The sequence below is a fragment of the Rhodococcus sp. BH5 genome (assembly GCF_027583855.1).
GTDB lineage: Bacteria > Actinomycetota > Actinomycetes > Mycobacteriales > Mycobacteriaceae > Rhodococcus_F > Rhodococcus_F qingshengii.
In genome coordinates this window covers 1,258,600-1,316,270 of record NZ_JAJHVW010000001.1, presented here as the reverse complement: position 1 = coordinate 1,316,270, position 57,671 = coordinate 1,258,600, and the positions used below count along the sequence as shown (strand labels likewise).

Here is a 57,671-nt window from a genome sequence, read left to right as displayed (position 1 = left end):
CCTGGGTGTATCCGTACCCGCCGAATACCTGAACGGCGTCGGTGGTGACCTTCATTGCCGCGTCGGTGGCCACGAGCTTGGCGACGCTCGCGTTGCGTGAATACGGAACTCCGGCGTCGCGGCGGCGGGCTGCATCGAGGTAGGTGGCTCGCGCGGAGTCGACTGCGGCAGCCATGTCCGCGAGCACGAAACCGAGTCCCTGGTGATCGATGATCCGCTTGCCGAATGCCTTGCGCTCCTTCGCGTAAGCGACCGCGTCGTCGAGCGCGCCTTGAGCGATTCCGACGGCAACGGCGGCGATTCCGAGTCGGCCGGAGTCGAGAGCGCTGAAGGCGATCGGCAGCCCCTGGCCGCGCTGACCGATCAATCGCTCCTCAGGAATGAAGGCGTCGTCGTAATTCGCGGAGGCAGTGGGGACCGCGCGTAGCCCCATCTTCTCTTCGGGTTTTCCGAAGCTGAGGCCTTCGGTGTCCTTGTCCACCAGGAGGCAGGAGACGCCGCGTGAACCGTCGTCACTGGTGCGTGCGAAGAGATTGTAGAAGTCCGCCTTGCCGCCGTTGGTGATCCAGGCTTTCGAGCCGTTGACGCGGTAGCCGCCGTCGGTGGGCGTCGCCTTGCACGACAACGCGGCGGCGTCGGATCCGGCCTGCGCTTCGGAAAGGCTGTACGCGCCGATGGTGTTGCCGCCCAGCATGTCCGGTAGCCAGCGCTTCTTCTGTTCGTCGGTGCCGAAGGTGAACAGCGGGAAGCACGACAGGCTGTGCACGCTCACCGCCACTGCAACCGCTGCCCAGCGTGAGGCGATCTCTTCGAGCACTTGGAGGTACACCTCGTACGGCTGATCGCCGCCGCCGAACTCCTCGGGATACGGAAGGCTCAGCAGACCCGCCTGTCCGAGTGCGGGGAACACTCCGTCTGGATACTTCTCGGCCTTCTCGTATTCGTTGACCTTGGGCGCGAGTACCTTGTCCGCGACATCACGCGTCAGTTCGATGAGATCGCGAGCTTCTTGGCTGGGCATCAGGCGTTCGACGGGCACGGTCGGCTCCTAGCTAGGTAATAGTACTGAGAACGATACTGCAGTACTGTTCTAGGTATGGCAAGGCTGGTTCACAAGACGACTGCGCGCAGGGCAGAGTTGTTCGATCAATTGGTCGAACTGTTCTTGAGCGAGGGTTTCGCCCACCTCACGCTCGACGAGATCTCAGCTCGTCTGCACTGCTCCAAGAGCACCTTGTACACCGTGGCGGCCGGCAAAGAGGATCTGGTGCGGGCGGTGACAGTGCACTTCTTCCGGGCGGCGACCGATGCAGTGGAGAGTGCAGTCGCCGCCGAAACGGCCCCGACTCGTCGAGTCGCGGTGTATCTCGAAGCAGTGGGTGATCGGCTGTCCGCGGCGTCCAGTCAGTTCATGGAAGACCTGGCCGAATCGGTGTCGGCGAGCCAGGTCTACGAGAAGAACACGTCGATCGCTGCTGATCGTGTGCGATCGCTCATCGTCGAGGGAGTCGATTCGGGCGCATTCCGGCAGGTACACGCATCATTTGTCGCCGATGCCGCTGCGGCGACGATGGTTCGGATCCAGCAACGCGCGGTCTACCGGGCAACTGGTCTGGACGATGCCAGCGCTTATCGGGAACTGGCAGCACTCATCACGGACGGGATCACTGCGTGATCAGTCGCTAGCATCGACGTTCATGGCACCTTTGAACGTCGAAGTCATCGTAGGTTCGGTCCGCGAAGGGCGAATGGGACGAGCAGTGGCGGACTGGTTTGTCGAGCGCGCAACCGCGAACCCGTCGTGGAACGTATCGGTGATCGACCTCAGAGAGCTGTCGTTGCCCCAGGATTTCTCGGATTCACCTGCCACGGAGGTTTTCCGCCGGCGAATCGGGCGCGCCGACGCTGTTGTCGCCGTGACCTCCGAATACAACCACGGGTATCCGGCTGCCCTCAAGACCGCATTCGATTCGGTGAAACACGAGTGGCGTGCCAAGCCGATCGGATTCGTGTCCTACGGCGGGATTTCAGGTGGTGTTCGGGCCGTCGAGCAACTGAGGCAAGTGGTGGCGGAGTTGCACATGGTCTCGGTGCGTCAAAGCGTGACCATTCACCGGGTGCGTAAGCAATTCGGACACGAGCCGTACGGCGTCGATTCGATTGCGATCGATGCAAGCGAGAAGATGATTCGTGAATTGGATTGGTGGGGAGGCGGATTGCGGATGCAACGTGCAAGTGATCCCTATCCCGGCTGATCTTGGACATACGCGATCACGCCATCTGGTGAGCGTCGCCGGCTCGAGGACGGCCGATGAACGATGTCTCGGAAGCGATGGTCACCAGAGTCAGGTCGACGCGTGTACGGCCGGTTTCGACCGTGATCTTGTCACCGAGTGCGAATGGCTGGACTATCGAGATTTCAGGGTCGACCCGAGGCCATTGGCGTGGATGTCCGTACACATAGATTGCGGTCACGCCGGCACGCGGAGACAACCCCTCGACGCCGTCGAACACGACAGTGTTGAAGGCGCCCTCAGGCCCACCGCCCTGCCCGGACACGCGGAGTCGGTCAGGCACTCCCATCGAGTCGGTGAGCGCGGTCCACGCTTGCGGTCGATCGGTGTGGACGAGTACCAGTGCGCCGGTCGCGATGGCTCGAAAGATCAACTGCTGAGCCAGATAGAGTTCGCCGGCGACAAGAACGGTGTTGACGCCCGGCCCCGAAATTCTGGCCGCGACACCGTGCCCGTTTCGGTCCGAGCCGATGAGTTGGCCGCACCCGGCAAGGGGTAGAGCGAGTGAGTCGAGTGTGCCCCCGTCCATGCGAACGCCCGGCGTGATGCCGTCCAGCGCGGCCAATGCGGTTGGCAAATTGGTCAGCAATCCGTCGCGCTGGCGCCCACGTAGCGAGACCAAACCGGCCAGCGGTGCGTTCTCAGGTGGATTGCGCGTGGTGAAGCGACATGTCGCACTGACCTTCGCCTCTCCGCGTTGTCTGGTGGGTCGTAACCGAATTGTCACGGACGTCCCGACCGTTGCCACTGCCCACACTCGGGTCAGGGTCGCAGTGGTGATGAAACGGGGTTCGATCCCAAATCCGACGTTGGACACGCCAGGCAAGGGGGTACTTCGCCACGTTTCGGTGACCTCGTGGCCGGCCACTCCTCTTGTCACCTGGGCAGTGGACGACGCGATCTCCGGTGCGGTCAGGATCCGCGCCTTGCATCCCGCTGAATCGAGCACCCGGATGACACGATTGGCGGCAACAGCTATCGCGCGGCCGGCGCCCTGTTCGCCCCCGCCCCGGCGTTCGACTGCTGCACCACCCTCCAGCGCGTCGAAACGTAGTGCAAGCCAAACACTTCTGGTGGCGGTGGCTGGTAGTGGTCCGATGAGACGTTCGTAGACTTCGGTGGCAGGCGTTCCCGACGCGGCGCGGTATCCGTGACTGACGATGTCGATGCCGGTGAGTGAGATGTCGTGCTGATAGAGACAATTGGCGAGGGCTGCCGTGGGCAGAAGGTGGGAAGCGTCGAACGAATGACGGCCGATCCTGGTCAGGTAGTCGCGTGGGGGAGCGATCTCGACGACAGCGACGAGCGAAGATCCGTCCACTCGGAGCCCGATGGACTGCTCGGAGGGAGTGTGAAAACTGACGATCGTGCTGCGGTCGACGTCCTTGCGGTGCAGATAGCGAAAGTACCTGACAATCCAGGACATTACCGACCAACCGCCCACATGAAGCAGCATTGATCCGGCAACCACACAACCGATTGCCAGCGCCCAGAACCAATCGAGCCCACTGGCCATCGCGATTCCGCCCGCACCGATTCCGAAAATCTGTGCCGGCACGAACTCGCGCGTCGAAATCCTGTGTGACGACGGCCAATGCTTCAACCGCGATCGGTCCACGGTTCCTCCCCGATACCTGACCTGCGAACTACCCGAAAATTTCCGCCCCAGCGGAACTGTACTGTGTCTTCGCAAGGGGATGTAAGGCACGGGGGGAATGATGGCTGCGACACCTACCACGCGCTGGCAGGTCAACGGGTACCGATTCTTGGTCAGGCGGATGGAACATGCGCTGGTCAGACGAGACGTGCGGATGCTTCACGATCCGATGCGATCACATTCGCGCGCCTTCACCGTCGGAATAGTCCTCGCTGCACTGGGATTGGCGGGTTGCGCTGTACTCGCTCTGTTTCGGCCACAGGACAGAATCGGCGATGCAGAGATCGTCGTTGCAAAGGAATCGGGCGCGATGTTCGTCGCCATGGAGGGTACGTTTCGCCCTGTGCTGAACTTGGCCTCCGCACGACTGATTCTGGGTTCGCCAGGAAAACCGGCAATAGTCAAGGCATCCGAGGTCGAGGCGAAACCCCGGGGCGCGCTCGTCGGCATTCCCGGCGCACCGTCCGCGCTGCCGGAATCGGCCGACCCTACCAACGCCGCGTGGACGGTGTGCGATTCCGTCGGATCCGACGGGAGAAAATCGTTGACGACTTCGGTCCTGGTCGGCTCGTCCAATGTCGGCGAAAACACGACATATCTGACGAATGACCGTGCATTCCTGGTGAAGTCGGGTTCCGATCACTTTCTCGTGTACGACGGGAAGCGAGCGGAAATCGATGTGGACGATCCGGCGATCATGCGGGCTTTAGGCCTGGAAGGAGCACAGGCGCGACCGATCAGTATCGGATTCCTCAATTCGATTCCCGAAGTTCCGCGCATCGAGGCTCCGCGAATCCGCCAACTGGGATCGGCGCCCCGGTTTCCTCTGCAGAACAAGACTGTCGGCTCCGTCGTCCAGGTTTCGGTGGGTGTGGACCCGCAGTACTACGTGGTACTCGAGAACGGGATCCAGAAGATCGGTGCGGCGCTCGCCCAACTGATCTACTTCTCGGATTCGCAGGGCGCCACCGGGATCGCGAGCGTCACCCCTGATGCCATCAGTCGTATTCCCTCGGTGAGTGAGCTGGCCGTCGACTTGTTGCCGCGGGTGGTTCCGGAGATCGTCGATGATCACGGCGCACCTGTCGGCTGTCTGGAATGGGCTCCCCCACCTGCAGTCGAGGGCGGCGAAAGTAGTTCTGCAACGCTGAAACTTGTCGCTGGATTGCAGGTTCCGATCCCGGAGGGTGGCAAGTTGGTGTCCTTGGCGCAGGCGGACGGATCGGGTGACAATCTCGACAACGTCCATGTCGAACAGGGATTCGGCGGATTTGTTCAAGCGACCGGAATCGAGACGAACAGCACCAGGCACGACGGAGTGTTCTACGTAGCCGATACCGGTGTGAAGTACGGCGTACCGGACGAAACCTCCGCTCGCGCGCTCGGATTGACGCGAACGCCTGATCGCGCGCCTTGGCAGATTCTCGACCTGCTTGCATCAGGTCCCGCGCTCGAGAAGAGCAATGCACTGATAGCTCACGACGGAATCGCCCCCGATACAGCGCCGGCCGCTCCGGTGAACTGAACACTGCTGACGGTTCAGGGATCGATGTTCTGGCGTTCGGGAAGATGCCGACGAATTACTCGACGAAGAGGCATCGATGCCAACAGCGTCAGTAGGGCGAGGGTGCCGACCGTTCCGGCTCCGACGAGTGCCGTGTCGCGAGATCGGTTGTCGGGGGTCGGCGGCGTGGGTAGGGGATCGATCGACACCGACTGATGGTTGACCTTGACGCGTTCTCCTGGGGCCAATTCGCCCGTCACTGCCGCAAGTGGATCGATGACGCCGTGACCGACGTAGGGATTCCAACCCTGCGCCGGAGCGTGGGCGGTGGCTTCGATACGTTGCATGACCTGAAGCGCAGTCAGTTCCGGGTGAACCGACCGGACCAGTGCGGCGGTCGCCGCGACAAAGGGCGCAGCGAAACTGGTCCCGTTGAACGACTGTACGGCGCCGTCGGAGCCGTACACCCCGTTGGTCAGACCGGGCGACGTCGGGTGAAGTGAGGTGATTCCGGTGCCGGGCGCCGCCACGTCGACCCACGGACCGCCGAGGCTGAAGGAACTGGCGGCGCCATTGGGGTCTACCGACCCGACCGTGAGGACATAGTCGTCGTACCAAGCCGGACTGGCAATCGTCGCAACCGAGTTCCATGGATCGGCTAGGGGATCGACGGGATCCGGCGGCGGATTCTGGTTCTTGCAACCTCCGGATCCGACGTTACCTGCAGCTGCGACGACTACGACGTTCTTCGCGATCGTGGCGTATTCGATTGCAGCGCCGAGTCGTTGGTCGTTGATCCCGTCCCCGGCAGGCTTGCAGGCGACTTCGGAGATGTTGATGACGCTTGCACCCATGTCCGCAGCGTGACGGACGGCCGATGCCATGGTGTCGACGTTTCCGTACCCGGATGAGTTCTCGGCTACAGCAGGGTCTTCGCGTTGGCCGGCCACCGAGAAGGCGGCACTGGACTGCCTGATCGAAATTATCTGTGCGTCCGGCGCAGCTCCGGAGAATCCGGAACCCTCGACTTGCTGGGCGGCGATGAGACCGGCCACGACAGTTCCGTGTGCGTCACAATCGTCGGTGCCGTCGGAGGTACCGACGTAATCACCGCCGCCGTCGAGCGACGGCAGCCGGGGATGTCTGCTGACACCGGTGTCGATGACAGCAATTCGCTGTCCTGCCCCTCTGGTGATCGGCCACACAGAATCGAATCCCAGATCTCGTTGAGAACGTGGAATGTCCGCATTGTCACCACCTGCCACGGCTGGGACGCACAGGGTTCGTTGTTCGGTGGGTTGTGGAGGTGCAGGCGGACTGTCCTCCGGCAGCACGGCAGGATCGATGGGGGAGGGAACCGCGCTCGATGCGCCACCTGCCCCGGCGAGAACGCTGAAGGCAACGATCACGAGACTGGCGCAGATGTTTGTTGCACGTCGAATCACCATCGATCACCGATCGCTCAGAGGCTACGCATGAGCGCGAAGAGGCCACTGACCCAGCAGATCAGCGGAACGATTGCTGCAATCGCAGCGAGGTCCAACAGCTCGGCAGCGCGTCGCATCACGGGGCTGAATGTGTTCTGGGGGGGCAAGGATTCCCAGAACCAGTGCCAGGAGGAGAACCGTCATCGTGATGGCGAAGACGACCAATGCATGGTCGCGATGGGTCCATGCCATGTCGCCCAGGAGAACGAGAATCACCGAGATGCCTGCCGCGATGAGTGGCACAGCCTGCTGTGCGCCCGCGTAGGTGCGCCCGCGAAACATCAGCACGACGGCCGTCGCGAATGCGAGAGCAAGATTCGGCCAGACGATCCCCTGACCAGGCCAGGACCACGCGAGTGCGACGGCAGCGACGAGCGCGACCACTGACGTGGCCACGATCAGCCCAGTCAGATAGCTACGCGCCCGCCCTGCCCTTTCCGCCAACTCGGTCAGCCCGGGTAGTTCGGGTTCGGGCAGTCCGTCGCGGTCGTCGTCGAGGGGATTACTCGGCGTCGGAACAGGGGGAAGCGGTAGTCGCGCGAACAACATCGACAGTCGAGCGGTGAACGTGAGAACGATCAATGCGGCGGCAATCACCGCGCCGCTGACGGTCGCGGTGCGCGCCTCGGGAAGCGTGGTAGTGACGGCAAAGGTGCCCACCGCCGCGAGAAGGACGACGAGAAGTGCTGTGAAGACAGCTAATCCGGTGCCGCACAAGCGGAAGCAGATCAGAGTTACCGCAGCGGCAGATGCCGAACCGAGAAGCAGATGAGCCGAAAGAACAGTGCCGGGCACGCAGAGTGCGCCGGAGACGAACGCCAGTGGCACCGAAGCGCATCCGAGCGTGACGGAACTTCCAGAGTCTCCGTACACCCGCGCTGCCACGACGGCGGCGACGGTGAGCACCAAAGACGTCACTCCGCCGCAGACGGCGCCGATCAGTCCCGTGTCGCCGAGGACCAGGGCGAGGGCCGCGACGAGCGCAGCGACGAGGGCGGCGGTCGAGCCGACAATGCGCGCGGTGACCGGAGTCCAGCGTCGGTAGACGTCCGCATCCGTGGCCGCGACGGTGTACATGATGTCGTCGAAGAGTGGGGGCGGGGCAGCGGTGTCCGAGGCCTCGAGTACGAGCAATTCTCCATCGCGGATTCCGTGCTCGTGCAGCGACAGCGTCGGTGCCAGCGGTGCCCTGCCGACTTTCGACAGAGTCCAGTCGACGGGCTCGAATTGTTCGGTGGTGTGGTCGAACTCGTTGAAATTGCTGTGGTTGACAATTGTGTCCACAATGCCCGGAATGACCACGGTGAGTGGAACACGAAGCGGCACCGCAAGATCCACCTGCGAATGGGCTGAAAGTACCGTCAACCTGCACAGTTCGGCAGAATGACTCGCGCCTCGTCCGTTTCCGGTGTTCGCAGCGCTGGTTGTAGTGGTGCTGGTCAAGATCTGTCCCCTCCCATGACGCGATTCCCCCTTCGCGTCACCCCAGTTCACCCGAACAATACGACATGAACTGCGCGCCTGTATCGGAGACAGCGCCGACAACAGGTGGCACCGACCCGAGTGTCGGTGTTGTGATCTACTCTCTTGCAATTGCGCGAGTACGCCTTGGGGGGCCGGCGGTAGTCGGACGAGGCGTCTGGCGGCAACAGCTGCAGCACCGATGGGGGTGGGTGAATTGAGCACTGTCAGATTTGCGCGTCGAGCACGCCGTGAATCGCCGCGCACACCGGGCGGCGAGGTGACGCTTCAGCCCCCACCGGAGATACCTCGCGTCACGCCGGGAAACCTACTGACCAAACTACTTCCGGTGATCATGGTGGTTGCCATGATCGGCATGGTGGCGCTGATGTTCTCTTCCGGCATGGCGCGCAATCCGATGTCCCTGCTGTTTCCGGTCATGATGATGGTGTCGATGCTCGGAATGCTCGCCGGGGGCGGTCGTAGCGGTGGAGCAAGAGCGTCCGAAGCGAACGAGGACCGCAAGGACTACCTCCGGTACCTGGATCAGATGCGTAGTGATGTTGCTGCGACGACTGGTGCGCAGCGTGCTGCTCTCGAGTGGAGCAATCCCGAGCCGTCGCTGCTCTGGACACTGGCCGGGACTGTGCGGATGTGGGAGCGTCAGATCACCGACTCGGACTACTGCCACGTTCGGGTAGGTCTGGGTACACAGCGATTGGCCACCAGACTCGTGTCTCCGGAGACCGGGCCGGTCGAGGATCTCGAACCCGTCGCTGCTGTCTCACTTCGGCGATTCGTCCGTGCACATTCGGTTGTGCAGGACCTGCCGACCGCCGTCTCGCTTCGCGGATTTGCTGCGATGTCCATCGAGGGGCAGAGAGATTCCGCTCGTGCGCTTGTCCGCTCGATGTTGATGCAGCTGTGCACATTCCACGGTCCGGACACGCTCCAAGTTGCGGTGGTGTGCGGTCCCGATACCGAATCCGAGTGGGAGTGGGTCAAGTGGCTCCCACACGTGCAACACCCGCAGTCTCAGGACGGCACCGGCACTGCACGCATGGTGTTCGGTTCGTATCTCGAATTCGAAAGTTCCCTCGGGGAACCGCTTTCGATGCGTGCTCGATTCGCTCGCAACACTCCAGCCAGTGCGGGCGTTCCGCATCTCGTGCTGGTCGTGGACGGTGGCTTACTCGAAGGTGACACCGGCCTGTTGTCCGAATCCGGGCTCGACTCGGTGACCGTCCTCGACCTCTGCGGGTTCTGCCCGCGGCTGGTGGCGACGCGTGGGTTGCGACTGGTCGTCGGTAGCGATCAGATCGGCGCGGTGAGCAGCGCAGGAGTTGAGAACTTTGCGAGGCCCGACGCTGCGACGACGAGCCTGGCGCAGGCGTTCGGCCGTCGCATCGCACCGTTCCGTGCGGCATCGCAGAATGCCGTCGACGCAGCTGACGACGACCGATCCCTTCGGACGTGGAGCCAGATGTTGGGGATAGGAAACGTTGCGAGGTTCAATCCTGAGCATGGCTGGCTTCCACGTCAGGGGCGCGACCGACTCCGTGTGCCGATCGGTGTCGGACAAGACGGAAACCCCGTCGAACTGGATCTGAAGGAGTCGGCCGAGAACGGTATGGGTCCGCACGGGCTGTGTATCGGAGCCACCGGTTCTGGCAAGTCGGAGTTCCTGCGAACCTTGGTGCTCGGCCTGATCGCGACCCACTCTCCCGACGCACTGAACCTCGTCCTGATCGACTTCAAAGGCGGTGCAACCTTTCTCGGCCTCGAGGAGGCGCCGCACGTTGCTGCGATCATCACCAACCTTGCCGAGGAATTGGCGATGGTCGATCGTATGAAGGACGCGCTCGCCGGCGAAATGAATCGTCGACAAGAACTGTTGCGTGCGGCAGGAAACTTCGCAAACGTGTCCGATTACGAGAAGGCGAGGCTGGCCGGCGCTGCACTAGATCCCTTGCCGGCACTCTTCGTGGTTGTCGACGAGTTTTCCGAACTGCTCAGTCAGCAGCCGGAATTTGCCGAATTGTTCGTGGCCATCGGGCGATTGGGCAGGTCACTTCACATTCACCTGCTGCTGGCCAGTCAGCGACTCGACGAAGGAAAGCTCCGGGGTCTCGACAGCCATCTTTCGTATCGCGTCGGGTTGAAAACGTTCTCGGCGAACGAGTCTCGTTCCGTCCTCGGCGTTCCCGATGCTTATCACCTTCCGGGCACACCCGGTGCGGGATACCTGAAGTCCGATTCTGCTGAGATCGTTCGCTTCCAAGGTGCGTACGTGTCAGGCCCGTACGAGGGCGAGCGGATCGTGCCCACTCGATTCTCGGTCGATTCCCCCGTCGAACTGGCGCCGCTGCCGTTTACCGCGAAGCCCGTGATCGGACCAGAGGCCGTTGTCGTTCCCGTCGAGCCCGACGTCGTCGACATGGGTGAAATCGGTGACGATGCACGTACTCTCATGGGAGTCCTCGTAGACCGCATGCGCGGTCACGGTCCACGTGCGCATGAAGTGTGGCTCCCGCCGCTCGAGTCATCTCCGACGCTTGACCAGTTGTTGCCGCGGTGGGCGACCGGTGATCAACCTCGCGGAAATCTGAGCGCTCCCTTCGGCATAGTCGACAGGCCGTTCGATCAGCGCCGCGATCTACTCGTCGCCGATCTCAACGGATCGACTGGCAACCTCGCGATTGTCGGCGGCCCGCAGTCGGGAAAGTCGACGGCGTTGCGCACGTTGATCTTGTCTCTGAGCATGACGCACACGCCGGAACAGATTCAGTTCTACTGCCTCGACTTCGGCGGTGGAACGCTCCTCGGATTGAAAGATCTGCCGCACGTCGGATCGGTGGCAAACCGCTTGGATTCCGACCGCGTCCGGCGCACAGTTGCCGAGGTACTCGGTGTGGTCGCTAAACGGGAGCGACTGTTTCGTGACCTCGGCATCGAATCGATGGCCGATTTCCGTAGATTGCGAACAGCTGATCCCACCGGGGAAGGTGAGGCTGCGGGACTCCGAGAGGACCCGTACGGTGACGTCTTCCTCGTCGTCGACGGTTGGCCAAGCGTTCGTTCGGATTTCGAATCACTCGAGCCCCAGATCAACATGCTCGCCGGTCAAGGTTTGTCCTTCGGTGTACACGTGATCGTCACGACGTCGAGGTGGGCCGAGATCCGGCCGGCACTCAAGGATCAACTGGGTACTCGCATCGAACTTCGTTTGGGTGATCCGGGAGATTCGGATGCGGGTCGCCGGAAAGCCGGCCTGGTGCCGGAAGGTCGACCGGGTCGTGGCATCACTCGCGACGGACTCCACCTTCTCACCGGACTACCTCGAATCGACGGCCTACCGGGTAGTGAGAACTCGAGTACGGCTGTGGTGGCGACGGTTGAACGTATTGCAGCCATGTCGAATTCGCGTCCGGCACCCACCGTGCGGATGCTCCCGGATTTCTACTCGCGGGCAGAACTTCTCGAAGCTGTCGGGACCCGGTGGCCCTCAACGAGCGCGGCCGACGGTCGGTGCCTCACGGTGCCGATCGGGCTCGGTGAGACCGACCTCGCCCCGGTGTACATGGACTTCCGGGAACACCCGCACCTGTTGATATTCGGCGACACCGCGTGTGGGAAGACATCTCTCTTGCGTGGAATAGCCGAAGGGATCATCGCGTCGAACACACCGGCCCAGGCCAAGCTGATCATCGGTGACTATCGGCATTCCCTGCTGGGCGTGGTCGAAGGGAATCACCTCGGCGGGTACTCGGCGTCGTCGACGACCTTCGGTGAATTGATGGTCGACTTGGCTCGGATCGTCGCTGCCAGAATGCCGAACGCCGAAACAACGCAGCAGCAATTGCGGGAACGGTCGTGGTGGAGTGGGCCGGAGATTTACGTACTGATCGACGACTACGACCTTGTGGCCACACCGAGTGGAAATCCGGTGGCGCCGTTGCTCGAGTACATTCCGCACTCCAAGGACATCGGTTTGCACCTGGTTATTGCCCGCCGTTCCGGTGGTGCGGCCAGAGCACTGTACGAGCCGGTCATTGCGAGAATTCGCGACATGGCGCCGGCCGGATTGATCATGAGCGGAAGCCGTGACGAGGGAAATCTCGTCGGCACTGTCCGCGCGTCGGCGATGCCGGAAGGCCGTGGGGTCTACGTTTCCCGCTCGCAAACCCAACTTGTCCAAGTTCCGTGGATGCCACCGCTGTGACCGCTCCGTCCGCAGTGTCGGTCTCGTTACATTGGGGTGCATCGAATATCTGGGTCGTATCGGGTCAACGCGAATTCTGTTGCAGTGCAGACCTCCGACGCGAACCGGCGTCGGGCCCCGGTGCGGCCGGCGAGAATGCGATCGATTACATCGACGACGATTATGTCGACGTGGATGGTCGGGTTGTCCCGACAGTCTTGGAGGTGGCCAGGCTGATCTCCAGTGCGATGGACGGGTGCGGAATCGTCGACGCAGACATTCTTCATCTCAGTCATCCCTCGGATTGGGGTGCCCCACGCAGGCGGCGATTGCTCGATGCCGCACGTCGAGTGGCGCACGACGTCGTACTCGTTCCGACGTCGATCGCGGCGGCGAGGTCGGCTCATACGGCTTGGCGATCGCGGTGTGTCGTCCTCGAACTGCGAGGCGGAACGGTGGTCGCTTCTGTTGTCGCTGAGGTCGACGGTGAACTCCGAATCGACGGAACACAAAGTTCGGAGATCGCAGACGTTGCGGGGTTGTTTTCCGCAATCGGGGATCTATCGGTTCGGGACGCTGTGGTGTTGGTCGGGCCGAGCTCTCATGCTGTTGCGGCTTCGCTCGAACGGGGGTCGACGAATGTTCACGGCCACGCGAGCATCCGAATTCTGGACGAGAGCCGGGTGGCTGCGTCTCTGGTGGATCCTCAGACGCTCGTTCGCCAGACAACCGCGCGGGACAGTTCGGGACGAATTGTCGACAATTCGGCTTTCGGCGCCGGGTGGGTAGGCGATACGGATGGCGCGAAGTCGATTTCTGGCGCGGACTCGAATGCCTCTTCGCCGCGTCGCGTCGGCGGGCGGCGAAGAGGCCGTCGATGGTTCGCGGCGGCGCTTGCGGTGGTCGCCGTCGCCGGTGCGGTCGCAGCAACGGTCGTGGTGTCCACTCGCGATCGAGGCGATTCTCGGTTGGCGGGGTCGGTCGCAGCCACGGCGGAAGTCGAAGTCGAGATCGTGGAGGCGTCGAAAGAGCAGGAAACGCCTGCACCGAAGACTTCGATCTCGTCGATCGAGTCCGGGGCCACTCCGGAACTTACTCGTGTGGACGTGGGAAGCGTTGCGGCAGAATTGCCTTCCGATTGGAAGCTTCTGTCGCGAGGGACCTCGAGCGGGCGTACCGATTTGGTACCCGGTTCGGGTGCGGATCGCAAGATCGTGGTCATCGAGAAACGTCTTGCGGAAGGTGTGGGATTCGATTCCGTCGAAGCTGTTTTGCGTCAGCAGTTTTCGACGTTCGAGGACCCCTTGCGGTTCGCAGAGTTTGCTGTGCTCGACGATGCCGCAGGAAAACGGGCAGTGGTGTACGTCGAGTTTCCGGACGATTTCTCCGAGGTGCGTTGGCACGTATACGTCGACAACGGACGGCAAGTGAGTATCGGCTGCCAGTATCTGGTCGGTGAGTGGGGCAGTCTCGAAGCGGACTGCCTGCGGATGTGGCAGTCGGTCGAATTCACACCGTGACCGGATCGGTCGGTTCTGAAAATATTCTTCGGTCGGGCCGGAACCGTTGGTACGAAGGTCGCGTCAAAGTATGTGTAGCGCACATCAGGGAGTTCCGCTCGACCCCGGTGCACATCCGACGGACAAAGCCCGTTGTGTGTGATCGCCGATACCGAACGGTACTCACCGAATCCAGGGGGACGACATGGGCTTTACCGCAACTACCGCTGAATTGATCGATTCGGCGGGGACCATCGACGGACATCTCGGTGACATCAGGGGGCTGGTCAACGCTGTTCGGTCGGAGGCCGACGCTTCGCACAATTCGTGGAACGGTGCGGCGCAGGTCGAATACGCAGGAATCATGGAGCGATACAACAGCGCGGCCCTGAAGTTGGACACAGCTCTGACCGACATCTGCGAGCAGATCAAACAGGCCGCGGGAACCTTCGACTCGACCGAAGACGACAACGTCAGCTCGCTTCGCGGCGCGACGGTGAACATGTCCTGACCGCCAGCACTTCATCGTCCGGTCAAGCAATCCTCAGCCAGTAGTTCTCACAAGTTAGTTCTCACAAGTTCTCTCCAGTCACACCGAACCGGGAGCAGTTATGTCCGACAGGATCAAGTACGACTTCAGCGGCCTCGCAATGCTGTCCGATCAGATGAAACAGCAGGCCAAAGCGATCAACGACAAACAGGGCGACATCAAGGTTGTCGTGGACAAGCTGCAAGCAGGCTGGGAAGGGGCAGGTTCCGAAGCGTGGAACGACGCACAGCGTCGCTGGGCCCAGGCTTCCGAAGAACTGAACATGGTTCTCGCGCAGATCGCCGGAGCGACGGCGAGCGGCTCGGAGAAGATGCAGGAAGCTGATCGGATCGCCGCAAACGGGTTCGGTCGCTGACAACATCCCATGCCGTGATGACACCCCGCCTGCCCCGGTACCGTCAGGTTGCCGGGGCAGGCGCATGTCGATCGCTCGCGTCGCTGTGCTGGACGATGATGCTGTTGGCAGGAATGGCTGCGCTTTGACCTGGCAGCGGGTAGACCGGTATCGTCTATCGGTGGCGTGCCGTAGGGCTCCGGCAGAAATGCGTGGAGACCGGCGGTTCTCGGGTCTCAACTGGCCGCCGAGGATCGTTTACGCGATACGCACATGGTCAGCAGTGGAATGAATTAAGACGAGGAAGATCTGTGTCTACGTACACCCCGAAGGCCGGAGATGTGACCCACACGTGGCACGTCATCGACGCCACTGACGTGGTGCTCGGCCGTCTTGCCGTTCAGGCAGCGAACTTGCTGCGTGGCAAGCACAAGCCCACCTACGCGCCGCACATCGACGGTGGTGACTTCGTTGTCATCATCAACGCAGAGAAGGTTGCCATCAGCGGCAACAAGCTGCAGGGCAAGAATGTTTACCACCACTCCGGATTCCCGGGTGGCCTGAAGTCCCGCACTGTCGGTGAGGTCCTCGACAGGACTCCCGATCGTCTCGTCGAGAAGGCCATTGTCGGCATGCTCCCCAAGACGAAGCTCGGCCGCGCAATGAGTAGCAAGCTCAAGGTTTACGCGGGCCCGAATCACCCCCACACCGCGCAGCAGCCGGTGCCGTTCGAGATCAAGCAGGTCGCACAGTGACATCGCCGGAAGAGCAGAACGTGTCCGAAGAGAACATCGAAGCAGTGGAAGAGCTTGTCTCTGACGCAGTCGAGGTCGTCGAAGAGGTTGCTGCAGCTACGCTCGCACCGATCGTCCTCGATCGCCCGGTCCAGACCGTCGGTCGCCGCAAGGAGGCTGTCGTTCGCGTCCGGATGGCTCCCGGTACCGGTCAGTTCAAGCTCAACGGTCGTACGTTGGAGGACTACTTCCCCAACAAGGTTCACCAGCAGCTGATCAAGGCTCCGCTGGTGCTCGTCGAGCGTCCCGAGTCTTTCGACATCATTGCACTGCTGCACGGTGGCGGCCCGTCCGGTCAGGCAGGCGCACTGCGTCTGGCTATCGCGCGCGCACTCATCGAGGTAACCCCTGATGATCGTCCGGCCCTCAAGCGTGCAGGCTTCCTGACGCGTGACGCCCGCGCGGTCGAGCGTAAGAAGTACGGCCTGAAGAAGGCCCGTAAGGCATCGCAGTACTCCAAGCGCTGATGCTTTGCCGAGGTTGACCCGACGGGTCTGCTTCGGCACCTGTTCACCACAAGAGCGGGCGTCCATCGTTACCGGACGCTCGCTCTTGTGTTTCTCGGAGAAATTCCCTTCTCGAGTTCCCTTCTCGAGGTTCACAGGATTCAGGAGTCGTTCTATGGGTCGGTTGTTCGGTACTGACGGTGTTCGTGGACTTGCCAATTCGGATCTGACTGCAGATCTTGCATTGAGATTGGCAGTTGCCGCGGCGAGCGTACTGACAGCCGATACCGCGGACGAACGTCCGACCGCCGTGATCGGCCGCGATCCTCGCGCCAGCGGTGAGATGCTTCAAGCCGCGGTGACCGCAGGATTGAGTTCCGCGGGTGTCGACGTGCTCGACGTGGGTGTTCTTCCGACTCCGGCAGTTGCATACTTGACGGCAAAGCTCGACGCCAGTCTCGGTGTCATGATCTCTGCATCGCATAATCCCATGCCGGACAACGGAATCAAGATTTTCGCAGCCGGTGGACACAAGCTCGATGATGCTGTCGAGGTGGCGATCGAGGATGCACTCGACGGCACTGCACCGCCCGTCCTACCGACAGGTGCCGGGATCGGCCGCGTCCGTACGGTCGACGACGCCGCTCAGCTGTACCTTGCGCATCTGGCGAGCGCGGCGAGCGAGCCACTCGCTGGACTCACCGTTGTGGTCGACTGCGCCAACGGCGCTGCTTCCGCGCTCGCACCGGTTGCCTACGCGGCAGCTGGCGCTCGCGTCATCGCGATCAGCGCCGATCCCGACGGCCTCAACATCAACGACGGCTGCGGATCGACGCACCTGGAGAATCTTCAGAAAGCCGTAGTCGATCACGGGGCGGACCTAGGCCTCGCGCACGACGGCGACGCCGACCGTTGCCTGGCCGTCGACGAGACCGGAGCGGTGGTCGACGGTGACGCGATCATGGCAGTTCTGGCGATCGCGATGAACGACGCCGGCGAGTTGGTCGAGAACACTCTCGTCGCGACTGTCATGAGCAATCTCGGTTTGCACATCGCGATGCGCGAGGCCGGTATCAACATCGTGACTGCTGCCGTAGGCGACCGCTACGTCTTGGAGGAACTGCGCGCGGGCGGATACAGCCTCGGCGGCGAGCAGTCAGGCCATGTCGTGTTGCCGGCGTTCGGCACCACGGGCGATGGGATTCTCACCGGCCTCCGGCTGCTCGGACGCATGGCTCGCACGGGTAAGTCGGCATCCGCACTGGCCGCAACGATGACAACCCTCCCGCAGGTTCTGATCAACGTGAAGGTCGGGGACAAGGCGACAGTCGCAGCATCGCCGTCGGTACTCGCAGCAGTCGCGGACGCAGAGCGCGTCCTCGGTGACGGTGGTCGCGTGCTCCTGCGCCCGTCCGGGACAGAGCAACTGGTCCGCGTCATGGTCGAGGCCACCGAACTTCCGCTCGCGCAGAAGCTGGCCGACGAGTTGGCCGAGATCGTCGGTTCGGTTTAGCCCCTCATTACGCGTTCGCGTTTTGAGGGAACGTAATTGCGCCCTGCTGCGTCCAAGGAGTCAAAGGCCGCTCGACGTGCGAGTGGTTCCGCTGAAACTTGGGGGCGCTCGTGGATGTCGACCGCGCTGGAACAGATGAATTGGCACGCCAAGCGGTGTCGGTGGCCCAGGCTCTGCGCGATTCTGCGGACCCGATCAGGCGTCTGCGATTCAGCGGTGCCGTTTCGGGCCGTGATTACGCCGAGCATGGAGCCGCGTTGGCATCGGCATTGGCGGTCCTGAATTCACGCTTGACGGGGCGTGCCGATCTTCTCGATACGTTGGCGCCTCGGCTTTCCTCTTCGGCTGAGGTGATCGCTGAGGTGGACGATCAGGGTGCGCGGCGATTGCGAGACTCCAGCGGGTCGGTCTCATGAGACCGACGAGCGGTACCGCACAGGCAGTACCAAACAGCTACTATTGCGTCGAAGATATTCTTGCACTGCGTGATTCACGCGTGCGTCCCGACGAAATCCTGGATGCTGGTGCGAGGGGACTACAGTTCTTCGATCGATTTCACGACCTGGCCTCTCGGTTGGGCTTCGAAGAACGGATGCTTTCGTCCTACGAGGATGCGTATCGCGCAGAGGCCGGTATCGATTTCGAGGCACTAATGCGAGATGCGTCGGACATGGCCGCAGCGGTGGACGGTTCGGTCGCCGAGATCGCGATGCTGACGACCCTGGCGGAGAATCTTCCTTCAGTGTGGAATGTTTCCGGCGTGGGTGCGGTCGTAGATCAGGCCTTCGCGGCGCGGCGTGAAGCTCGGTCCGATGCGGATTCGGCGCCACTGTTGATCACGCTGGCCGACGAGTTCGCGCGGACGGTTCGAACGGCTTTGGCAGACAAGGCTTTCAAGGTGGCAAGCCTCGACCGGGCGACGATCGGCGGTCTGGGTGCGGGGGAGATCGACCAGCTGACTCACGTCGCTTCCACCGGTCGTGGTGCGGCGCCATGGCTGGACACGGTTTTTCGTTCGGCGTATCTCGATACTCGCGATGAATTCGACAGGGCGTGTGCGGAGTGCGCGAGCGCGGTTGGTCATGCTTTTGACGCCGCGACCCAGTGGGTGACAGACGCGTTCACGTCAACCTTTCCGATCGCCGAGCCGAGTGCATCAGGTGTCGCCGCCGCTCCTGTCTCTTTCTCGATCGGCGGCAACACTTGGGGCTTCTCGATTGCGTCCGACGGTCGTGGGGTGAGTCTGGATGTTGCAGGTGCTGACGGGAACTCTGTGTCGGCCACCCTGGAGTTGAGCGAAAATGGTTGGCCGAGAATAGTGCTCGATGCCGATCCGGAGATGTCGCTGCACGAGGCGCGCCCGCAAGAAGCGTCCCAGCCTGCGACACTCCAGCCCGAAACTCCCGACCCTGAGATTCGCGAGCACGAGGTGCCGGTTGAATCCAACGCCGAGTTCTCGCCCGCGCCGGACCCGGAGCCGCCTTACACAGTCCCCGACGAGTCGATCGTGGCTCCCGACGGAGAGACGGGCGCTGAGTTGGCCGGAGCTGGTCCGCTGTGAAGTCCGTTCACGCGCCGTTCGAAGCGATCCGTCGAACCCTCGATTCTCAACTCGACGACTTCCGTGAGCGCAGAGTGGCCGCAGCGAGCGCGGAATCGCACCAGGAGCCGCCGTCCGAAACGACATCCGCCGAGAATGACACGGATGGGCCGGTCAGGTCCGGCCCGTATCTGCGATCCGCGTCAGAGCCGACGCCGACGCCGCCGTGCTCGCCGCCGGAGTCGGTGGCGAGTACGGACTCCTACTTACGCAACAGCTGGCTGGCCCGCGCGTCGGAGTGAGGTTCGACCGGCAGCAACGGCGCCGTGTGCGGAATCTCGACGTCGGGATCAGCAAAATCCTTGTACTTCTTGTCGCCGGTCAGATGGAACAACAGGAAGCCCGTGAGCAGGCACCGTGTGGCGGCCTGCGTCTTGCGCTCCGATCCACCGAGGCCCAGGGCGCCGAGGAGTCGGCGGCCTTCGATCAGTCCGGCGTCTTGGGCGTCATTCACGGTACGTGCGATGACAGGACCGCCCCACTCCACGCTCAGCGGCCGGGCATTGCTGGTCAAGGAATCGACGTCGTCTTCGCCGGCGAGGATCAATCCGGGCGCTGTGATCTTCGACGCGTAGTTCTCCGCCTTGGGTGCTGTCGGGGCCGGGAACAGTGCGGCTACCGCACCGACATCCCCGCGCTGCGCTGCGGCCAGTACCGCAGCGCCCGCGCCCATGCCGTGACCGGCAAAGGCGACCCGATCGGGTTGGACGCTGATCTGTCCGGGGCCGAGTCGCACGCCGACGCAGATGTCGAGCGTCGCTCGAAGATCTGCAGCCAATCCGAGATGTGACGGGACCGGACCGCGTTCGCTGTCGGGCGCCGCTGCGACAATTCCCCAGGAAGCGAGGTGCTGGAGTGTCTGCTCGTACTTGTGGGACCCGACCATCCACCCGTGCGCGAAGGCAACGGCGGGGAGATTGAAACCGGTTTCCGGCGTGTACACGACACCCGGCTGTCCGGCCAGGGCGAGGTTGCCGCGGAGAACTCGGTGCGGGCCGCGCTTGGACAGCTCACGGGTCAGTGTCTTCAGTTTCGGTGCCACGGTTGAAGACGTTATCCGATGAGCCGCCTCGTGTATGCGGAGCGGACGCTGCAACCAGGTGCGGGAACCGCAAAATGCGCCCACCGCCGATGTCCAAGTACCCTGAGTCACCATGTGCGGAATCGTGGGATACGTCGGCCACCGCCCAGCTCTGGGCGTTGTGGTGGAGGCTTTGCGACGAATGGAGTATCGCGGGTACGACTCGTCGGGAATCGCGATTCTCGACGGAACCGGTGGGGTCGAGATCGAGCGTAAGGCCGGTAAGTTGGCCAACCTCGAGGCGGAGCTCGGCGAGTACGGTGCGGATCACTTCGTCGGTACGTCCGGTATGGGCCATACCCGTTGGGCGACGCATGGGCGTCCGACGGACCGCAATGCGCACCCGCATCGTGATGCCTCGGGCAAGCTGGCTGTCGTTCACAACGGAATCATCGAGAATTTTGCCCCGCTGCGTGCGGAGCTCGAGGCTGCAGGCGTCGAACTGCAGAGCGACACGGATTCCGAGGTCGCGGTTCACCTCGTCGCCCGGGCGTACGCCCAGGGGCCGACGGCAGGTGATTTCATCGAGAGTGCGCTGTCGGTGGTTCGTCGGTTGGAAGGTGCGTTCACGCTCGTCTTCACGCACGCTGATCATGCGGACACGATTGTCGCCGCGCGCCGCTCGACACCGCTCGTAGTCGGTGTCGGTGAGGGCGAGATGTTCCTCGGCTCCGACGTCGCTGCATTCATCGAGCACACACGCGATGCGGTTGAACTCGGACAGGATCAGGCAGTGGTGATCACTGCCGACAGCTACCGGATCTCCGACTTCGCGGGTAACGAGGCAGAAGGACGCCCGTTCCGCATCGACTGGGATCTCGCGGCCGCCGAAAAGGGTGGTCACGATTACTTCATGCTCAAGGAGATCGAAGAGCAGCCGACCGCTGTCGCCGACACGCTCCTCGGCCACTTCGAGAACGGGAAGATCGTCCTCGACGAGCAGCGGTTGTCCGATCAGGAACTGCGCGACGTCGACAAGGTGTTCGTTGTCGCTTGCGGTAGCGCTTACCACTCCGGTCTGTTGGCGAAGTACGCGATCGAGCATTGGACGCGTCTACCTGTCGAGGTCGAACTCGCCAGCGAATTCCGTTACCGCGACCCGGTTCTCGATCGCTCGACGCTTGTTGTCGCAATCTCGCAGTCGGGGGAAACGGCCGATACGCTCGAGGCTGTCAAGCACGCCAAGGACCAGAAGGCACGCGTCCTGGCGATCTGCAACACCAACGGTGCACAGATCCCGCGTGAAGCCGACGCAGTTCTCTACACGCGGGCAGGACCGGAAATCGCGGTCGCGTCCACCAAGGCGTTCCTGGCGCAGGTGACCGCGAACTACCTCGTCGGTTTGGCTTTGGCGCAGGCTCGCGGAACCAAGTATCCGGACGAGGTCGCCCGCGAGTACGCCGACCTCGAAGCGATGCCCGCATTGGTCAGCAAGGTGCTCGAGACGGCAGAACCGGTGCGCGCGTTGGCGCGCCAGTTCGCGCACGCGTCGACCGTGCTGTTCCTGGGGCGTCACGTCGGCTACCCGGTGGCGCTCGAGGGTGCGCTCAAGCTCAAGGAGCTTGCGTACATGCACGCCGAGGGCTTTGCCGCCGGTGAGCTCAAGCACGGCCCGATCGCCTTGATCGAGGAGGACCTTCCGGTCATCATCGTCATGCCGTCGCCGCAGGGCCGCGCTGTCCTGCACTCGAAGTTGGTGTCCAACATTCAGGAGATCAAGGCGCGCGGGGCGACGACTATCGTCATCGCTGAGGAAGGCGACACCGTCGCCGCGGCGCACGCGGATCACCTGATCGAGATTCCGGCGTCACCGACTCTGCTGCAGCCGTTGCTGTCCACGGTTCCGTTGCAGATCTTTGCGGCCGAGGTTGCCGCGGCGCGTGGCTATGACGTCGACAAGCCGCGTAACCTGGCGAAATCGGTTACGGTCGAGTAGCTTTCGCTAGAAAATCGGGCCCCGCAGTCGCAAGACTGTGGGGCCCGAGCGCGTTACGGCGTCTCGACGACGACGGTTCCGCGCATCTCGGGATGCGGTGTGCAGGTGTAGTCGTAGGTTCCGGGTTCGGTGAACGTGTAGGTGTAGGTTCCCGATTTCTTGAGCGGACTGCGGAGTTTGCCCTTGGCGTCCCCGAGGCCGTTGACGTCGTGGGCCATTCCGTTGTCGTCGAACACCCACGTGACCGTCTCGCCGACATTCACGGTGATGGACGCGGGGGAGTACGCCATCCCGGAGATGGTCACCACGGGTCCGCTGGCCGTCGTTTCCGGAGCCGGTGGTGTGGAGTCGGTGCCGGAACTGCACCCGACCAGACCGAGAGCGAGCACGAGACCCGCGATTGCCGGGCGAAGACGTGATTTCATGGTTTCGAGGGTAGCGACGGCAACTGAAGGGTTCCGACATGCGTGGGTACTACACAGCCGATCAGGTGCGAGCAGCTGAGGCGCCGCTGCTCGACAAGCTGCCCGACGGGGTGCTGATGCGTCGAGCGGCGTACGGTCTTGCGCGAGTAGTCGCGGACGAATTGCGTTCCCGTACAGGGTCGGTCGCGCATCGGTCGGTGACGCTTCTGGTCGGTACGGGCGACAACGGCGGTGATGCCCTGTGGGCCGGTGCGTTGCTCCGCAAACGAGGTGTGAGCGTGCGGGCCGTGTTGCTCGATCCGGCGCGCGCTCATCGGGCGGGCCTCGATGCTCTCTTGACGGCCGGCGGCCGAGTCGCCGCCGAAGTCGGGTCGCCGGATCTGGTGATCGACGGCATCGTCGGGATTTCCGGGCACGGCGGTCTACGGCCTGACGCGGCCGATCTCGTCGGCCAGGTGGATGCACCGATCGTGGCGGTCGATCTTCCGAGCGGCGTCGACGCGAACACCGGCGCAGTGGACGGCCCGTCGGTGACCGCTGATGTGACGGTCACATTCGGTGCGCTCAAGCCGGTACATGTACTCGCGGCTCCGCTGTGTGGTCGTGTCGAACTCGTGGACATCGGATTGAGCGTCGGCGAACCCGAATTCGGTTCGCTCGATCCGGCGGAGGTCGGTGCGCTGTGGCCGGTGCCCGGTCCGGAGGACGACAAGTATTCGCAGGGTGTGGTGGGCATCGTTGCGGGAAGTGAGCAGTATCCCGGCGCGGGCGTGCTCTGTACCGGTGCCGCGGTGACCGCGACCGCCGGCCTGGTCCGCTACGCCGGGCACGGCGCCACCGAGGTGCTCGCCCGGTTCCCGGAGGTGATTGCGAGTGAGACCTTCCAAGCCGCCGGGCGAGTTCAGGCGTGGGTGGTCGGCCCCGGTATGGGTACCGACGACGACGCCGCGCGACTTCTGGCGTCGGTGCTGGCTACTGATGTACCCGTTGTTGTCGATGCGGACGGACTTACCCTCCTCGCTCAGCGTCCCGAACTTGTCGCAGCCCGGACCGCGCCGACACTGTTGACGCCCCACGCCGGCGAGTTCGCTCGATTCACAACTCTTGGCGACGACAGGATCGCGGCCACGCGTGCTCTTGCCGCACGCCTCGGAGTCACGGTCCTGCTGAAGGGCCATACGACGGTGATCTCGGATCCCGGCGGTGAGGTGCTGGTCAACGACGCCGGCGGCTCCTGGGCATCGACGGCAGGTTCGGGTGACATCCTCTCCGGTGTGATCGGTGCGTTGCTGGCGGCGGGTCTGAGCCCTCTCGAAGCCGGGGCCGTCGGGGCGCGGGCTCACGCGTTGGCTGCGAACATCGCCGCTGCCGGCGGTCAGAGCGATGTCGCCGGAGCACCGATTTCGGCTTCACCCCTGCTGGGAGGTCTGCGGGAATCGGTGCGTGTGCTTCGCTCTTTTGCCCTCGATTGAGGGTGTTCAAACCCGAACACGTGTCCGATTCTGCGTGGGTGGCAGGATTGTCGCCATGACGCTTGCCCAGGGAAGAGCACCGAAGGAGCCTGCGGAGGGGAAGGCGAGCCGACTCGACGACGCAGTAGGGCCGCAGACGGAGGCAGTCGTCGATCTGGACGCGATCGCGCACAACGTGCGTGTTCTGCGTGAATTTGCCGGGGATGCAGCGTTGATGGCGGTCATCAAGGCGGACGGATACAACCACGGCGCAGTTGCGGTGGCGCGGACGGCGCTCTCGGCGGGAGCCCGGGAACTCGGCGTCACCACCATCGCGGAGGCACTGGTCCTTCGCGAGGCAGGCATCACCGCTCCCGTTCTTGCCTGGCTGCACGGCGTCGACGCCGATTTCGCCTCGGCGATCCGATCGGACGTCGAGATCGGCGTGTCCTCCCCGCGACACCTGGCCGCTGTCGTCGACGCGGCACGGGTTCTGGGACAAAAGGCGATGGTGACGCTCAAGGTGGACACCGGTCTCAATCGCAACGGCGTATCGAGAACCGAGTGGCCGCAGATGCTCGACGACCTCGCCACTGCGCGGGACGAGGGCACGATCAGGCTGCGCGGAGTGTTCTCTCACCTCGCGCACTCGGACGAACCGCATCACGACGTCATCGACATGCAGAAGCAGCGTTTGATCGACGCGGTTGCCGACGTCCGCGCTCGCGGATTCGACCCCGAAGTCGTTCATCTTTCCAACTCCGCTGCTACAGTCACCCGTCCTGACCTGCGGTTTGACATGGTTCGGCCCGGAATCGCGATATATGGATTGTCTCCGGTGCCCGAACTCGGAGATTTCGGTTTACGACCGGCGATGACGCTGCGAGCGAAGGTGATTCTGGTGAAGAAGGTAGCCGCCGGAGAGGGCGTCTCCTACGGGCATCAGTGGGTCGCACCGCACGACACCACTCTTGCGCTGCTTCCCGTCGGCTACGCCGACGGTTTGTCTCGCTCACTGAGTGGCAAGTTCGAAGTGCAGTTGGGCGGTAAGCGTCGCCAGGCTGTCGGGCGAATCTGCATGGACCAGGTATTGGTGGACCTGGGTCCGGACGGTGACGGAGTTCGCGAAGGCGACACCGCGATCTTCTTCGGCAACGGCGATCACGGCGAACCCAACGCGCAGGCCTGGGCCGACGTACTCGACACCATTCACTACGAGGTCGTGACCGGGATACGTGGACGCACTGTGCGTACGTACATCGGGGGAGAGACGTCATGAAGACTGCAGGAAAGATGAGCATTCTCGGTGGCCTGCTCAGCGCCGTGGCGCTCGGCTCGATGGCCGGCGTGAACGCATTCAAGACCGCGACGCGTCCGGGCCGGGAAATCTACGCGGACGAGGATTTCGACCTCATGACGCGCGACCGCAAGAGCACGGTGCGCACCGAGGACGGTGTCGAGCTGGCAGTTCGCGAAGTGGGACCGGACGACGCTCCGCTGACGGTCGTTTTCGTGCACGGATACTGCCTGAGTGCGCTGTCCTGGCATTTCCAGCGCCGCCAGCTCGAAGAGCGATGGGGCAACAAGGTTCGCATGGTGTTCTACGACCAGCGCGGACACGGAGACTCGGGCATGCCGCGTTCGAAGAGTTGTACGGTTTCTCAGCTCGGCCGCGACCTCGCGACCGTCGTCGAGGCCAAGGTACCCAAGGGGCCGATAGTTCTCGTCGGTCACTCGATGGGCGGCATGACGGTACTCGCGCTCGCCGGTCAGCGACCCGAATGGTTCGAGGGCCGAGTCATCGGCGTGGGGCTGGTCGCGACGACGGCGGCAGGCCTGGCCGAGACCGGCCTGACCCGCAATCTGCAGAATCCGATCATCGACGGATTCCGGTTGGCAGTGCGCACCTCACCAGGAGTAGTTCAGCATGCCCGGGGCGCTGCGCGAGTATTGATCACGCCGATCCTGCGTGCGGCCTCGTACGGCACCGATGTCAGCCCACGGCTGCATGAACTCTCGGACGGCATGCTCGACCGCACCTCGGTTGTGACCATCGTCAATTTCCTGCGGACGTTGGAACTGCACGACGAGTCCGCTTCTCTCGAGGTCCTCGCGCACACACCGGCAGTCGTGATCTGCGGCGATCAAGACATGATGATTCCGTTCATCAGCTCCAAGCGTCTCGCTGCCGATCTCCCCGAGTCCGAACTCGTGCGAGTTCACGGGGCCGGCCATCTGGTGCAGCTCGAGTTCCCGGCGATCGTGACGGACGCAATCGACAAGTTGGTGCAGCGAGCGCAGGTAGAAGAGCGGTCCGATGTCGGCTGAGAACTCCACGGGACTTCCCGTGTCCGGACAGATCACGTTGGAAACGGCCGAGGATACCGAGGCTTTCGGCCGACGCTTGGCGGCGGGACTTGTTGCCGGCGACCTGGTGGTGCTGGACGGTCCACTCGGGGCAGGCAAGACCGCGTTGACGCGCGGAATCGGCGCCGGGCTCGGGGTGCAGGGCCGGGTGACGTCCCCGACGTTCGTCATCGCTCGTGAGCATCGTCCGGGCACCCGCCCTGGCGGCGGAGTTCCCGTCGGCATGATCCACGTCGACGCATACCGGCTGGGAGACAGCGGACCGCATGCGCTCGACGAACTCGATGCCCTCGACCTCGACACCGACCTCACCGATGCAGTGGTGGTGGTCGAATGGGGTGGTGACGTCGTGGAAAGGCTCGTCGAACGGCACCTGCGAGTGCAGCTTCATCGGGAACCCGAATCGGATGTGCGGACTGCGAGTTGGTCCTGGACGACGTGAAACGGAGTTTGGTGTCACAGACGTCGTGAAACGGAGTTTGGTGTCACAGACGTCGTGAAACGGAGTTTGGTGTCACAGACGTCGTGACCCTCCCGGGCCGGAAGTAGTTCTTCACGTGCGGGTACCCTGAGAAATCGTGCTTGTTCTCGCAATTGACACCTCCACTCCGGCAGTCACTGCCGGAGTCGTCTCCCTGTCGGCTTCGTCACCGGACCCAGTGTCACTGGACGCAGAGTCACCGGACACAGTGGAGACGCTTGCCGTGCGTGTCACGGTCAATCCTCGTGCGCACGCCGAGGTCTTGACCCCTCACGTCCTCGAATGCCTCGCCGAGGCAGGGCTCACACCGGCCGACTTGAACGCCGTCGTCGTGGGTGTCGGGCCAGGGCCGTACACCGGACTGCGTGTCGGCATGGCGACGGGCGCTGCCTTCGGTGACGCACTCGGTGTTCCCGTGTACGGCGTGTGCAGCCTCGATGCGATCGCGGCTGCGGTACCGACCACACAGAGCCTGCTCGTCGTGACTGACGCGAGGCGTCGCGAGATCTACTGGGCGCGCTATGACGGCGGAGTGCGCGTCGAAGGACCGGCTGTGAATTCCGCCGGCGACGTCGATCCTGCGCCTTCGACGCTGATTGCCGGATCCGCTTCGCACGTGGACTTCTTCGATCTACCCGTCGACCCGGCGGAGACACCTTCACCGGCCGGGTTGGTGACAGTCGCTGCTCGCGAGATCCTGGCCGGCTCGGTTCCGGCCCCGCTGGAGCCGCTGTACCTCCGACGCCCGGACGCGAAGACCCTTGCAGAACGTGGCAAGTGAGACAGAGCAGATGAAGTACAGCATCGAGCCGATGAACGCCGATGACGCCGAACGGTGCGCGGAGTTGGAGCGCGCGTTGTTCGCAGGCGACGGACCCTGGAGCGCACAAGCGTTCGTCTCGGAACTTGCAGGCGCACATAATCATTACTTCGTTGCCCGGGAGCCTGACGGTCACGTCCTCGGCTACGCCGGAGTCGCATTGTTGGGGGCGTCGCCGAACATGGAGGCCGAGGTTCACACCATCGGTACAGATCCCTCGGCTCAGCGACTCGGAATCGGCGGCGCGTTGCTCGATGCGCTTCTGACTCTGGCGGATTCACGGCAGTGCCCGGTGTTCCTGGAAGTGCGCACCGACAACGAACCTGCCATCGCGCTGTACCGGCGCGAAGGATTCGAGATCGTCGGAACACGAAAGAAGTACTACCAGCCCAGTGGGGCAGATGCGTACACGATGAGACGGCCTGCCGTGCTCGGTGTCCGCGAAATTGAGGAGCAGCAAGCATGATCGTCATGGGTGTCGAAAGTTCTTGCGACGAAACAGGTGTCGGTATCGTCCGCTGGAACGGTGACGGAACCTGCGAATTGTTGGCCGACGAGGTGGCATCGAGCGTGGATCAGCACGCCAGGTATGGGGGAGTGGTTCCCGAAGTGGCCTCGCGGGCTCACCTCGAGGCGATCGTGCCGACGATGCGCCGTGCCCTTGCTGCCGCCGGTATCGAGAAGCCCGACGCGCTGGCCGTCACCATCGGACCCGGACTGGCCGGCGCGCTGCTGGTCGGTGTAGCCGCAGCGAAAGCCTATGCGGCAGCATGGAACATCCCGTTCTATGCGGTCAATCATCTCGGCGGTCACGTCTCGGTGGACACTCTCGAGCACGGTCCGTTGCCCTCGTGCGTCGCATTATTGGTCTCCGGCGGTCACACACACCTGCTTCACGTCGAAGATCTGGGCAAGCCCATTGTCGAACTGGGCACGACTGTCGACGACGCCGCCGGTGAGGCCTTCGACAAGGTGGCCAGACTGCTCGGACTCGGCTTTCCCGGTGGACCGGCACTCGATGCTGCTGCGCAAGAGGGAGATCCGAACGCAATCACCTTCCCTCGCGGCATGACGGGGCCGCGCGATTCACGGCACGACTTCTCGTTCTCGGGACTCAAGACGTCCGTCGCGCGCTATGTCGAATCGAAAGAGCGCGCAGGCGAGACCTTTTCGATCCCGGACATCGCTGCCTCGTTCCAGGAAGCGGTTGCAGACGTCCTGACGATGAAGGCAGTGCGTGCAGCCAAGGACGTCGGGGTCGACACGTTGGTTCTCGGCGGCGGCGCCACGGCCAATTCGCGTATCCGCTCACTCGCCGAGCAGCGCTGCGCCGAAGCAGGCATCACGTTGCGCATTCCGAAACCTCGACTGTGCACGGACAACGGCGTGATGATCGCATCGTTGGCCGCTCACCTGATCGGAAACGGCGCAGGCCCTTCGGAATTGAGTGTTGCGACGGACCCGGGGCTGTCGGTCTCCGTCAGCCAGTTGATGCACTGAAAATCGGCCGACTGAGAATCAGCCGACCGGGGCCGGTTCCCGATCCGGTGTGGTCGCGGGACCGTTTTCGGGCATCGAGGTATTCGGTTCACCGGGCTTCGTCGTCGGATCACCACCACCAGGGGTAGTGATTTCGGTTTCGGTGGAACCGGATCCAGGAGTCTCCGGCGTCGTCGGGTTCTCGCCGCCGCTCTCACCCGGGCCGAGACCGCCGCCGGGGTTTGCCTCGGTCGGATCGACCGGGGGCGTCGCCTCGGTGTCCGGCAGCGTCGGCCACCACGCCGGTGGATCGGGCAGCGTGATTCCGGGAATGGTCGGCCAATTCGGAGTGGTCGTTGTCGTGGTCGGCGGCGTGGTTGTCGTCGAGGTGTCCGGGATCGGCGCAGGCGGAAGTGTGTACTGATGCGTTGTGTACGAGTGCGTGTCGTAAGGCTGCGAGTCGAACGGGGTGGTGGGATACCCGTACCGAGGATACGTGCTGCCGGCTACCGAAGGCAGAGGATCATGAGACGGAATGATCGTCGATCCGGTGCTCGGTGTCGCTTCGGGGCTCACCGTCGTCGTGGTCGACCCTGTTCCGACGGGCGAGACCGCGGTGTCGTCGGTCGGCACCAATTCCTTTGCGCCGTAACCGAGTACCAGTCCGCCGACCACGAGCGCACCGATCAACGCTCCCGATACCTTGGCGGTGGATCCGGAGCGCTGGTCACTTCCGGAGCCCAGCAGCGGGAAACGAATTGCGGTGATCGAATCTGCCAGGAGTGCAGCACCTTTGGTTGCCGCAGTCTCGGGCTCGACGATCTCGACCATGGGGACGTCGACGGCAGCGGCGACGGCGGACCGCACGGCCGGAATGTGTGCGCCACCGCCGATGAGTACAACGGCACCGACGGGCCGCGGTGAGCCCGTCACGACTTCACGGATGAAGGTGACGGCGCGCTCTATATCCGGGGCGATGATGGCCTCGAACTCGTCGCGCGTGATCGCCATCGCGTCGATCGGAAGGTCGATGGTCACCTTGGTGGACGTGGACAGTTGCTCTTTGGCGACATGGCACCGGGCGGCAAGAAGTTCCGCGTCGGTGTACCGGCGCAAGTGCCCTGGCGCCTTCTCCGTCACGAAGTCGACCAATGCCCGGTCGATTCCGGCCCCTGCGAGGGCGTCGATACGGTCGGAGTGCAGAACTTCACCGGTGTGGTCGACGACGGACACCGTCAGACCTTGATCGCCGACGTCCACCTGAGCTGTCGTGTCGTACCGCTCGGTTTTCCCTGTCTCGGCGAGATACGCGTGTACGGCGGCAGGTTCGGGGATTGCACGGACCTGCTTCGGCGAGCGCGAAAGAGATGACCTGATGCTCGCGAGTTGATCGTCCGTGCGATAGCTGACACCGATCGAGCGCGGCGCTTCAGATCCGTCCGTTACCTGCGTCGTCATCAGCTTGATGGATGCTCTGACAAGGTCACCGACGTTGGAATTGGCCTGATCCGCCGAGACGAAGCGAGTCTCGGCAGGCACGGCGCCTGGCGCGTTTGTGCTGGTATCGGTGTCGACGAGTGCTGAATAGACACCGGAAGATCCAGTGGAAATTCCCAGTGAACAACTCATCGCACACCTCCTCACAGTCAATACCGGTCAATGTTCAATCGACCGCCGTTATATGAACGTTACAGAAGGTTCGTGAGGATTGCTCAGTGCTTCTCGTCTCCGTGACGTCCTTTTCGGACCGAAAGGGTGGTTTTACCTGCGAAATTGTCGATCATTGATTCATGCGGAAAAAAGGCGATTCTCCCCACATCGACCGGGAACGACGACGCGCGCTGATCCGTGGTGCAGTGCTTCGGCCCACACTGACGGTGATCGCCTTCGGATGCGCGTATTTCTTTCTGCCGTGGATCGATGTACATACCGCCAGTGCAATCTTCCTCTTGATCGGTGGAGGCGCCGCGGTACTTGCCGTGACCACCTGGCAGGTGTGGCGAATTCTGCGTTCCGATGTGCCATCTCTGCAGGCGGTCGAAGCTGTGGCGGTGGTGATGCCGACGTACTTGTTGTTGGTGTCCATCACCTATTTTTCGGTCGAGCATGCAAGCCCTGGCAGTTTCACCGAACCGCTGTCGCGTATGGCGGCGCTGTACTTTTCGTTGTCCGTCTTCTCGACAGTCGGATTCGGTGACATCGCCGCGCAGACGGACCTTGCCCGGGGGCTCGTGAGCCTTCAGATCGTCTGCAATCTGGTGTTGATCGGATTCGGTGTTCGATTCGTCGTTGCCGCAGTGTCGTGGGCGAAATCGCACCGCTCGCCTTCGAGCGGACCTGAAATCACCTAGGACACTGCGGCAATCGGAGTCATCGTCCGGTGTGAACCAACAATTCGACGTTCTGGTCGACGCCGGTACCCGTCAGCTTCGGGTCGCGGTGGATGTCGTTGAACGACAGTTCGCGGTACAGCGAGGCGAGCCCGGCTGCCGACTTGTCGCTGTAGTCGACGGAATTGGGACTCTCCGCCTCGAAGAGCGTCGCAAGCAACGACACCGTTCCGTCATGGTTGTCCGCGATCTCGATGATGCGTCCGAGTTGCGGGTAGTCGATGTGCGAGGCGGTGTTGATCTCCCAGAAGCCCTGCTCGGGGGTCGCGCCGGGCCACGGGGTGATCTTGTTCTCGTGGGTGTGTCCGTTGACCCAGGCAAGTACGTTCGGGAAACGATGCAGCAAGTCGAGAAGCTGTGAACCGCGCAGGCGTGGCTCGAGGACGTTCTCGGGGTCGGGAATGAGATTGTCCATCGTGTCGCTCGTGTGGTGACTGAACAGCACGAAATACGTGTCACCTCGCGACTCGGTGACGCGAGAGCCCGCGGCGTCGTAGTAGGTGCTGCTGCCGGCGCGCAGGGTGTTCTCGATCCACTGGAACTGAGCGGCGCCCAGCGAACCGTCGACGAGGCCCGCGCGGTTGGTGGAGTCCATGCTGATGCCGACGACGCCCGGTGCGATCTCGAACGAGTAGTAACCGATACCGGTTTCGCCGGCGTCGGGGGCGAAACCGTGTCCGACGGGGCCGGGACCGGTGTGCGCGGGATCAAGATGTGCGGCGATGAACTGTCGCGGTGTGAACGGCGCGCGCGACGGGTCGGGGGTGACCTGGCGCGGCGGCGTCGTGAAGGCGGACAGGATTCCGGGTATCGCACTGGGATCGAACTTGGTGGCGACGTCGATCTGCTTGGCCTGCTCCGGTGAACCGGGCACCTCGAATTTGAGAGATCCCGTGTACATCGCTTCGAGCGGCGGGATGCCGCTGGGCACCGTGCCGGACACCGAGTCGTCGTGGTTGCCGAACACGCAGTACCAAGGGGTGTTCAGGCCGGGGCTCGACACGGGCGTGAAAGCGGCACCGAAGAAATCGGGGATCTCCGGGAATCCGGCCTTCTTGTACATGTCGAGCATCGGTGACTCGGGGTTCCAGTAGAGATCGGCACCCGAGTTCTGTACACCCTCGTAGCGGTCCTTGGCACCGGTGTTGGCGACGACGGTTCCGCCGTTGAGTGAGGTGAGGAACCAGTCGAGTTCGGCGAATTCCTTGTTGTCCGTGTTGTCGCCGGTGGTGACGACGGCATCGAAGGGTCGCGACGTGTGCGGGCCACTGCCGATCGAATTGACCCGGCGGACAAGTGAAATCAGCCCGTGCGCTGTCAGGGTCTCCTGGGGACGGAACGCCGAGCCGGTGATCTGGTGGACGTACTCAAATCGCATGGGGGACTGGGCGTCGACGATGTGGACGTCGGTCAGCTGCACGAGTGAGGCGAGCGCGGTGCGTCGGTCCTCGCGTCCCGACTTCGGCTCGGCCAACTCGCTGCGCACGATGTTCGCCCAACCGGGTCCGGCGGTGAGCTTGGTGTAGCCGCTACTGCTGACGGGGGTGGACACGGACTCGAGAGTGGTGCCAGGACCTGACGTCGGAATGGTCGACGCGCCTGCATATTGCAGGCCCCACGGCTTGCCAAGGCTGACCGCGCCGACGGCGCCGAGTCCGGCGAAGGTCAGAAAACTACGGCGATTGATGTTCGTCACGAAGTGAACAATAGGTGAACGTGGTGGACGGCTGTCCTGTTTCGCTCTGGACGAAGAGAAAAATGCGCCCAGTCCTTGAGGGTTGGCACTCTCACGTATAGAGTGCCAATTGGCGCTGATCGAGTTCCGGCACCCGCGACGACGGGACTGCAGTGACGCGCCGTAAACGGCATACCCAAACAGCTGTCCGAGGATCGCCTCGGACGCACATACCCCAAAGTGGAGGGCTCATCGTGGCGAGCGTCAACATCAAGCCGCTCGAGGACAAGATCCTCGTCCAGGCCAACGAGGCTGAAACGACGACGGCTTCCGGCCTGGTCATTCCTGACACAGCCAAGGAAAAGCCCCAGGAGGGCACCGTCGTTGCAGTCGGCGAAGGCCGCGTCAACGAGCAGGGCAACCGCATCCCGGTCGACGTCAAGGAGGGTGACACGGTCATCTACTCCAAGTACGGCGGAACCGAGATCAAGTACGCCGGCCAGGAATACCTGATCCTGTCGGCACGCGACGTGCTGGCTGTCGTCTCCAAGTAAGACACACGTGATCCGCCCCGGAGTCCACACAGGATCCCGGGGCGGAATGCGTTCACGCCCCGAAGATTCAGGAGCTGACAGAACAGATGTCCAAGCAAATTGCGTTCAACGAGACCGCACGCCGCGCTCTCGAAGCCGGAGTCGACAAGCTTGCCGACGCCGTCAAGGTGACCTTGGGCCCGCGTGGACGCCACGTCGTGCTCGCCAAGGCATTCGGCGGCCCCACCGTCACCAACGACGGTGTGAGCATCGCCCGTGAGATCGAGCTCGAAGATCCCTTCGAGAACCTCGGCGCACAGCTCGTCAAGAGCGTCGCCACCAAGACCAACGATGTTGCCGGCGACGGCACCACCACCGCGACCGTTCTGGCCCAGGCCATCGTCCGCGGCGGACTCAAGAACATCGCAGCGGGCGCGAACCCGATGGCTCTCGGCGTCGGCATCAACGCCGCAGCCGACAAGGTCGTCGAGGAACTGCTCGCCGCAGCCACCCCCGTCGAGGGCGAGAAGTCGATCGCTCAGGTCGCCACCGTCTCCTCACGTGACGAAGAGATCGGCAAGCTCGTCGGCGAGGCACTCACCCGTGTCGGAACCGACGGCGTCGTGACGGTCGAGGAATCCTCCACCGTTGCAACCGAACTCGTTGTAACCGAAGGTGTTCAGTTCGACAAGGGCTACCTCTCGCCCTACTTCGTCACCGACATCGATGCGCAGAAGGCCGTCTACGAAGACGCGCTGATCCTGCTCTTCCGCGAGAAGATCAGCTCACTTCCCGACTTCCTTCCGCTGCTCGAGAAGGTTGCCGAATCCGGCAAGCCGCTCTTGATCATCGCCGAGGACGTCGAGGGTGAAGTTCTCTCCACCCTCGTGGTCAACTCCATCCGCAAGACCATCAAGGCCGTCGCCGTCAAGGCGCCGTTCTTCGGTGATCGTCGCAAGGCATTCCTCGACGACCTCGCAGTCGTCACGGCAGGCACCGTCATCAACACCGACGTCGGCCTCTCGCTCAAGGAAGCCGGCCTCGACCTGCTCGGCAGCGCTCGCCGCGTTGTCGTCACCAAGGACGAGACGGTCATCGTCGACGGTGCAGGCACCGCTGACGACATCGCGACCCGCGTTGCGCAGCTGCGTCGCGAGATCGAGAACACCGATTCGGATTGGGACCGCGAGAAGCTCGAAGAGCGTCTGGCGAAGCTGTCCGGCGGCGTGGCCGTCATCAAGGTCGGCGCAGCCACCGAAACCGATCTGAAGGAACGCAAGTTCCGCGTCGAGGATGCGGTCAACGCAGCCAAGGCAGCAGTTTCCGAGGGCATCGTCCCCGGTGGCGGATCGGCTCTCGTTCAGGCCGGTACGGCTCTGATCGGGAACCTCGGCTTGACGGGTGACGAGGCCACCGGCGTTGCCGTGGTCCGCGAAGCCCTCAACGCCCCGTTGTTCTGGATCTCCAGCAACGCAGGCATCGACGGTTCCGTCGTTGTCAGCAAGGTCGCCGAGATGACCAAGGGCGAAGGCTTCAACGCTGCCACCCTCACCTACGGCAACCTGCTTGCCGACGGCGTCGTCGACCCGGTCAAGGTCACTCGCTCGGCAGTGGTCAACGCCGCTTCCGTCGCGCGCATGATCCTCACGACCGAGAGCGCCGTCGTCGAGAAGCCGACCGAGGAAGTTGCCGACACCGGACACGGTCACAGCCACTGACTCGCTGCTCGTAGTTTCCACAAAGAAGAGATCCCCCACCGGATTCCGGTGGGGGATCTTTTTTCGTCTGGCGATCAGATGAGCGGGATCGTTGCGAACGGCTCGCTCGTCGGCTGCTGCGATCCGCCGGGCGGTTCGACAGTGAACGCCAACTTCGTATTCGGACCGATGCCGTCGAGCACCACCTGGGTAGTGGGTTTGACGTCGCCCGGAGCCATCGTCCCCATCGGGATCATCGTGGTGTCGTCGGTGTCGCCCGGCACCAGCCACATCTGGTAGACGGTATCCGGACTCGGGGGAGTCACATCGTTCATCACGAGGACTGCGGCGTCTTCGGAGGGCGAGAACAGCGTCGTGGCACTACCGCCGCCCGGAATTTCACGCGTCGTGGCATGAACGTCGGGTGCTGCCATGATTTCGGACGCGGCGTTCTGCGGCGGCGTGTCGTCGGACAGCGTGCGTCCGATTCCTATGCCGCCGACCAGGATTGCGACTGCGGCGGCCGCCGCAAGAGCCATGGTCCACGGGCGTCGACGGTTACGACGCTCGGCCAGCGAAACCGGGGCGTTGGGAGCCGCGGTCTGTTCTGCGATCGAGGCGAGGACGCTGCTGCGCAGCGACGGCGGGGGCTCGACGGCGTCGACGACGGTCATCGCGGCCATGGTTTCGGCGGTGAGCCGGACCTGGGCGTCGAATTCGGCGTGGGTCGCGGAGTCCGAAGCGGCAAGTCGTTTGTCGACCTCACGGCGCTCGTCGAGGTCCAACGCATCGATCGCGTAGGCGTACGCGTAGTCGATCAGCTCTTCGTCCATCTCACATCACCCCCAAACATCCACGTAGGCGCAGTAGTCCGTCGCGAATTCGCGACTTGATCGTGGGAATCGCCACGCCGAGATCTTCGGCCACCTCGCGGTACGTTCGGCCGCCGTAATAGGCGAGAGTCACCGATTGGCGCTGAGTGTCCGTCAGCGTTTCGAGACAGTCGGTGACAGCACGATGCTCGTCTCTTCGTGTCACTTCGTCGCTGACGACGTCGAATTCGGGAGTGGCATTGGTGGTGTCGTAGAGAGCCTGTCGATCCGAACTCGACTGTTCGGAGCGCACGCGATCCACTGCGCGCCGGTGGGCAAGTGTCAGGAGCCAGGAAAGCGCGGACCCCTTGGCAGGGTCGAAGCTGTCGGCTGATTTCCAGGCCTGGAGGTAGACCTCTTGGACCGCTTCCTCGGAGAAACCTGGATCACGGAGTACACGAAGAACCATGCCGTACACACGGGAGCTGGTTCGGTCGTAGAACTCGGCGAAGGCGCTCTGGTCGCCACCGGCGACGTTCGCGAGGATCACTGCCAGCTCGCGTGATTCCGCGATTCGCGCGGTGCGGGCCGCAGAATTGTCCGTCGGGCATGCGTCGGCCGCATCCGACGCATGGTCTGGCTCGCTCACGAAGAGTTGTCTCGCTTCATCGCGTACAACCGTAGCGTGCATGTCCGGTTCTTTTCTCTTGGCCCGCCGTTGGCCGCTGTGCGCCTTTATTAACCGCGGGGGGTTGATAAAGGCGCACAGCAGGTGGGGACTACTGCGGCATCAGCACCGAATCGATGAGGTAGACGGTGGCGTTTGCGGTCTTGACTCCACCGCAGACGACAGTTGCGTCGTTGACCTTGATGTTGTCACCGGATCCGGTGACGGTGACCGTTCCGCCCTCGGCGGTGGGGTGCGTTCCGTCGATCGCGTCAGGGGCGATCTGGCCGGGAACCACGTGGTAGGTGAGGATCTTGGTCAGCGTGGCGCTGTCCGTCTTGAGGCTGTCGATCGTGGCGGGGTCGATCTTGGCGAATGCCGAGTCGATCGGTGCGAAGACGGTGAACTCGCCACCGTTGAGAGTGTCGACCAGGTTGACGTCCGGGTTGAGCTGGCCGGAGACCGCCGCGGTCAAGGTGGTGAGCAACGGATTGTTGGACGCCGCTGTGGCAACCGGATCCTGGGCCATTCCGCTGACCGATCCGGCGCCGCTCGGCACTGCGGCTGCATAGTCGGCACAACCGGCACCGACCAGATCGGAAGCAGGCTCCGCCATCGCGCTGCTGGGAGACATGCTCGATCCCATGGCAGAAGACGTCATGGCGGCGCTGGACGTGTCGGTCGACGAATCGTTGTCGTCGGAGGAGCAACCGACCACGCCGAAGACGGCGAAAGAGGCTGCTGCGGTGACTGCCAGAACTCGAGTAGAGGTGTTCATGGGTCTGCCTTCCTGAAGGGATGTGCTGAGGTGCACTGTCAGAAGGCATTCGGAGGCGGGCGTCGGTCGGATGGGTCGTGTCGGAAATTCTTTTCGACGGTGTCCCGTCCACACGCAAAAGCCCCCGAAAACTCTCGGGGGCCTAGTGCGCTGTACCTACGTGTATCAGGAAGCTATGCGGGTGGTGCGACGGTGGCGCGCGTGTAGTTCACGTTCGGTTTCCGACATTCCTCCCCAGATGCCGTACGGCTCGGCGACGGTCAGCGCGTGGCTGCGGCACTGCATCAGGACCGGGCACTGACGGCACATCTCTTTTGCGCGGGTTTCGCGCTGGGCACGTGCTCTACCGCGTTCGCCATCGGGATGGAAGAACATGGAGGAGTCGACTCCGCGGCACAGACCGTGCATCTGCCAGTCCCAGATGTCTGCGTTGGGGCCTGGAAGGTGATTCGGTGCAGGCATGTTGACTCCTTACTGCAAGCTCGCGTTGATCAACGAGCGGACCAAGTTGCCCGGAGGTTATCCGGGCCTTCTGAATCGTTCACGCTTGCTAACCGTAAGGGTGCTGAGTAAATCGCGTCAATAGGCTCGTTCAGTGGCGATCGGCATATATCGAAATGCGAGAGTTAACGAAGTATATATTTACATTTCGGGCTCCTCGTGCGTTGTTCTGCGCCGATGTCGAAATTGGGTCGATCGAGGTGGCGGCCGGCAAGCCTGGCTGCTCGAGATGCGAAACCCACAGATCAGGGATATGTTCGAGGCTGATCGCCCGGCGAAATCACTCAGTCATTCGGCTCGGTTTGCGTCATTTGTCCGATATTGCGTGGGCGTGGTTGCACTCCATTTCGGGACTTAGTGCCCAAGTTTCAACTAGGACATCCGTCCAATAAGTAATGCGCAGTTAACGTCACGGATATATGCCCGTTAAATATCATTACGAGTACATTTGGCAAATCTCAGTTGAATATCTGATTAACTCCGACAAACTTGCCTTTTCGTGTTTCGTGCGACTTTTGGCATCGTTGGTGTGACGCCGGTCGTGCGAATGTCTGCTCGTGCTGCTGCGATGATCAACCTGTGTCGACACCTGCGCGCCCTCAATCACCTGTGCCCAACGAAACAACTGCACTTCCAGGGTCCCTCGAGTCTGCCGCGTTCGGTGCGGATCCGGATCTCGTCCGCCTCCCGGCGCCTTGCTCTACCCGAGATTGGTGGACAACGGCAGTAGTGCTGGGTGGTCAGGGCCGCTACGCAAGAGCGCGGGCTGCATTGGATGTCCTCGATCGGCTCACGGCCGGTTTCTCGACGCACTCGGATCGAGTTCTTGCCTCTCTGTCTACCAGCACGAGGGCGTCGTTTCTTCGCCAGAGCGGACGCCATGCACTCGCGTCCACGTGGGACGGGCGCGCACTGGCGATCGTCGGCGGCCTGCCAGGTGATCCAGAGGCTGCCTGTGACGCTCTGACCGGTCTGGCCGCAGACGCCCTCGGCTGTGGCAGGCTCCCGCTCGGCTGGCGCCTGCTGGCGCAATGTCGGGCGCGTCTGGATGCCGAGGGCGGGCTGTGGCGGCAGGAAATTCGGATCGAATGGGTCTCCGCAGAATTGGCGTTGGCGGGAGGCGACTTCGCTCGTGCCCGCAGACACGCAGAACGCGCCGTCGAATTGTCAGCGGAATCGGAGTCTGTGCGGCACCGCGTGAAGTCGGATCTGCTGCGTAGCGCCGCGCTGACCGGAACCGACGCGAGCGCAGCCGTGAAGATGGCAGCAGATGTGTTCGCGCGGTGCCGGCAATACGGCCTGCTGCCCCTGGCCTGGGCGTCGTCTCTGTTGATCGAAGGTGTCAGCGGTGAGAGAACCTCACCGAGTGCCCGGGAGATCGGCGATCTGATTGCGATGCGTGGTGGATCACTCCTACCTTTGTCGTAACCACTCCACCGAAGTCTCCGGAGAACATTCCAGAAGGAGCTGTATCGATATCGCGACTGCTGGGCAGGTATGCGGAGACCAGTCGGTCCGGATGGTTACTCTTAGAGGGTTCCGCTGAGAGCGGGAGCACACCCGCTCGGGAGGTGCCACTGTAACGCCAGGATTTTCGCTGACGATGACAAATACGAGCGATGAGTTGGACACCGCGGTCGCTGCTGCTGCGCAGGGCGACCGTACAGCTCTAGCTTTGGTTCTGGAGAACATCCGACCGATGGTGGTGCGCTACTGCCGCGGTCGAGTGGGTGCGGCCGAGAGAGGACACCTGTCCGCTGACGACGTCGCACAGGAAGTCTGTCTGGCCGTGATGACCGCGCTGCCGCGTTATCAGGACCAGGGACGCCCGTTCATGGCCTTTGTGTACGGAATTGCCGCGCACAAGGTTGCGGACGCACATCGAAGCTCCGCCCGTAACAAGTCGGAGCCCGTTTCCGAAGTACCGGATGTAATAGCACTGGATGATGGTCCCGAACAGCGAGCTCTCGATTCGGAGTCCAGCAGACAGATGCACGAACTTCTCGGCACACTTCCGGAGAAGCATCGAGAAATCTTGATACTTCGCCTGGTGGTCGGGATGTCGGCCGAGGAAACGGCCGTCGCCGTCGGTAGTACCGCCGGAGCTGTACGAGTCGCTCAGCACAGAGCGATCGCGAAACTGAAAAAAGAAGTGACGAAAGCAGGTGAGAGCTTTGGCTAGAGACGAGGGGCATGACGCTTCGAATCTCGGTGATCTCGCCGACGACGGTACGCCAGTGGATTTGGCTGCGGTTCGGCGTGACGATGCGCTGATCGAATCCATTTCGAATGGTGGGCCGGTAGCAACCGATAGCACCGAACAGTACGAACTTGCGTTGATCCTCTCGCAATGGCGTGACGATGTCGTTGCGACTCCGATGCCCGAGGGTCCGTTGTTGGACGATGTCATCGCTGCAATCACAGCGACGCCGTCCGGCTTCTCCGATCGTCAGCGTTCACGTTCCCGTTCTCGATTGCGTGTGGTTCGTCCGATCGCCGCCGCTGCAGCAGTTGCAGCAGTGGTCTTCGGTGGCGCCACGGCGATGGCGTACGACGCCCAGCCCGGCGATGCCCTGTGGGGCGTCAAGCAGGTCGTCTTCGCCGACGAGGCCAACTCGACAGTTGCGAAGATCGACACGACTTCCGAGCTGGAAAAGGCCGAGCGGCTGTTGGCTGCCGGAGACATTCCTGCGGCAAAGATGGTGCTGGACAACGCAGCTCACCGTGCCGATGCGGTCAAGGACTCGCAGGACAAGACCGACCTCGTCGAGCGTTGGGGCAAGTTGATGACGCAGGTCCAGGAGACCACGTCACCCGCAGTGCCGCCGTCGACGACCGACCAGCAGTCCTCGATTGCCACCTCTCCCACGGCGATTCCGGGGATCTCCGTCAATCCGGCGAACCCTCAGCTGCCTGGGGGTGTGACCACGACGACAACGCCCAATCCTGGAATCATGCAGGCGCCTGGTCCAAGCGCGGCGTCGTCGACACCGTCATCGTCGCCCACGGCAACGACCACGACAACAACGACGACAACCACGACAACGACGCCTCTGGCGCCGGCCTCGTCTCCGTCGGGTGATTCTTCTTCACCCCCGCCCTGATCGCACCGTTCCGATCTGAATTCAAACGAAAGTGGCCGACAAGCAATTGCTTGTCGGCCACTTTCGTATGAGCTTGGGTGAGGTTTCGCTCAGCTGTCGAAACCGTCGCCGTGCATCGCCTCGTTCATCGACGCGTCGGCGTATCCACGGCAGTAGTCCCACGTGACATATGCCTCAGGCATCGGGTCGTAGGCAGGCTCGTGGGGGCGGACGGTTCCGTCCACGAGCAGCTGCAGCAGGTTTGCGCGCAGCATGTCCCAGTCGTGGTAGTGATCCTGTTGGCAGTCCTCGCAGCAGACTACGAGACCGCGGATACCGCGGTGAGCGAGGAGTGCCTCGTATACAGCGAGGTCAGCGAGATCCTCCTCGACCGCTTGGCGTTCGTGGGGGTCGAGTGGTTGGCCCGGCTCGATGGCATCGAGAGCCGCGGAGGGGTCAGCTGGGTCGCCGGCGAAGGGATCTGGCGGCAGACCGGGGGGCAGTTGATCACGCACAGCACCACGGTACGCAGGTCAGGGGGGTCAGCGCCACTTGTTACGCGTACCCGCAGCGTGGGTGGGATGGTTCGGACCTTTGAGTGAGCCGATACCATGGTGTGCAACGCCGGGAAAAGGTGCCAGGAATTTCTTTCCGTGCAGGCGCCTTCTATCCGATATCCAGCTTTCGTAATCCGTTTCGAGGCGGCTGCTACAGCGGTCGCCCTGGGCGAATCTAGGTCCATGGAGGGTCCTGACCGCATGAGTAGTTCTGCAGGACATGTACACACCGGAGGAGACGACCCCAACAAGGTCGCGATGCTGGGACTGACATACGACGACGTGCTGCTGTTGCCGGCTGCGTCCGACGTCATCCCGAGCCAGGTCGACACGTCCAGTCAACTGACCCGCGACATCCGTCTGCGGATTCCGTTGGTCAGTTCTGCGATGGACACCGTCACCGAGTCGCGCATGGCAATTGCGATGGCACGCGCCGGCGGCATGGGTGTTCTGCACCGCAACTCGTCGGTTGAGGTCCAGGCAGGACAGGTCGAGACGGTCAAGCGTTCCGAGGCCGGCATGGTGACCGATCCCGTCACGTGTAAGCCGACCGACACGATGGGTGAGGTCGATGCGAAGTGCGCTCGTTTCCGCATCTCCGGTCTGCCGGTCACCGACGACGCCGGCCAGCTGGTTGGCATCGTCACCAACCGGGACATGCGTTTCGAGGTCGACCAGAACCGCCCGGTCGCGGAGATCATGACCAAGATGCCCCTGATCACCGCTCAGGAAGGCGTCACCGCTGACGTGGCACTGGGTCTTCTTCGTCGGCACAAGATCGAGAAGCTGCCGATCGTCGACGGCAACGGCAAGCTCACCGGTCTGATCACGGTCAAGGACTTCGTCAAGACCGAGCAGCATCCCGACGCCACCAAGGACCGTGACGGTCGACTGCTCGTCGGCGCTGCAGTCGGTGCCGGCGATGACGCCTTCCAGCGCGCGATGGCGCTCACCGATGCCGGTGTGGACGTACTCGTGGTGGACAGTGCGCACGGGCATTCGTCCAACGTTCTCGACATGATCGCCAAGCTCAAGCGTGAACTGGGCGAGCGGGTTCAGATCATCGGTGGCAACGTCGCTACGCGCGCGGGTGCTCTGGCACTGGTCGAAGCCGGCGTCGATGCCGTCAAGGTCGGAGTCGGCCCTGGTTCCATCTGCACCACCCGCGTCATCGCCGGTGTCGGTGCCCCTCAGGTCACGGCCATCCTGGAAGCGGTTGCCGCGTGCAAGCCTCTCGGTGTGCCCGTCATCGCTGACGGTGGACTCCAGTTCTCCGGTGACATCGCGAAGGCTCTTGCCGCAGGTGCGTCGACGGCCATGCTGGGTTCACTCCTGGCCGGTACCGCTGAATCGCCCGGCGAACTGATTCTGGTCGGCGGCAAGCAGTTCAAGAGCTACCGCGGAATGGGTTCGCTCGGCGCGATGCAGTCGCGTGGCGAGGCCAAGTCGTACTCCAAGGACCGGTACTTCCAGGACGACGTGCTTTCCGAGGACAAGTTGGTTCCGGAAGGCATCGAAGGACGTGTTCCGTTCCGTGGCCCGCTCTCGCAGGTGACGCACCAGCTCACCGGTGGTCTGCGCGCTGCCATGGGATACACGGGGTCGGCGACGATCGAGCACCTGCAGAACGCTCAGTTCGTCCAGATCACGGCGGCCGGTTTGAAGGAAAGCCATCCGCACGACATCACGATGACTGTCGAAGCACCCAACTACACCGCTCGTTAGCAACCAGTACACGAGAAAGGGGCGCGCGTGCGCGACCTCGTTGAGATCGGCATGGGTCGAACGGCCCGACGTACCTACGAGTTGGACGATGTGAACATCGTTCCCTCCCGGCGAACTCGTTCGTCGAAGGAGGTGTCGACTGCTTGGCAGCTCGACGCTTACAGGTTCGACATTCCTGTCCTCGCACATCCCACCGACGCGTTGGTCTCGCCGACTTTCGCGATCGAGTTGGGTAAGCGCGGCGGCCTCGGTGTCATCAACGGTGAAGGCCTGTGGGGCCGTCACCCCGATGTCGAGGAGAAGCTCCGGCGTCTCGTCGAGATCGCCGAGAAGGACGGTGGCGTCGACGCGGCCATCCGCTACCTGCAGGAGCTGCATGCGGCTCCGCTGCAGGCCGGTCTTCTGGCAGCTGCGGTGGCGCAGGTCCGTGATTCGGGGGTCACCACTGCCGTTCGCGTCAGCCCGCAGAATGCGCGCGCACTGACGCCGGAGCTGATCAAGGCGGGAATCGACCTCCTGGTCGTCCACGGCACGATCATCTCGGCCGAGCACGTCGTGCACACCGAGCAGGAACCGCTCAACCTCAAGACGTTCATCTCGGAACTCGACGTTCCGGTTGTCGCGGGTGGGGTCAGTGACCACCGCACCGCGCTGCACCTGATGCGTACCGGCGCTGCCGGTGTCATCGTCGGGTACGGGTCTACCGAGGGTGCAACCACCACCGGTGAGGTCCTGGGCATCGGTGTTCCGATGGCCACGGCCATTGCCGATGCTGCAGCAGCCAGGCGCGACTACCTCGACGAGACGGGTGGACGCTACGTCCACGTCATCGCCGACGGTGACATCGCAACTTCGGGTGATCTGGCGAAGGCCATCGCCTGCGGTGCCGACGCTGCCGTTCTGGGCACGCCGCTGGCCGTGTCCGCCGAGGCGCCGGGTGGTGGCTGGTACTGGCCGTCCGCTGCGGCTCATCCTTCGGTTCCGCGTGGAGCACTTCTTCCGGTTTCCTATGGTGAGCGTCCGAGTCTGGACCAGGTTCTGAGCGGCCCTTCGGACGATCCGTACGGTTCGCTGAACTTCGTCGGTGGTCTCCGTCGGTCGATGGCGAAGGCCGGATACTCCGATCTCAAGGAGTTCCAGAAGGTCGGGCTGACAGTCCGCGCGTAGTTTGTACCTTTCTGTGGCCCCGGTTCTTCGTGAACCGGGGCCACAGTTCGTTGTGCAGGACTTTCTTCCGTTCCTGATACTTGCGGTTACGCTTATGGGGCCCCTTGTGGTGGTAGTCACAAGGGATAGGTGCATACTGGCGGGTAACTACGGTTCACGGTGGAGGTGTCCTGATGGGCAAGCAACGGGCAACGGACTACGACGTACTGATCGTCGGATCCGGGTTCGGCGGAAGCGTGAGCGCGCTTCGTCTCGTGGAGAAGGGCTACAAGGTCGGCGTCATCGAAGCCGGCCGACGGTATGCCGACGAAGATTTCGCGAAGACCAGTTGGGATCTCAAGAAGTTCCTCTGGGCTCCGAAGCTGGGGTGCTTCGGCATTCAGCGCGTGCACCTGTTGCGCGACTGCCTCATTCTCGCGGGCGCAGGCGTCGGCGGCGGGTCGTTGAACTACGCCAACACGCTGTACCAGCCGCCGGAGCCGTTCTTCCAGGACAAGCAGTGGGCGCACATCACCGACTGGCGCAGCGAGCTCACGCCGTACTACGAGCAGGCTCAGAAGATGCTCGGCGTCGTCCAGAATCCGCACATGACGCCCGCCGACGAGATCATGAAGTCCGTCGCAGATGACATGGGTGTCGGCGACACGTTCATCCAGACGCCCGTCGGAGTCTACTTCGGTGAACCTGGCAAGAAGGCGAAGGACCCGTACTTCGGCGGCGTCGGACCCGAGCGCACCGGTTGCATCGAGTGTGGCGAGTGCATGACGGGCTGCCGTCACGGAGCGAAGAACACGCTCCTCAAGAACTATCTGGGCCTTGCCGAGACAGCCGGCGCCGAGATCATTCCGATGACCACCGTGTCCGGGCTTCGTGAGGCTCGCGACGGTTCGTGGGACGTGTTCACCGAGCGAACCGGTGCATTCGGACGAAAGAACCGCCGCACCTACACGGCTGCGAACGTCATTCTCGCGGCCGGAACGTGGGGCACTCAGCATCTGCTCTTCGACATGAAGGACACCGGAGCGCTGCCCAAGCTCTCCGACAAGCTCGGCGAGCTGACTCGAACGAACTCCGAATCCATTGTCGGCGCAGGCAAGTACAAGGTCGATCCCGCACTCGACCTGACTCGCGGAGTGGCGATCACCTCGTCGTTCCACCCGAGCAGCGACACCCACATCGAGCCGGTCCGCTACGGCAAGGGATCGAACGCGATGGGCCTGTTGCAGACCTTGATGACGGACGGCGGCGGCAAGACGCCCCGATGGATCAAGTTCCTCGGTGTGGTTGCGAAGAATCCGTACCAGATGTTGCGCATGTTGACGGTCAAGGACTGGAGTGAGCGCACGATCATCGCGTTGGTCATGCAGAACCTCGACAACTCCATCACCACGTACACGAAGAAGGGCCTGTTCGGTCGACGCAAGGTCACCAGCAAGCAGGGCCACGGTCAGCCGAACCCGACGTGGATCCCGGAGGGCAACGAGGCGACGCGTCGAGTTGCCGAGAAGATCGACGGCGTCGCGGGCGGCACGTGGGGCGAGATCTTCAACGTTCCACTGACGGCGCACTTCCTCGGCGGTTGCGCTATCGCGTCGGATTCCGATCACGGCGTCATCGATCCGTACCACCGCGTGTACGGCTACCCGACGCTCAGCGTCGTCGACGGCGCAGCGGTCTCGGCCAACCTCGGCGTGAATCCGTCGCTGACCATTGCCGCTCAGGCCGAGCGTTCGGCCTCGCTGTGGCCGAACAAGGGGGAGACCGACCTGCGTCCCGCCCAGGGCAGCGGCTACGAGCGTTTGGCTCCGATTGCACCCAAGTCGCCTGTGGTGCCGGCGTCGGCCCCGGCCGCGCTGGTCCTGCCGATCGTGAAGATCACCGGCGGCAAGACAGCTACCGCTGTTCCGGCGGAGCCGGCAGCCGGATAGTTCGCCGCGAACGAAGATGGGGCGTGTCGTCGAGGATTCGACGACACGCCCCATCTCTGTTTCAGAGTGTCAGCCTCCTAGCGACCCGAACAGAGTGCCGAGGTCGAGGCTGCCGGTCCCGCCTCCGGGCCCGCCGTCCGTATCGCCGGGGACGGTCAGGGTCTGCGGCGCGGATGCGGAGGCCGTGTAGCCCGAAGCGCCCACGAATTCGGCGGTGACACTGTAGGTCCCGGAGTTGTAGAACGTCGCCGGTACCGTTGCGACACCGTTGACCACGTCGACCGGTCCACCGATGAGGGTGTCACCGACCTTGAACTGGACCTTGCCCGTGGCGCCGGACGGATCGACCGTTGCCTTGAGCGTCACCGGGGTGTTCTTCTGAACAGTTCCGACAGCGTCGAGAACCGTGGTCGTCTCGACGTCAGCCGGAGCCGGCGTCGTCACACTGACCGGGAATGCCGGGGCAGCGGACGGCGCGAATCCTGGTGAGCCCGTGAACTTCGCGACAACCTTGTGCGTTCCGGTCGAGGTGAAGGTGTACGGAGCGACGGCAACTCCGTCGGTTCCGACCGGAGCATTGACCGTTTCGGTGCCGTCGACGATGAAATCGACGGTGCCGCCGGTACCCTGCGGATCGACCTTGGCAGTCAGGTTGACGTCCTGTCCGACCTTCGCGGTCGACGGCGACACCGTGGCGGTAGTGGTCACGGCGTCCGGCGGTGCATCGGTCGTGACGGTCACGATCTTGGCCGACGCCGACGTCGACGCCAGGAACCCGGGGGCTCCGCTGTAGCTCGCGATGATGGAGTGCGGTCCGTCCTCGGTGAAGGTCGGGGAGATGCTGGCCGACCCTCCGGTTACCGGCACGGCGTCCTCGAGTGGGTTGTCGCCGTCGAAGAACTGGACGGTTCCACCGTTTGCGCCGCCGCTCACGTTGGCTGACAGGGTGACGGGAGTTCCGTTCTTGGCGTTGGCCGGTCCGACGACTGTGGTGGTGGTTGCCTTGTCCGCCTCGATGATCCGCGTCGTGGCGAGGGGGCCTGCGCCGCTGTTGAGCGGACCGTTCTCGGCGTCACGCGGGGTGCATCGCGTGGGTGCCCAGGCGGTGATGACCAGGGTGGCCTTGGGGAGGAACGTGAGGAAGTTGCGATCGTTGTTCCACGCTCCCGCGCTGCCGCCGGTGCGTACCTTCATCGCGACGTCCCCTGAATCGCCGGCCTTGAGAACTGCCTTGACCTGGGGGAGCTGGAACTGCGTGTAGCCGTCGGCATTGTTGGAACCATCGACGTTCTTGCCGGTCGCCTTGACGACGATGCCGCCCTCGGAGTTGATGCTCGAGCTGGGGCTGTTTCCGATGACCTGGTTGTTTCCGGAGAGGCGCAGAATCGTTCCGTTGGGATCGACGTTGCCGTTCTCGTTGACGCGCAGGATGTTCGGCGCTACACCGCTGAGCCCCGCCGAAGTGCCGGGGACGATGGTGGCTTCCACCAGGGTGGCGTTCGCAGGAACGTCGACGTCGACCTTGATGCGGGAGACGTTCTGGACGGTCGCCCCCGAAGCGGAGCCGGGAAAGGCGATCGGGCCGGGTTGGATGGTGACCTCGAAGGTTTCACCGGCGCCGATGGATTCCGGTGCGTCGACGATGACCGAGCCGGACTGTGACTGCGTGGTCGGACCGGCGACAGCGGACGGGGTTGCCAGGCAACTCGTGCCGAAGGTTGTTGTCACGGGGGCCGCTGATGCGGGGATTCCCGCGAGGATGACGCCACTGGCGAGTGCCGTGGCGGCGATCGGCGCCGCGATGCGACGTCTGGAGTACACGAACATGGATTCTCCTGAGCTGGGTACGGGAGTGGTGTCCAAAGCTGATGTGGGGGACTAGCTTCCGAAGAGCGGGATGAGGCCGCTGAGCGAACCGGTGTCCACGCTTCCGGTGCCGCCGCCGTCGGTCGGTGCGGTGCCGACCTGCACGACCGTCGGGCCGGAGACGGAGTTCTTCCAACCGGCGTCGCCGACGAAGTTGGCAGTGAGGCCGAACGTTCCCTCGTCGTCGAAGGTGTGCGTGAGTGTCGCGACGCCGTTGACGACGGCAACGGGTGCGCCGATGGGCGTCGTGCCGGACTTGAACTGGATCATTCCGATTGCTGTTCCGGGTGCGACGGTGGCCTTGAGCTGCAATGCCTTTCCGACCTGAGCCGAGCCGCTGACGGTCAGAGACGTCGTGGTGTCGGCGCGGGCGGGTTCGGGATCGGTGACGTTCACCGTGAACGACGTGGACGTGGAGCCGATGAATCCGGTTCCGCCGGAGAACTCTGCCGTCACGGCTGCAGCGCCCGCTGATGCGAAGGTGTGCGGGAGGATCGCGACGCCGTCACCCGTGCCGACCGGTGCGGTACCGACCTCGGCGCCGTCGACCTTGAACGTCACGGTTCCGCTGCTCGGGATGGGGGAGACGGTGGCCGAGAGGTTGGTCGGTTCACCGACAACAGCGGTGAGTGGCTCGACAACTGTGGTCGTGGTTCCCCAGTCGGGATCGCTGACGTCGAGTTGGGTTGCGGTGGAGACGGAATCGCCGTAACCGGCCTCGCCGGTGAACACTGCGGTGAAGCTGTGGGTACCCGAAGCGTCGTAGCTGCGGGTCAGGGAAGCCGTTCCGTTGACTACAGCCACCGGTGCGCCGAGGTTGGTCTCGCCGTCTTTGAACTGCACCGTGCCCACGGCGTTTGCCGGTGTGACGACAGCGCTCACGGTGATGCTGTCACCTACCAGCGCGGCGTTCGGGGCCGAGATCGTGGTGGTGGTGTCCGCGGAGACGTCGACGGTCTGGACTCCGGAGGTCGAGCTGTGGAATCCCGGACCGGCGTTGTACGCGGCGGTGATGTCGTGGGCGCCGACGCTGTCGAAGGTGTGGGAGAGGGTGGCGCTACCGCCCGAGACCGGGACCGGTGAGCCGATGTCGTTGCCGCCGTCCTTGAACTGGACGGTGCCGCTCGCGTCGGACGGCGCAACTGTCGCGGTCAGGTCGACCGGCGTGCCGACCTTCGCCGTTGCCGGTGCAACCAGTGTGGTTCCGGTGGCGACAGACGGGTCGACTACCTGGACGTTGACGTTGATCGGGTTGAGGCCCTGCTGTGTGCTGAAGGCGTTGACGTCGAAGAGCATGCCGCTGTCGTACGTCCCGAATGCTGTGCCGACGGGGACCGTGTAGGTCGCTTCCAGTGTGACGGGTTGGTTCTTCTTGACGACGAATCCACCGACCAGGAAGGTGCAGCCGCTCGAGCACTTCGCGGAGACTCCGCCGTCTGATTCGTTGCTGATCGTGGCCCGGTTGGTCACACCCAGGTAGGTGGCCTTGGCGCTGCCCGGCACGAGGACGAATCCTGCGGGCGGGATGTCACGGATCTTTGCGATCGACCGTTCGATGCCGCTTTCGTTGTGCTTGATCTCGGTCTTGTACGTGACGGTGTCGCCTGGGTGAACTGCCGCGTTCCCGATGACACTCTTCGTGAAGATCAGGTTGTCGGTCGTGCCGGTGAAAGTGGTCGGCGGGGCTTCGTCAGCGGTGGCCGGCGTGCCGAGGACTAGAAGTCCGGCGGCAGCCGTCACAGCCGCGACAGGTATGGCGAGTCGTCGTATGAATCGACGCACAGGTCCTCCTCGAGGTGAGCGCCGTTCGGCGGCGCCGGCCGTTTGCGATCGTGATCCTGATCACTTGACGGGCGAGATTACCTTTACTGGACGTTTGGTTCAGGCGAATCGGTCAAACGTCCAGAAAATTCATCCTTCGTCCATTTCGGGCTCTGGCCTGCGATGATGCTGCCGAATTGATTGCCGAAGCTAAGGTGCGGGTGATTGGGGCGCCGTTGACCTGGACAGTGGTCTAGATCCGCGCGAGGTCGCCGCGCAGTTCTGAGGGGCGGCCTTTGTAGTGACGTACCTCGCGCTCGCTCGGCCGAGTAGCGGGCTGAGTCCATGCATGCGCAGAAGCGCTGGCTGCGGCGATTAGACTGCACCTGTGGCAGATATCGAGCAGCAGAGACCAGTTCTTGTCGTCGACTTCGGGGCGCAGTACGCGCAGTTGATCGCACGGCGAGTTCGCGAAGCCAAGGTCTACTCGGAGGTGATTCCGCACACCACGACCGTCGAGGAGATCGTGGCCAAGAACCCCTTGGCTGTTGTGCTCTCGGGTGGGCCCTCGAGTGTCTACGCAGACGGTGCTCCCAAGCTTGATCCCGCACTGTTCGATCACGACATTCCGGTTTTCGGAATCTGCTACGGATTCCAGGCAATGGCAGGCGCCCTGGGCGGCACCGTCGCCGAGACCGGTACCCGCGAATACGGCCGTACCGACATCGCGGTATCCGGCGGATTGCTCCACGACGGTCTTCCCTCGACGCAGCCGGTATGGATGAGCCACGGTGACGCCGTCACCGAAGCGCCTTCCGGCTTCGAGGTGACCGCGACGAGCGACGGTGCTCCCGTCGCGGCGTTCGAGGACCGCGCCCGCAAGCTCGCCGGTGTGCAGTACCACCCTGAGGTTCTGCATTCCCCGCACGGTCAGCAGGTCCTGAGCCGCTTCCTGCACGAGATTGCCGGTATTCCGGCAGCGTGGACGGCGTCGAACATCGCCGATGCGCTGATCGAGCAGGTTCGCGAGCAGGTCGGAGACGGACACGCCATCTGCGGTCTGTCCGGTGGCGTCGACTCCGCTGTCGCTGCGGCTTTGGTTCAGCGCGCAATCGGCGACCGGTTGACATGCGTCTTCGTCGATCACGGTTTGATGCGAGCCGGTGAGCGCACGCAGGTCGAGCAGGATTTTGTCGCGGCAACCGGCGCTCGTCTGATCACCGTGGATGCCGCGGACACCTTCATCGGTGAGTTGGCAGGCGTCACCGATCCCGAGACCAAGCGCAAGATCATCGGCCGCGAGTTCATCCGCAGCTTCGAAGGCGCAGTCAGTGATGTTCTGGGCGAGAACGCATCTCATGGTGCGACCGTCGACTTCCTGGTCCAGGGCACGCTCTACCCGGATGTCGTGGAGTCGGGCGGCGGCACGGGAACTGCAAACATCAAGAGCCACCACAATGTCGGCGGGCTGCCGGAAGACCTGCAGTTCAAGTTGGTCGAACCGTTGCGTCTGCTGTTCAAGGACGAGGTCCGTGCAGTGGGCCGCGAACTCGGCCTGCCCGAAGAGATCGTCGGACGCCAGCCGTTCCCCGGTCCCGGACTCGGTATCCGCATCATCGGTGAGGTCACCCGCGATCGCCTCGAGATCTTGCGTCAGGCAGATTCCATTGCGCGCGAAGAGCTTACGTCTGCAGGCTTGGACGGAACCATCTGGCAGTGCCCGGTCGTTCTCCTTGCCGACGTCCGAAGCGTGGGCGTGCAGGGTGACGGCCGGACGTACGGTCATCCGATCGTGCTGCGTCCGGTCTCGAGTGAAGACGCGATGACCGCGGACTGGACGCGTCTGCCGTACGAGACCCTCGAGCGCATCTCGACTCGAATCACCAACGAGGTTGCGGACGTGAACCGCGTAGTCCTCGACGTGACGAGCAAGCCGCCGGGAACTATCGAGTGGGAGTAAAAACAACTGTGCGCCTTTATTAACCCCCCGCGGTTAATAAAGGCGCACAGCAGTTTTACTTCCGGTTGCGCCGATTCGGCAGAATCACCAGCAGTAGTCCTGCCACGACGGCGGCACCGACGAACAGCCAACGGAATTGAATGTTCGCTGCCGGCGCCAGGGAGAACGGCCCGACCAACGCCCACACACTGACCAGAAGTGCGGCCAGTCCGGCGATCAGCAGAAGTGCCGAGGGGCGCTTGGATTCTCGGGTCTCGTCGTGCTCTGTGGTCTCGTCGTATTCGCTCATGATTGCGTCACCTTCAGACTGCCGAACGTAGCTTTGGCGTTGATGGTCAGTGTGGGCGAATCCGGTGTCACATCACGGCCCGGGTGTATTCCGCCGTCGAGGCAACCTGATCCGTCACCCATGACGACGGTGCAGCTGTTCTTGACGTTGACGGTTGGTGGCACCATGACGACGAACTCACCGAACGACGCCGCGACGTCGATGGTCTTGTCCTCGGTGAACTTGACCCCGTTGAGGTCGAGAGTGAAGCTTCCGAAGGCTCCCGAGTACGACGGCTCCAACTCGGAAGCGGTTGCCGGAGTCCATCTTTGCTCACCCGAGGCGTCGAAATCGATCGGGTAGACCAACGAGGCGAGAAGCACGAAACCCACGAGCGGTCCGGTGACGACCAGCAGGCCGTACCCCTTGCGGAAGAATGCCCCGAGGATCAGGCCGAGCGCGATGACGGCGAGTCCGACAGCACCGACTCGGCCGGGAGTGAACCACTCGTTGCCGGTTGCCGCGCCCGCTGCCCCGGTGACGGCGGCGACGATGATCGCGAGTCCGAGCACTGTCAGCGTCCATCGCGAGCGACGCTTACGTGGTGGCAAAGGCAGCAGCGGCGTGGCTTTGACTGCCGGGTCCGGGAGATCCCAGGCGAACGGAGCGACGCCGAGCGGATCCCAGGAGGGCGGTGTGATGGCGGCCTCGCCGATCACCTCGGTCGGATTGGCGGCGGCTGAAGCGCTCGGGTCCTTCGACAGGTTGATCGTCGGATGATCGGCCTGAGATTGCGGTGACTGTTCGGCCGGCCGTTCCTCGGGCACGTAGCTGTCGGGGAGTTTTGTGTACGGCGTGTACACGGGCGGCTGATTGGGTGCGAAGTATCCGGGAGTGAACGGCCCGGGCGTGAATCCCGTGCCTGGATACGCGGTACCCGCGCCGACGTACGGTGACGTGCTCTGTGGCAGTGCAGGCGGGACCGGCGCTCGTTGGTAGAGCAGCCACAGGCCTCCGACCATCAGAATCAGCCCGATCAGACCGGAACCACCCAGGCCGACGCCGACAGGCCCGACGGTCGTAGCCGCGATGGCGAGAGCCACCAACAAGACGATGGTCTTGGTACTGGAATCGGAGCTGTGTCCGCGGCCCATCAACGACTGTGCGGGGGACGATCCGTCACCGGCGCGGGCGAGCACCAACCACCCGGCGAGGTAGAGAAGGATGCCTGAGCCGCCGAAAATAGTGGAGGCCACAAACGCGACACGTACCAGAATGGGGTCGATGCAGTACCGGTATCCGATTCCGGCGCATACCCCGGCCACGTGACCTTGTGCCGGCAGACGCACGGGGCGGGTCCGCCACAGATCCTGGATCTGTTCTTGGAAAGTCGGATTGTTCATGAATCAATCCTGGCTTCCGGGGCGGCCTCCGCGCATCAGGGCCAACCCTGATCTTTGTGACGATCGGGGCCAGGGGCGCCGCCCTGATTCAGGGTTGGACCCTGATGTGAGTCCGAGTGGTTCGTGCCAGTATCGACTATGTGCAATATCTGTCAGATCCGCCGTTCGTGAGCGGTCCCGCTCCCGGGTTCACGGGAGGCCCGCCCGTCAACGGGGTACCGGTGCATGCCGTACCCATGAAGAAGGGTGTGCCCATTCCGGGCGGTGTTCCATTGCGAAAGCTGGAGCGGCGCTCCGGCGGTCGCATCGTCGCCGGTGTTGCAGGCGGTATCGCCGATCATCTCGGGATCGACGTCCTGAAGGTTCGAGTCGCCTTCGCGATTCTGGCGGCGATGGCCGGATCCGGCATAGTGATTTACGGCGCCCTCTGGATCTTCACCTCAGCCGGCACGGACACCCAGAAGCCGTCCGCGGCCGAGCGGCAGCGGGCGTACGGCTTGATCGCACTCGGATTGGGCGGCGCAGCCGCGTTGTCCTGGCTGTTCAGCGGCACGGCGGGTTCGGTGCTCGCACCGTTCTTCGTCGTCGCGATCGGTGCCGCTTTGGTGTGGCGCGAGTTCGACTCCGACGGTCCCCGGACCGTCATCGGCTTGCCGCAGCGGCCTACCGTTCTCACGTGGGCGCGGGTGGTCGGGGGAGCGACCTTGATCATCTTGGGTCTCGGCGTCGTCGTCCTCGCTCAGGTCGACCTCGAAGCACTGCGCTCGTCCCTGCTGGCCGTGGTGGTGACGCTGATCGGTGTCGGTTTGTTGACGGTGCCGCTGTGGCTGCGGATGTGGCGGGCTCTCGGCGCCGAGCGTGCGGCCCGAATTCGCAACGACGAACGTGAAGAGATCGCCTCGCATCTGCACGACTCCGTACTTCAGACGTTGGCGCTGATTCAGAAGCAGTCCGACAATCCGCAAGAGGTGGCGCGCCTGGCCCGTGGTCAGGAACGCGAGCTGCGCAAGTGGTTGTTCAGCGGCGGGGATATCGACCACACGAGCCTGACCGAAGGTCTGAAGATCATCGCCGGTGAAGTGGAGGACCAGCATGGCGTCACGGTCCGCCCCGTCACGGTCGGCGACGTACAACTCGAAGGCGAAGGCGTCGAGAACGGTCTGCCCAAGGAAGCGTTCACCGCGCTCCTCGGTGCGACGCGTGAAGCTCTCGTGAACTCGGCAAAGCACTCGGGGGAGAAGGAAATCAATCTTTTCGCCGAGGTCGAGGGCGACCAGGTCAGTGTGTTCGTTCGTGATCGCGGAGTTGGATTCGACGTCAATGCGGTGCCGGAGGACCGTCAGGGTTTGGCCAAGTCGATTCGTGGTCGCATCGAGCGACGGGGTGGCCGCGTCGTGGTTCGATCCGACATCGGAAAGGGCACCGAGATCCGCGTGCACATGCCGCTCGGTGACTCTGCTCTAAAGTGGGACCAGACTGCTGACCGTGTCGACAACCCCGAGGAACAGCCCCAGTGACTTCGCTTGCGCCGCCCCCGTACCGCGTATTTCTTGTCGACGATCATGCAGTGTTCCGCTCCGGGGTGAGGGCGGAACTCTCGCGCGAGGCAGACATGGACGTAGTCGGTGAAGCCGGTGGCGTCGCTGAGGCGATCGCGGGTATCAACTCGACGAAACCGCATGTCGTTCTGCTCGATGTCCACATGCCTGACGGTGGTGGAGTGGCAGTTCTGCGCGGAATCGATTCCGGCCCGGTGTGCTTGGCGCTCAGCGTTTCCGATGCGGCCGAGGACGTGATCGCGGTGATCCGAGGCGGTGCGCGCGGGTACGTGACCAAGACGATCTCGGGATCCGAGCTGGCCGAGGGTGTACGACGCGTTGCCGGTGGTGACGCAGTGTTCGGGCCTCGCCTGGCAGGCTTCGTACTGGACTCCTTCACCGGGCGTTCCAATGCACCCGAGCCGCAACTCGATCCGGAACTCGACTCGCTGACTCCGCGAGAACTCGAAGTGCTCAGATTGCTGGCACGTGGGTACACCTACCGTGAAATCGCCGAGGACCTGGTGATTTCCGTGAAGACGGTCGAGACTCACGCATCGAACGTCCTGCGAAAGACTCAGCAGTCCAATCGCAATGCGTTGACGCGTTGGGCACATCGTCGCCAGATCGACTGAATTCCCGCGCGCTCTTTCGCGATTGCGTGTGAAGGCGCACCATGGACCGATGACGGAACCACTGGCGCTCGCGTCGAAGCGTGGGCGTTGGGTTGTCGCCGCCACCGTTCTCGGCTCGAGCATGGCTCTCCTCGACGGCACCGTCGTCAACATTGCTCTTCCTCACATCGGTGAAGAACTGGGTTCCGGTGTCGCCGGACTGCAGTGGACGCTCAGCGGTTACACCTTGGCCTTGGCGTCGCTGATTCTGCTCGGGGGAGCGCTCGGTGATCGTTGGGGTCGGCGACGGGTATTCGTGTGGGGGACGGTCTGGTTCGCGGTCGCGTCGTTGCTCTGCGGAATTGCACCGGACATCACGTTTCTGGTGATTGCACGAATCCTGCAGGGAGTGGGAGCTGCGCTCTTGACACCTGGCAGCCTTGCCATCATCTCCGCGTCACTTCGTGAGGAGGACCGCGGCGCGGCCATCGGATTGTGGTCGGGTTTAGGTGGTGTTGCCGGCGCCATCGGACCGCTTTTCGGTGGTTGGCTGGTGGAAGTGGCGGGATGGCGATCGGTATTCCTGCTCAATATCCCGCTGGCGATCGTCGTGGTGTGGGCAGCGGTGCGCCATGTACCGGAGAGCCGCGACCCGCATCCGCCCGAGCACCTGGACGTGGTCGGATCTGCCTGCGCAGTAGTCGGTCTCGGCGCACTGACGTACGGGCTGATCGAGGTCAACCCGATAGTCGGGCTGTTCGGAGTGATTGCGCTCTGCCTGTTCGTCGTGGTGGAACGACGCTCACCGAGTGCCCTTGTGCCGCCGTCCCTGTTCCGCTCGCGGATGTTCGTCGCGGCCAATCTGGTGACCCTTGCGGTCTATGCGGCGCTGGGCGGTGTGTTCTTCCTGCTCGTGCTGCAACTGCAATTGGTTGCCGGGTACTCGCCGGTGGCTGCCGGCGTCGCAACGGTACCGATCACCTTGGCATTGCTGCTGTTGTCTTCGCGCGCGGGCAGTTACGCGCAGACGCACGGACCGCGGTTGCCGATGACGGTCGGGCCCGCCGTTGCCGCGGTGGGGTTGGTGTTGATGACGCGGATCGGCCCGGATGCGTCGTACCTGACCGTCGTGCTGCCGGGAGTTCTTGTGTTCGGGCTCGGCCTGGCGGTGATGGTCGCGCCGTTGACCGCCGCGGTGCTTGGTTCGGTACCGGTGGAGCAGTCCGGAATCGCATCCGGTGTGAACAATGCCGTTGCTCGCACGAGCCAACTTCTTGCCGTCGCGGCCTTGCCTGCCCTCGTGGGTATCGACGCCGAAAGTCTGGTCGATCCGACGAGTTTCTCCGACGGGTTCCGGTACGCGATGTA

Annotated in this window: 51 protein-coding genes and 1 pseudogene (2 of these 52 only partly in view); 34 read left to right on the top strand and 18 right to left on the bottom strand. The window is 63.3% G+C overall.

Annotation, left to right across the window (positions count from 1 at the left end):
• A protein-coding gene (locus RhoBH5_RS06055; RefSeq protein WP_019747558.1) for an acyl-CoA dehydrogenase family protein crosses the window boundary here: on the bottom strand, nt 1–1,039 show its 5' portion. It extends 104 nt beyond the left edge of the window; 1,039 of the gene's 1,143 nt are visible here — the first part of the coding sequence; the start codon lies at nt 1,037–1,039; the stop codon falls past the left edge of the window.
• A 57-nt stretch (nt 1,040–1,096) separates the two neighbouring features.
• Here RhoBH5_RS06055 and RhoBH5_RS06050 point away from each other — a divergent pair, with 57 nt between their 5' ends.
• Nucleotides 1,097–1,675, top strand: a complete 579-nt coding sequence (locus tag RhoBH5_RS06050) for a TetR/AcrR family transcriptional regulator (RefSeq protein WP_003940885.1) — start codon at nt 1,097–1,099, stop codon at nt 1,673–1,675.
• A 22-nt stretch (nt 1,676–1,697) separates the two neighbouring features.
• The gene (locus RhoBH5_RS06045; RefSeq protein ID WP_270008040.1) at nt 1,698–2,255 is read left to right on the top strand and encodes an NADPH-dependent FMN reductase; all 558 of its coding nucleotides are present in this window, start codon (nt 1,698–1,700) and stop codon (nt 2,253–2,255) included.
• A gap of 16 nt (nt 2,256–2,271) precedes the next feature.
• On the opposite strand, the gene eccE is transcribed toward RhoBH5_RS06045, so the two are convergent.
• Nucleotides 2,272–3,912: a type VII secretion protein EccE gene (gene eccE, locus RhoBH5_RS06040; protein ID WP_270008039.1), complete on the bottom strand. Its 1,641-nt coding sequence runs from the start codon at nt 3,910–3,912 to the stop codon at nt 2,272–2,274.
• 97 nt (nt 3,913–4,009) lie between these two features.
• Here eccE and eccB point away from each other — a divergent pair, with 97 nt between their 5' ends.
• Nucleotides 4,010–5,476: a type VII secretion protein EccB gene (eccB, locus tag RhoBH5_RS06035; protein WP_270008038.1), complete on the top strand. Its 1,467-nt coding sequence runs from the start codon at nt 4,010–4,012 to the stop codon at nt 5,474–5,476.
• Nucleotides 5,477–5,490: 14 nt separating this feature from the next.
• Here the strand turns inward: eccB and mycP are convergent, their stop codons facing one another.
• The 3 genes and pseudogenes from mycP to eccD form a co-directional block, all read right to left on the bottom strand.
• On the bottom strand, nt 5,491–6,903 hold the full coding sequence (gene mycP, locus RhoBH5_RS06030) for a type VII secretion-associated serine protease mycosin (RefSeq protein ID WP_050655855.1): 1,413 nt from the start codon (nt 6,901–6,903) through the stop codon (nt 5,491–5,493).
• A gap of 14 nt (nt 6,904–6,917) precedes the next feature.
• The gene (locus tag RhoBH5_RS32640; protein WP_442972452.1) at nt 6,918–7,019 is read right to left on the bottom strand and encodes a hypothetical protein; all 102 of its coding nucleotides are present in this window, start codon (nt 7,017–7,019) and stop codon (nt 6,918–6,920) included.
• 64 nt (nt 7,020–7,083) lie between these two features.
• A pseudogene (gene eccD / locus RhoBH5_RS06025) lies at nt 7,084–8,268 on the bottom strand (type VII secretion integral membrane protein EccD); the annotation flags it as partial.
• Between the two features lie 352 nt (nt 8,269–8,620).
• Here eccD and eccCa point away from each other — a divergent pair.
• From eccCa to RhoBH5_RS05975, 10 genes are all read left to right on the top strand, one after another.
• Nucleotides 8,621–12,625: a type VII secretion protein EccCa gene (eccCa, locus tag RhoBH5_RS06020; RefSeq protein ID WP_050655862.1), complete on the top strand. Its 4,005-nt coding sequence runs from the start codon at nt 8,621–8,623 to the stop codon at nt 12,623–12,625.
• Nucleotides 12,622–14,124, top strand: a complete 1,503-nt coding sequence (locus RhoBH5_RS06015) for a type VII secretion-associated protein (RefSeq protein ID WP_050655861.1) — start codon at nt 12,622–12,624, stop codon at nt 14,122–14,124. Before eccCa ends, RhoBH5_RS06015 begins: the two co-directional genes overlap by 4 nt.
• Nucleotides 14,125–14,308: 184 nt before the next feature.
• Nucleotides 14,309–14,614: a WXG100 family type VII secretion target gene (locus tag RhoBH5_RS06010; RefSeq protein ID WP_003940986.1), complete on the top strand. Its 306-nt coding sequence runs from the start codon at nt 14,309–14,311 to the stop codon at nt 14,612–14,614.
• Between the two features lie 100 nt (nt 14,615–14,714).
• Nucleotides 14,715–15,008 (top strand): WXG100 family type VII secretion target, encoded by a 294-nt coding sequence (locus RhoBH5_RS06005; RefSeq protein ID WP_042449746.1) that lies wholly within the window; start codon nt 14,715–14,717, stop codon nt 15,006–15,008.
• Between the two features lie 290 nt (nt 15,009–15,298).
• Complete coding sequence (rplM, locus tag RhoBH5_RS06000) at nt 15,299–15,742, top strand: 50S ribosomal protein L13 (RefSeq protein ID WP_003940842.1); 444 nt, start codon at nt 15,299–15,301, stop codon at nt 15,740–15,742.
• Complete coding sequence (gene rpsI / locus RhoBH5_RS05995; protein ID WP_007728596.1) at nt 15,739–16,248, top strand: 30S ribosomal protein S9; 510 nt, start codon at nt 15,739–15,741, stop codon at nt 16,246–16,248. The genes rplM and rpsI overlap by 4 nt, the downstream gene beginning before the upstream one ends.
• A gap of 154 nt (nt 16,249–16,402) precedes the next feature.
• Complete coding sequence (gene glmM, locus RhoBH5_RS05990) at nt 16,403–17,740, top strand: phosphoglucosamine mutase (protein WP_007728598.1); 1,338 nt, start codon at nt 16,403–16,405, stop codon at nt 17,738–17,740.
• A 110-nt stretch (nt 17,741–17,850) separates the two neighbouring features.
• Entirely contained in the window at nt 17,851–18,156 is a 306-nt protein-coding gene (locus tag RhoBH5_RS05985) for a hypothetical protein (protein WP_162114143.1), read from the top strand.
• Nucleotides 18,153–19,301, top strand: coding sequence for a hypothetical protein (locus RhoBH5_RS05980; RefSeq protein WP_162114144.1), 1,149 nt, complete (start codon nt 18,153–18,155; stop codon nt 19,299–19,301). The genes RhoBH5_RS05985 and RhoBH5_RS05980 overlap by 4 nt, the downstream gene beginning before the upstream one ends.
• The gene (locus RhoBH5_RS05975) at nt 19,298–19,582 is read left to right on the top strand and encodes a hypothetical protein (protein WP_003940907.1); all 285 of its coding nucleotides are present in this window, start codon (nt 19,298–19,300) and stop codon (nt 19,580–19,582) included. The genes RhoBH5_RS05980 and RhoBH5_RS05975 overlap by 4 nt, the downstream gene beginning before the upstream one ends.
• Here the strand turns inward: RhoBH5_RS05975 and RhoBH5_RS05970 are convergent.
• Nucleotides 19,543–20,382 carry a poly(ethylene terephthalate) hydrolase family protein gene (locus tag RhoBH5_RS05970; protein WP_003941000.1) on the bottom strand — a complete coding sequence of 280 codons (840 nt, stop codon included), beginning with the start codon at nt 20,380–20,382 and terminating at the stop codon, nt 19,543–19,545. The two genes, RhoBH5_RS05975 and RhoBH5_RS05970, sit on opposite strands and share 40 nt — an antisense overlap.
• A 112-nt stretch (nt 20,383–20,494) precedes the next feature.
• Here RhoBH5_RS05970 and glmS point away from each other — a divergent pair, with 112 nt between their 5' ends.
• Nucleotides 20,495–22,357, top strand: a complete 1,863-nt coding sequence (gene glmS / locus RhoBH5_RS05965) for a glutamine--fructose-6-phosphate transaminase (isomerizing) (protein WP_003940837.1) — start codon at nt 20,495–20,497, stop codon at nt 22,355–22,357.
• Between the two features lie 53 nt (nt 22,358–22,410).
• Here the strand turns inward: glmS and RhoBH5_RS05960 are convergent, their stop codons facing one another.
• Nucleotides 22,411–22,782 carry a plastocyanin/azurin family copper-binding protein gene (locus RhoBH5_RS05960; RefSeq protein ID WP_003940908.1) on the bottom strand — a complete coding sequence of 124 codons (372 nt, stop codon included), beginning with the start codon at nt 22,780–22,782 and terminating at the stop codon, nt 22,411–22,413.
• A 38-nt stretch (nt 22,783–22,820) separates the two neighbouring features.
• Here RhoBH5_RS05960 and RhoBH5_RS05955 point away from each other — a divergent pair, with 38 nt between their 5' ends.
• From RhoBH5_RS05955 to tsaD, 7 genes are all read left to right on the top strand, one after another.
• Nucleotides 22,821–24,254, top strand: coding sequence for an NAD(P)H-hydrate dehydratase (locus RhoBH5_RS05955; protein WP_210378263.1), 1,434 nt, complete (start codon nt 22,821–22,823; stop codon nt 24,252–24,254).
• Between the two features lie 55 nt (nt 24,255–24,309).
• Complete coding sequence (alr, locus tag RhoBH5_RS05950; protein WP_007728606.1) at nt 24,310–25,512, top strand: alanine racemase; 1,203 nt, start codon at nt 24,310–24,312, stop codon at nt 25,510–25,512.
• Nucleotides 25,509–26,561: an alpha/beta fold hydrolase gene (locus tag RhoBH5_RS05945; protein ID WP_003940782.1), complete on the top strand. Its 1,053-nt coding sequence runs from the start codon at nt 25,509–25,511 to the stop codon at nt 26,559–26,561. The genes alr and RhoBH5_RS05945 overlap by 4 nt, the downstream gene beginning before the upstream one ends.
• The gene (gene tsaE, locus RhoBH5_RS05940; protein WP_058226401.1) at nt 26,551–27,042 is read left to right on the top strand and encodes a tRNA (adenosine(37)-N6)-threonylcarbamoyltransferase complex ATPase subunit type 1 TsaE; all 492 of its coding nucleotides are present in this window, start codon (nt 26,551–26,553) and stop codon (nt 27,040–27,042) included. The genes RhoBH5_RS05945 and tsaE overlap by 11 nt, the downstream gene beginning before the upstream one ends.
• Nucleotides 27,043–27,178: 136 nt before the next feature.
• Nucleotides 27,179–27,862, top strand: coding sequence for a tRNA (adenosine(37)-N6)-threonylcarbamoyltransferase complex dimerization subunit type 1 TsaB (gene tsaB / locus RhoBH5_RS05935; protein WP_270008036.1), 684 nt, complete (start codon nt 27,179–27,181; stop codon nt 27,860–27,862).
• A 10-nt stretch (nt 27,863–27,872) separates the two neighbouring features.
• The gene (gene rimI / locus RhoBH5_RS05930; RefSeq protein WP_270008071.1) at nt 27,873–28,367 is read left to right on the top strand and encodes a ribosomal protein S18-alanine N-acetyltransferase; all 495 of its coding nucleotides are present in this window, start codon (nt 27,873–27,875) and stop codon (nt 28,365–28,367) included.
• A complete protein-coding gene (gene tsaD / locus RhoBH5_RS05925; protein ID WP_270008035.1) occupies nt 28,364–29,401 on the top strand; it encodes a tRNA (adenosine(37)-N6)-threonylcarbamoyltransferase complex transferase subunit TsaD in 1,038 nt (345 codons plus the stop codon). The genes rimI and tsaD overlap by 4 nt, the downstream gene beginning before the upstream one ends.
• A gap of 18 nt (nt 29,402–29,419) precedes the next feature.
• On the opposite strand, the gene RhoBH5_RS05920 is transcribed toward tsaD, so the two are convergent.
• Entirely contained in the window at nt 29,420–31,009 is a 1,590-nt protein-coding gene (locus RhoBH5_RS05920; protein WP_270008034.1) for an Hsp70 family protein, read from the bottom strand.
• Between the two features lie 161 nt (nt 31,010–31,170).
• Here RhoBH5_RS05920 and RhoBH5_RS05915 point away from each other — a divergent pair, with 161 nt between their 5' ends.
• Entirely contained in the window at nt 31,171–31,731 is a 561-nt protein-coding gene (locus tag RhoBH5_RS05915) for a potassium channel family protein (protein WP_054782245.1), read from the top strand.
• Between the two features lie 19 nt (nt 31,732–31,750).
• On the opposite strand, the gene RhoBH5_RS05910 is transcribed toward RhoBH5_RS05915, so the two are convergent.
• Nucleotides 31,751–33,466: a TIGR03767 family metallophosphoesterase gene (locus tag RhoBH5_RS05910; protein WP_007728613.1), complete on the bottom strand. Its 1,716-nt coding sequence runs from the start codon at nt 33,464–33,466 to the stop codon at nt 31,751–31,753.
• A gap of 233 nt (nt 33,467–33,699) precedes the next feature.
• Between RhoBH5_RS05910 and groES the strand changes: the two genes are divergently transcribed.
• Both groES and groL read left to right on the top strand, forming a co-directional pair.
• A complete protein-coding gene (gene groES, locus RhoBH5_RS05905; RefSeq protein ID WP_003940763.1) occupies nt 33,700–33,999 on the top strand; it encodes a co-chaperone GroES in 300 nt (99 codons plus the stop codon).
• 86 nt (nt 34,000–34,085) lie between these two features.
• Nucleotides 34,086–35,696 (top strand): chaperonin GroEL, encoded by a 1,611-nt coding sequence (groL, locus tag RhoBH5_RS05900; protein WP_065352178.1) that lies wholly within the window; start codon nt 34,086–34,088, stop codon nt 35,694–35,696.
• A 74-nt stretch (nt 35,697–35,770) separates the two neighbouring features.
• Here groL and RhoBH5_RS05895 read toward each other — a convergent pair whose 3' ends face one another.
• The 4 genes from RhoBH5_RS05895 to RhoBH5_RS05880 form a co-directional block, all read right to left on the bottom strand.
• Complete coding sequence (locus RhoBH5_RS05895) at nt 35,771–36,508, bottom strand: anti-sigma factor (protein ID WP_042449728.1); 738 nt, start codon at nt 36,506–36,508, stop codon at nt 35,771–35,773.
• 1 nt (nt 36,509) lies between these two features.
• Nucleotides 36,510–37,178: a sigma-70 family RNA polymerase sigma factor gene (locus RhoBH5_RS05890; protein WP_007728615.1), complete on the bottom strand. Its 669-nt coding sequence runs from the start codon at nt 37,176–37,178 to the stop codon at nt 36,510–36,512.
• Between the two features lie 88 nt (nt 37,179–37,266).
• Complete coding sequence (locus tag RhoBH5_RS05885) at nt 37,267–37,932, bottom strand: fasciclin domain-containing protein (RefSeq protein ID WP_007728616.1); 666 nt, start codon at nt 37,930–37,932, stop codon at nt 37,267–37,269.
• Between the two features lie 165 nt (nt 37,933–38,097).
• Nucleotides 38,098–38,394: a WhiB family transcriptional regulator gene (locus RhoBH5_RS05880; RefSeq protein WP_003940939.1), complete on the bottom strand. Its 297-nt coding sequence runs from the start codon at nt 38,392–38,394 to the stop codon at nt 38,098–38,100.
• A gap of 768 nt (nt 38,395–39,162) precedes the next feature.
• Here RhoBH5_RS05880 and RhoBH5_RS05875 point away from each other — a divergent pair.
• From RhoBH5_RS05875 to RhoBH5_RS05865, 3 genes are all read left to right on the top strand, one after another.
• Nucleotides 39,163–39,861, top strand: coding sequence for a hypothetical protein (locus RhoBH5_RS05875; protein ID WP_082893138.1), 699 nt, complete (start codon nt 39,163–39,165; stop codon nt 39,859–39,861).
• A gap of 175 nt (nt 39,862–40,036) precedes the next feature.
• The gene (locus RhoBH5_RS05870) at nt 40,037–40,615 is read left to right on the top strand and encodes a sigma-70 family RNA polymerase sigma factor (RefSeq protein WP_003940953.1); all 579 of its coding nucleotides are present in this window, start codon (nt 40,037–40,039) and stop codon (nt 40,613–40,615) included.
• Complete coding sequence (locus RhoBH5_RS05865; protein ID WP_063836274.1) at nt 40,608–41,537, top strand: anti-sigma-D factor RsdA; 930 nt, start codon at nt 40,608–40,610, stop codon at nt 41,535–41,537. Before RhoBH5_RS05870 ends, RhoBH5_RS05865 begins: the two co-directional genes overlap by 8 nt.
• Nucleotides 41,538–41,626: 89 nt before the next feature.
• Here RhoBH5_RS05865 and RhoBH5_RS05860 read toward each other — a convergent pair whose 3' ends face one another.
• Nucleotides 41,627–42,031, bottom strand: a complete 405-nt coding sequence (locus RhoBH5_RS05860) for a DUF5319 domain-containing protein (RefSeq protein ID WP_003940777.1) — start codon at nt 42,029–42,031, stop codon at nt 41,627–41,629.
• Nucleotides 42,032–42,274: 243 nt separating this feature from the next.
• Here RhoBH5_RS05860 and guaB point away from each other — a divergent pair, with 243 nt between their 5' ends.
• The 3 genes from guaB to RhoBH5_RS05845 all read left to right on the top strand — a co-directional run bounded on the left by guaB (nt 42,275) and on the right by RhoBH5_RS05845 (nt 46,893).
• A complete protein-coding gene (guaB, locus tag RhoBH5_RS05855; protein ID WP_003940903.1) occupies nt 42,275–43,798 on the top strand; it encodes an IMP dehydrogenase in 1,524 nt (507 codons plus the stop codon).
• A 27-nt stretch (nt 43,799–43,825) separates the two neighbouring features.
• Complete coding sequence (locus tag RhoBH5_RS05850; RefSeq protein WP_003940976.1) at nt 43,826–44,965, top strand: GuaB3 family IMP dehydrogenase-related protein; 1,140 nt, start codon at nt 43,826–43,828, stop codon at nt 44,963–44,965.
• A 173-nt stretch (nt 44,966–45,138) separates the two neighbouring features.
• Complete coding sequence (locus RhoBH5_RS05845) at nt 45,139–46,893, top strand: GMC oxidoreductase (RefSeq protein WP_003940689.1); 1,755 nt, start codon at nt 45,139–45,141, stop codon at nt 46,891–46,893.
• 69 nt (nt 46,894–46,962) lie between these two features.
• On the opposite strand, the gene RhoBH5_RS05840 is transcribed toward RhoBH5_RS05845, so the two are convergent.
• Together RhoBH5_RS05840 and RhoBH5_RS05835 are read right to left on the bottom strand one after the other, a co-directional pair.
• Nucleotides 46,963–48,720, bottom strand: coding sequence for an Ig-like domain-containing protein (locus RhoBH5_RS05840; protein ID WP_270008033.1), 1,758 nt, complete (start codon nt 48,718–48,720; stop codon nt 46,963–46,965).
• Nucleotides 48,721–48,771: 51 nt separating this feature from the next.
• Nucleotides 48,772–50,541 (bottom strand): Ig-like domain-containing protein, encoded by a 1,770-nt coding sequence (locus RhoBH5_RS05835; protein WP_270008032.1) that lies wholly within the window; start codon nt 50,539–50,541, stop codon nt 48,772–48,774.
• A 367-nt stretch (nt 50,542–50,908) separates the two neighbouring features.
• Between RhoBH5_RS05835 and guaA the strand changes: the two genes are divergently transcribed.
• A complete protein-coding gene (gene guaA, locus RhoBH5_RS05830; protein WP_007727510.1) occupies nt 50,909–52,480 on the top strand; it encodes a glutamine-hydrolyzing GMP synthase in 1,572 nt (523 codons plus the stop codon).
• A gap of 55 nt (nt 52,481–52,535) precedes the next feature.
• Here the strand turns inward: guaA and RhoBH5_RS05825 are convergent, their stop codons facing one another.
• Both RhoBH5_RS05825 and RhoBH5_RS05820 read right to left on the bottom strand, forming a co-directional pair.
• A complete protein-coding gene (locus tag RhoBH5_RS05825) occupies nt 52,536–52,769 on the bottom strand; it encodes a hypothetical protein (protein ID WP_003940832.1) in 234 nt (77 codons plus the stop codon).
• Nucleotides 52,766–54,151, bottom strand: coding sequence for a PspC domain-containing protein (locus RhoBH5_RS05820; protein ID WP_270008031.1), 1,386 nt, complete (start codon nt 54,149–54,151; stop codon nt 52,766–52,768). The genes RhoBH5_RS05825 and RhoBH5_RS05820 overlap by 4 nt, the downstream gene beginning before the upstream one ends.
• Nucleotides 54,152–54,387: 236 nt before the next feature.
• Here RhoBH5_RS05820 and RhoBH5_RS05815 point away from each other — a divergent pair, with 236 nt between their 5' ends.
• The 3 genes in view from RhoBH5_RS05815 to RhoBH5_RS05805 are tightly spaced (at most 49 nt apart) and all read left to right on the top strand, a layout consistent with a single transcriptional unit that may run on beyond the window.
• Entirely contained in the window at nt 54,388–55,668 is a 1,281-nt protein-coding gene (locus tag RhoBH5_RS05815) for an ATP-binding protein (RefSeq protein WP_037125680.1), read from the top strand.
• Nucleotides 55,665–56,324 (top strand): response regulator, encoded by a 660-nt coding sequence (locus RhoBH5_RS05810; RefSeq protein WP_003940972.1) that lies wholly within the window; start codon nt 55,665–55,667, stop codon nt 56,322–56,324. Before RhoBH5_RS05815 ends, RhoBH5_RS05810 begins: the two co-directional genes overlap by 4 nt.
• Nucleotides 56,325–56,373: 49 nt before the next feature.
• Nucleotides 56,374–57,671, top strand: the 5' portion of a protein-coding gene (locus tag RhoBH5_RS05805) for an MFS transporter (protein WP_270008030.1). The gene runs 157 nt beyond the window's last position; 1,298 of the gene's 1,455 nt are visible here — the first part of the coding sequence; its start codon is at nt 56,374–56,376; its stop codon lies off the right edge, out of view.

Coding starts and splice junctions, on each gene's coding strand:
- tsaE (WP_058226401.1), top strand. CDS start 26,551: ATGTCGGCTGAGAACTCCACGGGACTTCCCGTGTCCGGACAGATCACG.
- RhoBH5_RS32640 (WP_442972452.1), bottom strand. CDS start 7,019: ATGCGACGCGCTGCCGAGCTGTTGGACCTCGCTGCGATTGCAGCAATC.
- tsaD (WP_270008035.1), top strand. CDS start 28,364: ATGATCGTCATGGGTGTCGAAAGTTCTTGCGACGAAACAGGTGTCGGT.
- RhoBH5_RS05960 (WP_003940908.1), bottom strand. CDS start 22,782: ATGAAATCACGTCTTCGCCCGGCAATCGCGGGTCTCGTGCTCGCTCTC.
- RhoBH5_RS05915 (WP_054782245.1), top strand. CDS start 31,171: ATGCGGAAAAAAGGCGATTCTCCCCACATCGACCGGGAACGACGACGC.
- RhoBH5_RS05880 (WP_003940939.1), bottom strand. CDS start 38,394: ATGCCTGCACCGAATCACCTTCCAGGCCCCAACGCAGACATCTGGGAC.
- RhoBH5_RS05885 (WP_007728616.1), bottom strand. CDS start 37,932: ATGAACACCTCTACTCGAGTTCTGGCAGTCACCGCAGCAGCCTCTTTC.
- RhoBH5_RS05840 (WP_270008033.1), bottom strand. CDS start 48,720: ATGTTCGTGTACTCCAGACGTCGCATCGCGGCGCCGATCGCCGCCACG.
- RhoBH5_RS05920 (WP_270008034.1), bottom strand. CDS start 31,009: ATGAGTTGTTCACTGGGAATTTCCACTGGATCTTCCGGTGTCTATTCA.
- RhoBH5_RS05820 (WP_270008031.1), bottom strand. CDS start 54,151: ATGAACAATCCGACTTTCCAAGAACAGATCCAGGATCTGTGGCGGACC.
- RhoBH5_RS05890 (WP_007728615.1), bottom strand. CDS start 37,178: ATGCACGCTACGGTTGTACGCGATGAAGCGAGACAACTCTTCGTGAGC.
- RhoBH5_RS06010 (WP_003940986.1), top strand. CDS start 14,309: ATGGGCTTTACCGCAACTACCGCTGAATTGATCGATTCGGCGGGGACC.
- RhoBH5_RS05815 (WP_037125680.1), top strand. CDS start 54,388: ATGAAGAAGGGTGTGCCCATTCCGGGCGGTGTTCCATTGCGAAAGCTG.
- eccB (WP_270008038.1), top strand. CDS start 4,010: ATGATGGCTGCGACACCTACCACGCGCTGGCAGGTCAACGGGTACCGA.
- glmS (WP_003940837.1), top strand. CDS start 20,495: ATGTGCGGAATCGTGGGATACGTCGGCCACCGCCCAGCTCTGGGCGTT.
- RhoBH5_RS05895 (WP_042449728.1), bottom strand. CDS start 36,508: ATGGACGAAGAGCTGATCGACTACGCGTACGCCTACGCGATCGATGCG.
- rimI (WP_270008071.1), top strand. CDS start 27,873: ATGAAGTACAGCATCGAGCCGATGAACGCCGATGACGCCGAACGGTGC.
- glmM (WP_007728598.1), top strand. CDS start 16,403: ATGGGTCGGTTGTTCGGTACTGACGGTGTTCGTGGACTTGCCAATTCG.
- RhoBH5_RS05870 (WP_003940953.1), top strand. CDS start 40,037: ATGACAAATACGAGCGATGAGTTGGACACCGCGGTCGCTGCTGCTGCG.
- RhoBH5_RS05845 (WP_003940689.1), top strand. CDS start 45,139: ATGGGCAAGCAACGGGCAACGGACTACGACGTACTGATCGTCGGATCC.
- mycP (WP_050655855.1), bottom strand. CDS start 6,903: ATGGTGATTCGACGTGCAACAAACATCTGCGCCAGTCTCGTGATCGTT.
- RhoBH5_RS05955 (WP_210378263.1), top strand. CDS start 22,821: ATGCGTGGGTACTACACAGCCGATCAGGTGCGAGCAGCTGAGGCGCCG.
- groL (WP_065352178.1), top strand. CDS start 34,086: ATGTCCAAGCAAATTGCGTTCAACGAGACCGCACGCCGCGCTCTCGAA.
- RhoBH5_RS05945 (WP_003940782.1), top strand. CDS start 25,509: ATGAAGACTGCAGGAAAGATGAGCATTCTCGGTGGCCTGCTCAGCGCC.
- alr (WP_007728606.1), top strand. CDS start 24,310: ATGACGCTTGCCCAGGGAAGAGCACCGAAGGAGCCTGCGGAGGGGAAG.
- RhoBH5_RS06050 (WP_003940885.1), top strand. CDS start 1,097: ATGGCAAGGCTGGTTCACAAGACGACTGCGCGCAGGGCAGAGTTGTTC.
- RhoBH5_RS05980 (WP_162114144.1), top strand. CDS start 18,153: ATGAGACCGACGAGCGGTACCGCACAGGCAGTACCAAACAGCTACTAT.
- RhoBH5_RS05825 (WP_003940832.1), bottom strand. CDS start 52,769: ATGAGCGAATACGACGAGACCACAGAGCACGACGAGACCCGAGAATCC.
- RhoBH5_RS06045 (WP_270008040.1), top strand. CDS start 1,698: ATGGCACCTTTGAACGTCGAAGTCATCGTAGGTTCGGTCCGCGAAGGG.
- guaB (WP_003940903.1), top strand. CDS start 42,275: ATGAGTAGTTCTGCAGGACATGTACACACCGGAGGAGACGACCCCAAC.
- RhoBH5_RS06005 (WP_042449746.1), top strand. CDS start 14,715: ATGTCCGACAGGATCAAGTACGACTTCAGCGGCCTCGCAATGCTGTCC.